Below are 56643 nucleotides of genomic sequence, written 5' to 3' on the forward strand. Positions count from 1 at the left end.
GGAACGGATTGCGCCGACGTTGGGCAAGGACAAGGTCATCATCGTCAACTGCTCGGGTCGCGGCGACAAGGACATCAACACCGTTGCGGATGCGCTGGGGGTGGAGCTCTAATGAAATCCTGGCGCCACATTCCCGTCATCGTCATCCCGGACTTGATCCGGGATCCACTGATCCGGCGCTGCGTGAATGGATCCCGGATCAAGTCCGGGATGACGCCGCGAGGCAATCCGCTGGGGTGCGAGGGGGAGAGGGCCATATGACCCGCTTCGAATCCGCCTTTTCCGAAGGCCCCGCCCTCGTCGCCTTCATCACTGCGGGCGACGGCGACACGGCCGCCAACCTCGACGCGCTCGTCGCGGGGGGCGCCGATGTGATCGAACTCGGCATGCCCTTCACCGATCCGATGGCCGATGGCCCGGCGATTCAGAAGGCGAATTTGCGCAGCCTTGCGAAGGGAACGAGCACCGCCGACATCTTCGCGCATGCCGCCGCCTTTCGCCAGCGCCATCCCGACACGCCGCTCGTCCTTATGGGTTACGCCAATCCGATGACGATCCGCGGCCCCGACTGGTTCGCAGCCGAATGTACAAAGGCCGGAATCGATGGTGTGATCTGCGTCGATATTCCAGCCGAGGAGGACGCCGAGCTCGGCCCCGCACTCCGCGCCGCGCGCGTCGATCCGATCCGCCTCGCGACGCCCACCACCGATGCCGCGCGCCTGCCCGATGTGCTGAACGGCGCGGGCGGGTTCCTCTATTATGTGTCGGTCGCGGGCATTACCGGCCTGCAACAGGCGGCGCAGGCAAGCATCGAAGACGCGGTTGCGCGTCTGAAGGCCGCGACCGACCTGCCCGTTGCGGTCGGCTTCGGCGTTCGCACCCCCGAACAGGCAGCGGCGATCGCGCGTGTCGCCGATGGCGTCGTCGTTGGATCGGCCTTCGTCGACATCATCGCCGAGCATGGCGATGCCGCCGCGCCGCACCTCGAAGCCTTCACCCGCACCCTCGCCGATGCTATCCACGGCGCAAAGGAGATCGCCGCATGAGCTGGCTCGACCGCGTCCGCAACGCCCTGCCCTTCACCGCCAAGCGCGATACGGCGGACAATCTCTGGCACAAGTGCCGCCAGTGCCAGCAGATGGTGTTCGTCAAGGAGTGGGAGGACAATCTGAACGTCTGCCCGCGCTGCGGCCACCACGATCGTATCGGCGCGAAGGAGCGTTTCGCGCAACTGTTCGACGGCGGATTGCACGAACTCTTGTCCTCGCCCGCCGCGCCCGAAGATCCGCTCAAGTTCCGCGACACCAAGAAATATGTCGACCGGATCAAGGCGGCGCGCGCACAGACCGGCGATCGCGACGCCTATCAGAACGGGTTCGGCCGGATCGACGGCCGTCCGGTGGTGATCGGCGTGCAGGACTTTGCCTTCATGGGCGGGTCGATGGGCGTCGCGGTCGGCGAGGCGTTCGTCGCGGGGGTGGAGGAAGCGATCAAGCGCGGGTGCCCCTATGTCGCGATCACCGCCGCCGGCGGCGCGCGAATGCAGGAGGGCACTCTGTCGCTGATGCAGATGCCGCGCGCGACCGTCGCGCTCCAGCGCCTGCGCCGCGCCGGGCTGCCCTATATCGTCCTGCTCACCGATCCGACCACGGGCGGCGTCACAGCGAGCTACGCAATGCTCGGCGACGTGCAAATCAGCGAGCCCAATGCGCTCATCGGTTTCGCGGGGCAGCGTGTGATCGAAAATACGATCCGCGAGAAATTGCCAGAGGGATTCCAGCGCGCCGAATATCTGCTGGAGCACGGGATGATCGACATGGTGGTGCACCGCAAGGACCTGCCCGCGACGCTCGGACGGTTGATCGCCTATCTGGCGCCGGAGAAAGCGGCGTAAGGGCGCCGGTCAGGCCTTCTTGTTCGTCACCCCGGACTTGATCCGGGGTCCACTCGGCGGTGCGGAAATGGATGCCGGATCCAGTCCGGCATGACGAAAACGCGACAGGCATATCAAGGTTTAAAGATGCCCGACCACGCGCACAGTTCCGACCCCGCCGTCCAGGCGCAGCTCGATCGTCTCGCCGCGCTGTCGCCGGGGCGCGACATATTGGGACTCGAGCGCATCGCCGAGCTCTGCGCGCGGCTCGGCAATCCGCAGGAGCGGCTGCCGCGGACGTTCCACGTTGCGGGCACGAACGGCAAGGGATCGACCTGCGCGTACCTCCGCGCGATCCTCGAGGCGCAGGGGCGCCGCGTCCACGCCTATACCAGCCCCCATCTGGTGCGCTTCAACGAACGCATCCGGCTTGCGGGCCAGCTGATCGACGATAGGCTGCTCGCCGCGCTGCTCGCAGAGGTTCTCGATGCCGCCGACGGTTTGCAGGCGAGTTTCTTCGAGGTCACGACCGCCGCCGCCTTCCTGGCCTTCGCCCGCACGCCCGCCGACGACACGATCATCGAGGTCGGGCTGGGCGGCCGTCTCGATGCGACGAACGTCATTCCCGCCCCTGCCGTCGCCGGGATCGCGTCGCTCGGCATCGACCACGAAGCGTTCCTGCTCGCCCCGGAAGACGGCACACCGTCGCCGCCCGCCGAGCGCATCGCCTGGGAAAAGGCGGGGGTCATCAAGCCGGGGTCGGCGCTCGCGACGCTCGCCTACCCCGAACCGCTCGCGCGCGTGATCGAATTGCGCGCCGAGGCGGCGGGGGTGGCGCCCTTTGTCGAAGGCGCAACCTGGTCGGTCGAGCCGACCGGGGACGCCTTTCGCTGGAGTTCGATGGACGGCACGTTCGCCGAAGCGTTTCGCCCGCGCATGGCGGGGCTGCACCAGATGCGCAACGCCGGACTGGCGATCGCGATGCTCCACATCGCTCCGGGGCCGAAACCCGATGCCCGGGCGATCGCGCGGGGCGTCGCATCGGCCTTCTGGCCCGCGCGCCTGCAACGTCTCGATCCCGGCCCCCTCACCGCGCTGCTTCGCCCCGCGACCGAAATATGGCTCGATGGCGCACACAATGCCGACGCCGGCCTGCAACTGGCGCGCCACTTCGCGGCCGATCCGCGTCCCATCCACCTTGTCACGGGCATGTTGTCGAACAAGCATCCCGACGCACTCCTCGCGCCGCTCGGCGATCGATTGGCATCGGTCACCGTCGTCCCGGTCCCGGGTCACGAGCATCACAACGCGGCCGCATTCGGATCGACCGCCAGGGCGGCGCCGTCTGTCGAAGCGGCGTTGCAGGCGCTCAGCGTCGATCCGGCGCGCGAGGTGGTCCTGATCGCGGGTTCGCTTTACCTTGCGGGCGACGTGCTCAGGGCGAACGGGGAGTTGCCGGACTGACGGAGTAGACGTCCTCGATCCTTGGCATCAGGAGCCTAATCCCGCGTCTCGTCGTCGGGTCCGACTTTGCCCGCCGTGCCGACCGACAGATCGACCAATCCGCTGCGCATCATCCACCAGAACAAAATTATGCCGGGCAAGGCCGCAACGACCGTGAAGAGGTAAAAGGCCACATTGCCGAAAGCCTCCATCATTGCGCCCGCCGTGGTCCCGGTCAGGAGGCGGCCGACGATGCTCGCGGCCGAACTGATTAACGCATAGTGGGCCGCTGTGAACCTCAAGTCGCAGAGCGCGGAGAAATAGGCGACCACGACCACGCCGCCGATGCCGCTGGCGATATTCTCGAAGCACATTGCCCCGGCAAGGCCCCAATTACTGTGTCCTGTCGCCGCAAGCAGCGCGAAGCTGAAGTTGCTGACGGCCATCAGTATCAGGCTGAGCATCACCGATTTCTTCATCCCCATTTTCGAATAGAGGATGCCGCCGATGAAGATGCCTACAAGATAGGCCCAGAAGCCGAAACCGACATCGAAGATTGCAATTTCATCATTGCTGAACCCGAGGTCGTCGAGCAACAGACGTAGCGTAAGCTGGCTGAGCGTGTCGCCAATCTTGTGAAGCAGGATGAAAGCCAGAACCAGCCACGCGCCGTGACGGCTGAAAAACTCTCGAAAAGGTCCGATGATGCCGCTTACGATGCCTGGGCGTCCCTTGCGTGAGACCGCTTCGCGGTGGCGCTCGGGTTCGCCCACCCAAAAGCCCGCAATTACAGCGGGCAATGCAAGCAAGGCACACGCCAGATAAGCCGCCTCCCAGCCTTGTCGCGCGGCAAGGAACAGTGCAAGCCCTCCCGCGCCGGCGGACCCGATGCGCCAGCCATATTGGGACATGCCCGATCCGACACCAAGCTGTTCGGGCTTCAATATCTCGATACGGTAGGCGTCGATGACGATATCGAAGGTCGATCCGGCGACGCCCACCAATATCGCCCCGATCGCCATTTCGAACAGCGCCGCCAACGTCCCCTGGTGCCCCATTCCCATCCATTGCATGAACTGGCCGACGGGGGATCGACCGACATGTCCGGGATCCACGAGCGCGAGATTGCCCACGGCGAGCATGACGAGCGCCGCGGCGAGGATCAGCCAGGTTACACGCTGCCCCAACAGTCGAGAACCGGGCAAGCGGACCGCATCGACGACCCATGCCCAAAGGGGTTTGAAATTGTATACGAGGAAAGCGAGCGAAAAGGCGGTGATCGACGATTTCTCGAACCCGTCCTGCGACAGTCGCGTGGTCAGTGTTGCGCCGATCATTGCGTAAGGAAAGCCGGACGAAATACCGAGCAGCAGCGCGGCCAGTGGTGCGCGTTCCAGATAGGGTTTGATGCTGTCCCACCAGTGTCCGGATGCCGTGGTCACAGTGTCGGGCTGCACGTCGCTTCTTCTCCCCCTGCCCGTCGGTGCGACCGGCCTCGCGAATATCCGACAGGCCTAAAGCCTTGCGAGCAAATTGGAAGCGGGGATTAGGCGGTCGGACGTATCCAGCGCACGGCGCGCACGGTTCCCCCGTCGCGGTCCTGCAGCACGACTGCCCAGCGATCGGCGCCCTTTCGGGTTGCAATGCTCGCGGGAATCGGGGCGCGGCATGCCAGTGAGGGGTCACAGGGCGCCACCTGTTCGGACAGCACGACATTGGTGTAGCCGATCCGGCGCCCGCGGTTTTCGCCCTTGGCGATATCGACCGCCGAATGGCGCGCGATCGCCAGAAAGCGCAGTTCGACATTGGCGCGGGGCTTCGACGCGACGATCTCCGCCCCGTCCTGCGCAAGCGAGAGCGCCGGGGCCTTGCGACGGGACGCGATCAGGTCGCGCAGCGCCCGCTCGTTCGATCCGACCGCGGCGACCGCGCCCTGAACCACGGCCTCGGGCGTATAAACTCCGCATCCCGGTATCGCCCGCGCCGCATAATCGCGCTGGAGCCGGTCGTTCGCACCACGTGCCAGCGTGTCCTTCCACCCCAGCCGATCCCAATAGGTCACCGGCCGGCTCACGGCGACCACGCCGCCTTCGCTATCGAGCCGGGCCAACAACCGGTCGGCGGGCGGGCACGACGAACAGCCCTGGCTGGTGAACAGTTCGACGAAGACGGGCGGCGCCGTTGCGTCGCTGGCGCGGCTAGCCGGCACCGACCCGTGAGGAAAACCGAAAACAAGCGCCGCCGCGGCGAGCGCCAGAATGCCGACAAGGCCGAGCAGGGTTTTCATCCGCCAATCTCCCATCCGCCCCGTTTCATCGGGCGCAGATAGCATTCGGTGCCAAGCGGAGACAAGTTACGCGGCTTCGGGTCGCCAATAGGTTTGCAGCCCGCCGACCTTGCGCGGCTGCTTGTTCTTGCAGATCATCGTTTCGATCGCGTGGAGCGCCGACACGAGCGCCGACGCGCTGTGCGGCTTGTGGAGGCAGGCGAGCGCGATATCGCCGGCATCCTCGGGACAAAGGCCGGTGACGAGCAGCACGGCAATGCCGCGGTCACGGGCGATGCGGGCCACTTCGCGTCCCGTCATATGTCCGGCAAGGCCAAGGTCGAGGACCAGCGCATCGACCTGTTCGGATGCAAGCAGCGCGACCGCCGCTTCGCCCGAATCCACGGTGGCGATGACGTCGTAGCCTGCATGTTTCAGCGTGCGCTCGTTGTCGAACGCGACCAGCGGGTCATCCTCGATGACCAGCAGCCGCTTGATGCACGACGGACGCGACACGAACAGCATAGGACCTACTTTCTCCCCTTCGCATGGCTTGCACGCAAGGCCGCGGCAAGCCGGCTTTTGCTTCCCATCGACGAAGCGACACTTTTGCGGCTATGAGCGAAATCCTGTTCGCCCATTTCTCTACCACAAACGTCATGAAAGGCGCATCCGTTCCGATGCCGACCCGCCGACCATCCCGCAGCGCTCCGAATCGCCCTGCCCCCGACCGTCGCCGCCGCGCACCCCGCCGGGCGGGAACGCCGTCCGCCGACGAGTCCGAGCGCGAGGACGGGCCGCAGCGCATCGCCAAGTTGCTCGCCCGCGCCGGCGTGGGGTCGCGCCGCGACGTGGAACGGATGATCGAGGACGGCCGCATCGCGCTGAACGGCGAGACGATCGCGCAGCCTGCCCCGCTGCTGTCCTCGCTCGAGGGGCTGACGGTCGACGGCAATCCGGTCGCCAAGCCGGTTTCGACGCGCCTCTATCGCTTTCACAAGCCCGCAGGCTGTCTGACCGCGGCGCGCGATCCGAAGGGCCGCAAGACCATCTATGACATCCTCCCCGGCGGCCTGCCGCGGCTGATGCCGGTCGGACGCCTCGACTATAATACCGAAGGGTTGCTGTTGCTGACCAACGACGGCGAATTCAAACGCCAGCTCGAACTGCCCGCTAGCGGGGTCGAGCGTACCTATCGCGCGCGCGCCTTTGGCGACATCAGCCAGGCGCAACTCGAAGAGCTGGTCGAAGGCGTTACCATCGACGGCATTCGTTATGGCAAGATCGACGCCAATCTGGAACGCCGCACCGGTCGCAACCAGTGGATCGAGCTGACCCTGACCGAAGGCAAGAACCGCGAGGTGCGCCGCGTCCTGGAACATCTGGGATTGCAGGTCAGTCGCCTGATCCGAACGCGCTATGGCGAATTCACGGTCGACGGGCTCGACATGGGCGCCATCGAGATCGTTCCGCGCGACGCGTTGTTCCAGTTCCGGCGGCGGATGGCGAAATGAGGGTGATCGCCGGCGAGTGGCGGGGACGCAAGCTGGCCGCGCCGCGAAACGATACGACGCGGCCGACCGCCGACCGAACGCGCGAAACGCTCTTTTCGATGCTCGCGAGCCGTCTCGGCAGTTTCGAGGGACTTCACGTCGCCGACCTGTTCGCGGGATCGGGGGCGCTGGGGATCGAGGCGCTGTCGCGCGGCGCCGAACGCTGCCTGTTCGGTGAGCAGGATCGGGGTGCGCTCGACGTGCTGAAGGCCAATCTCGCGGCGCTCGGCGCCGGTCCGCGCGCCGACGTGCGCGCCGGTTCGGTCTTGGGCCTCGGTCCGGCGTCCCGCGCCTATGACCTGCTGTTGCTCGATGCGCCCTATGGCACTGGCGCGGGCAGCGTCGCGCTCGACAAGCTCAGCCGGCTTGGCTGGGTCGGCCCCGATAGCTGGGTCTCGATCGAAACCGCCAACAAGGAAAATGTCGCGATCGCGGGCTTCGAAATCGATGCCGAACGCCGCGTCGGCAAGGCGCGGCTTACGCTGCTGCGCCCCGTCTCCTGACGAGCAGCAGCCCGAACAGGCTGAGCAGTCCGGCGATGCCCAGATAGAGGCCGACGAAGCTGGTGCCGCCCCGGTCGCTCAGCCATTGCGCCGCGATCGGAGCGCCGGCGCCGCCGATAATGCCGCCGACATTGAAGGCGACCGACGCGCCGGTATAGCGTACGCGCACCGGGAACAGCGCCGGAAGCCAGACGCCGAGCGGGCCATAGACGAGCCCCATCACGAACAGCGATGCCGACAGGCCAAGCGCGACGATGACCCACGCGCCCGACGCGAGTGACGGGCCGAAGACAAGACCGATCAGCACGGTCGCTGCGCAGCCCCATCCCAGCACGCGGTGCGCGCTCGCCCGGTCGCTCCAATATCCCGCGACGAGTATCCCGAGCGCGAGGAACAGGATCGCGCCGAGCTGGATCAGCAGAAATTCCTCTTTCGGATAGCCGAGCGCCGTCGTGCCGTGTGCGAGCGCAAAGCTCGTCGCCAGATAGAAGATGGCGAAACAGGCGACGACCGCGAATATGCCCGCAAGCGTAGTCAGGGCGTGATGGCGCAAGAGCTCGCCCATCGGGACGCCGACCGGCGGCTCCTTTTCCATCGCTTCGGCAAAGGCGGGCGTTTCGCGGATCCTGAGCCGCACCCATAGCCCTAGCCCGACCAGCACAGCCGAGACGAGAAAGGGAATGCGCCAGCCCCACACCGCGAATTCGGCATCGCTGAGCCACAGGCCGAGCAGCAGGAACAATCCGTTGGCCGCGATAAAGCCGACCGGCGCGCCAAGCTGCGGAAACATGCCGAAACGGCCGCGCCAGCCCGGCGGCGCATATTCGACCGCGAGCAACGCCGCACCGCCCCATTCGCCGCCGAGCCCGAAACCCTGTCCAAAGCGCAGGGTGCACAGCAGCAGCGGCGCGATCCACCCCGCCATCGCATAGGTCGGCAGGAAGGCGATCGCCAGCGTCGATCCGCCCATCAGCATCAGCGAGGCGACGAGCGTCGACTTGCGCCCGATCCGATCGCCGAAATGGCCGAACACGACCGCACCGACGGGCCGCGCGAAAAAGGCGAGGCCAAAGCTCATAAAGCTGAGCATCAGCTGCGCCGATTCGGATTCGGACGGAAAGAACAGCGGCCCGAACACCAGCGCCGCTGCGGTCCCATAGATATAGAAATCATAGAATTCGACCGCGGTCCCGACGAGACTCGCGGTCAAGATGCGCCGATGCGCGCGATAAGGTGCCAGGTCCACGGGCGCCGCCCCTCCCTTATTCGGTTCGGTGGCCGCTTTGGACGCGTTGCCACGGTGCGCGCAAGGTCAAATCCGGCAGAAGACCATCCCCCTTCGCGGGCTATGCCATGCCGCGCGCAAGGTCGATACGCGACGCATCGCCCACCTGGCTGCCTCCGTCGCAATCGAGGATCGTGCCGGTGATATAGCTCGCCGCGGGCGAGCACAGGAACACCGCCGATTCGGCGACCTCCGCGGCGGTGCCCCAGCGCTTCATCGCGATCCGCGCATAATGCGCCTCGCGCGAGGCGGCATCGGGGGCGAGACGCTTCATGCCTTCGGTGTCGGCAATCGGCCCCGGAGAAATCCCGTTCACGCGAACATCGGGCCCCCACTCGAGCGCCAGCACGCGGATCAACTGGTTGATTCCAGCCTTCGCCGCGCACGCGTGCGCCTGGAGCGCCGACGCGTTGACCGCTTGGCCCGCGGTAATCGCGATCAGCGACGCTCCCGGGGTGTTGAGCAGGTCGTGGCACCCTCGAAACACGTTGAAAGTGCCGTTGAGATCGATGTCGACCACGGTCCGAAAGGCATTGGCCGACATGCCGAGAACGGGAGCGAGGAAATTGCCGGCGGCGCCCGAGATCACGATATCCATCGCGCCCAGCTTGTCCGCCACGCTCTCCATCACACCGCGAATGGCCGCATAGTCCCGCACGTCGCCCGACAGCCCGATCGCCCCCTTGCCGATCTCCGCCGCAGCACGCTGCGCCTTGTCGGGGTCGCGTCCCGCAACCGCGACCTTCGCGCCGAGTTCGGCCAGGCGCTTGGCGATGCCCAGGTTGATCCCGCTGGTTCCCCCGGCGACAAAGGCCGTCTTGCCCTCGAAAAGATCGTCCCGGAATGTCGACATCGCTTGCTCTCCCTCTCCGGCGTTCGCGATCCGGGGTTGACGGATCGGATTCGGTCGCCTTTTGAAACCCAATCAGACAGCAAGGATCACAGGATGACAAGAGGCCCCACATCGCACAGTTTCATTTCGCAGCGGCTCAAGCTGCACTATGTCGATTGGGGCAACGAGGCGGCACCGCCGCTGTTGCTCGTCCACGGCGGGCGCGATCATTGCCGAAGCTGGGACTGGGTCGCAGAAAAACTGACTGGCCGGTATCATGTCATCGCACCCGACCTGCGCGGTCACGGTGATAGCGCATGGTCGCCCGACGCCAATTACGACATGGACACGCTGGTTTACGACCTGGCGCAGCTCGTCCATCAGCTCGACCTGGCGCCGGTTACAATCGTCGCCCATTCGCTCGGCGGCAATGTCGCGCTGCGCTATACGGGGCTTTATCCGGACACCGTATCGAAGCTCGTCGCGATCGAAGGTCTTGGCCCTTCGCCGAAAGTTCTGGCGCAACGCGCGGCGGTTCCGGTCGGCGATCGCTTCCGAAAATGGATCGAGGACAAGCGGGCCGCGGCGGGGCGCATGCCCAAGCGTTATGCGACACTCGACGATGCCCTGGCGCGAATGATGGCCGAAAATGCCTATCTGACGCCCGAGCAGGCGCGCCACCTTACCGTGCAGGGGATCAATCGCAACGAAGACGGAAGCTGGAGCTGGAAGTTCGACAATTACCTGAACGTCTGGCCGGTGTTCGACCTGCCGCAAGAGGATGTCGAGGCGCTGTGGTCCGCCATCACCTGCCCGACCCTGCTCCTCTACGGCGCGGACAGTTGGGCCTCCAATCCCGAAAAGGACGGCCGGTTGAGCCATTTCGGCTCGGCGACGGTTATCGAATTCGACAATGCCGGGCACTGGTTGCACCACGACCAGTTCGACCGGTTCATGTCCACGTTAGACGATTTTCTCTAGGACTACGGACCGAAGGGCGTGCGGTGGTCGCATGCCGGGAAAGGGTCTGATGGTCTACACCGGACAGCTTTCGCGCAAGCATCGGGTCGCGGCGGCGAGCGCCGCGATCGCCGCCGTCGCGCTCATCGGCCTCGGCCTCGCGAGCGGCCTCGATCTCACCGCGGTCCGCACCGCGAGCGAGGCGATAACCGCGATCGCGCTTCCCGCTCCACCGCCCGAAAAGCCTCCACCGCCCGAAGCGCCCCAGACCGACAAAGCCGCCGGGGAATCGGCGCCTCCGGCAGAGGTCGCCAAGGCTGCTCCGGTTGTCGCATCGCCACCGAAAGTGCCGCAACCCAAGCCTCCGCCCGTCGCCGCCGCGCCCGTGCCGGGCCAGGGCTCCGAAGCTGCGGCGGGTGCCGCCCCGCTCCCCGGACCCGGATCGGGTGCCGGAGGACAAGGGTCGGGAACGGGATCGGGCGGGTCCGGCGACGGCGCCGGCGGCGAGACGCGCCCGGTTCTGCTCAGCGGACGAATCCGCGACAACGACTATCCCCGGGCCGCCAGCCGCGCCAAGATCGGCGGCGAGGTCGAGGTCCGCTTCACCATCGAAGCAAGCGGGCGCGTCACGCGATGCCGCATCACGCGATCGAGCGGCGATGCGGCGCTCGATGCGACCACCTGCCGCCTCATCGAGGAACGGTTTCGCTTTCGCCCCGCGACCAATGCCGCGGGCGCCGCGGTCGCATCCCAATATGGCTGGCGTCAAAGCTGGTGGCTCGAAAGGCGTCGCTGACCCGCTCGCCGCCGTTCGTCGATTGGTGCTGGTCAGCGCCGATTGAAACATTACGGTCACGTCCGACAAGAAAATTGCCGGGGAACGACACGGAATGACTGCCGCCGAAGCCACGCCCGAAATCGACGCCGAAACCGTCGAACATGCCGACCGCGCCTTCATGGGGCATCCCAAGGGGCTGGGCTATCTTGCCTTCGTCGAGGGGTGCGAGCGGTTTTCCTATTATTCGATGCAGACGTTGCTCGTGCTTTACATGGTCAACTACCTGTTGCTGCCCGAACATGCCGGCGCGGTCGTCGGGCTCGACTGGGTCAAAGGCTTCTACGGGCTCGACGGACAGCCGCTCGCCTCTCGCCTCTTCGGCGACTATACCTCGCTCGTCTACCTGACCCCAATCCTCGGCGGGCTGATCGCCGACCGCTGGCTCGGGCGCCGCGCGACGCTGATCGCGGGGGGCCTCGTCATGGCGCTCGGCCATTTCCTGATGGCGTTCGAGGGCAGCTTCCTGTTCGCGCTGATCGCACTGATCGTCGGCGTCGGCCTGTTCAAGGGCAATATCGCCAGCCAGGTCGGCGAACTCTACAAACCCGATGACATCCGCCGCGCAATGGCGTTCCAGATCTTCTACATCGCCATCAACGTCAGCGTGATCGTGGCGCCGCTGATCGCGGGAACGCTCGGAGAGAAAGTCAGTTGGCACTGGGGCTTCGGCACCGCCGGGATCGTCATGGTGCTGGGCCTCCTCGTCTATATCATGGCCGGCCCTTGGCTCCCCCGCGACAACCGCCCGTCACGGGCCGCTGCGGCCGCAAAGCCAGGCGCCCCGCTCGGCCGACAGGACTGGCTTCGCATCACCGCCGTCCTGCTGCTCGTACCGGTCCTCGCGGTCGCGCTCCTGACCAACCAGGAAATCTTCAACGCCTATCTCGTCTGGGCCGACCAGCATTTCCAGCTGACCTTTTTCGGACTCACGATTCCGACCAGCTGGATGATCTCGATCGATGCGGGGATGAGCTTTTCGATGCTCGTCGCCGTCACCGCCTTCTATGCCTGGTATGGCCGCAAATGGCGGGAACCCGATGAGCTTGGGAAGATGATCATTGGCAGCGTCTTTACCATTGCCGGTGGGCTCTGCCTGTTCATGGCCGCTGCGACACAGGGCGACGGCAAGATCGGGCTGTTCTGGCCCCTGCTGTTTCATTTTTTCAACAGCATCGGCTTCGCGCATATCCTGCCGGTCAGCCTGGCGCTGTTCAGTCGCCTCGCCCCCGCACGGCTCAACGCAACGATCATCGGTATCTATTATCTGGCCTTCTTCGCCGCCAACTATATCGTCGGGACCGTCGGTGGCTGGTATTCGTCGATGCCGACGACGAGCTTCTGGCTGTTTCACGTCGGCACGGCCGCTGCCGGGCTGGTCGCCTTCATCCTGTTCAAGCTGTTCCTGGCAAAGCGGCTGATGGGGGACGAGGCAGTATGACCCGCTCCAGCTTCGGTTCGTGCTGAGCCCGTCGAAGCGACGTTCTTTCCTTGTTGCGGCGTCAAGGAAAGGCCAGCCCTTCGACAAGCTCAGGGTAAGCGGGCTTTGATATTCACTCCAGCTCCAATATCACTGCGTCGACCGCCAGGCTGTCACCCTGCGCGGCGTTGACGCTCTTCACCACGCCCGCCTTTTCGGCGCGCAGGATATTTTCCATCTTCATCGCCTCGACCGTCGCGAGCGGCTGGCCGAGTTCGACCGCATCGCCCTCTCCGACGTGCAGCGTAACGAGCAAACCCGGCATCGGGCAGATGAGGAACTTCGACAGGTCGGGCGGGATCTTTTCGATCATGTGCTGGGTTAGCGGCGCGACATGCGCCGGCAGCACCCGCACATCGTGGATGCGCCCGCGCGTCGTCATGCGCCAGCCGGTGCGCGTGCGCGCAACCTTCACCGCCAGCTCGCTATCGTCGATTTCGGCGATGACGAGCCGGTCGCCCGGCGTATATTCGAGCGCGATGTCGACCTTTTCGCCATCGACCTTGATGTGCTTCGCGCCGACCTTCACCTGATGATCGGCGCCGCCCACCGTCACCTGCCATTTCGCGGGCGGGTCGAGCCGGTCGCCGAGCTGGCCGTCGACGCGGCGCGCACGATCGGCATTGGCGCTTGCCATGAAGCCCGCGATCGCGGCGAGCGCGCGCGTCACCGCGTCGCTCGTTTCGGCGCCGTGGAAGCCCTCGGGATATTCCTCGGCGATGAAGCCGGTGGTCAGCTCGCCCGAGCGGAAGCGCGGGTGCTGCATGATCGCCGACAGGAAATCGATATTGTGGCCGAGCCCTTCGAGCTCGAAGCGGTCGAGCGCCGCGACCTGAAGATCGGCCGCCTCGTCGCGCGTCGGTGCCCAGGTGATCAGCTTGGCGATCATCGGATCATAGAAGATCGACACTTCGCCGCCGTCGTAGACGCCATCGTCGACGCGCACGCCGTCGACCCCGCGGCGGCCATTCTCGGCACCGTCGTCGGTCCAGCCCTCGACCGGCGGCTGATAACGCGTCAACCGCCCGGTCGACGGCAGGAAGCCGCGATAGGGGTCCTCTGCATAGACGCGGTTCTCGATCGCCCAGCCGTCGATCTTGACGTCGTCCTGCGTGATGGCCAGTTTCTCGCCCGCCGCGACGCGGATCATCTGTTCGACCAGATCGATGCCGGTGATCGCCTCGGTCACCGGATGCTCGACCTGAAGCCGGGTGTTCATTTCGAGGAAGTAGAAGCTCTCGCCCGTCGGGTCGGCGCCCGACACGATCAGCTCGACCGTGCCCGCGCTGTAATAGCCGACCGCCTTCGACAGCGCGACGCATTGTTCGCCCATCGCCTTGCGCATCTTTTCGGTGACGAAGGGCGACGGCGCCTCCTCGACCACCTTCTGGTGCCGGCGCTGGATGCTGCACTCGCGCTCGTTGAGATAGAGGATGTTGCCGTGCTGGTCGCCGAGAATCTGGATTTCGATATGACGCGGATTGAGAATGAACTTCTCGATGAAGACGCGATCGTCGCCGAAGCTGTTGAGCCCTTCGCGCTTGACGCTCTCGAACCCTTCGCGGACGTCCTTTTCGTCATAGGCGAGGCGCATGCCCTTGCCGCCGCCGCCGGCGCTCGCCTTCATCATCACCGGATAGCCGATGTCGTTCGAAATCTCGACCGCATGGTCGGTGTCGCGGATCTCGCCGACGAAGCCGGGGACGACGTTGACGCCGGCTTCCTTCGCGAGTTTTTTCGACTCGATCTTGTCGCCCATCGCGGCGATCGCGTTCACCGGCGGGCCGATGAAGGCGATGCCTTCCTTCGCCAGCGCCTCGGCGAAGCTGGTGCGTTCCGACAGGAAGCCATAGCCCGGATGCACCGCCTCGGCGCCGGTCGCCTTGCACGCGGCGATGATCTTGTCGGCGATCAGATAGGATTCGGATGCCGGCGACCGCCCGATATGCACCGCCTCGTCGGCCATCTGCACGAACGGGGCGCGCGCGTCGGCGTCCGAATAGACGGCAACGGTCGCGATGCCCATGCGGCGCGCGGTCTTGATGACGCGGCAGGCGATTTCGCCGCGATTGGCGATCAGGATTTTCTTGAACACAGCCTATCCCTACTTAAAAAGTCGAAGCAAAATATATATGCAGGTCAATACGATGCCGATCGGAATGGCATAGGTCAGCACATAGTGAGCAATCCAGTTCCCGCGTGTGGGGCCGTTAGCCGACGTCAGGACCAACGCTCCAAAAATCACCGAACCAAAGATCAGCAATCCACTGCAACCAATTGACAGAATTGCGGCGACGAACTTCATCGCGCTATTCCGCTGCCTCCATCCGCATCGGCTCCTCGCTCGCCATCGGGCGCAGCCCTAACTTTGCGAACAGCGCCGCGTCGGCATTGTCACCCGCGTTTGCGGTCGTCAGCAGCTTGTCGCCGGTGAAGATGCTGTTCGCGCCCGCCATGAAGCATAGCGCCTGCGTCGCTTCCGACATGCTCTCGCGTCCTGCCGACAGGCGGACCATCGATTTCGGCATGGTGATGCGCGCGACCGCGACGGTGCGGACGAATTCGATATCGTCGATCTTCGCGAGCGGCGTGTCGGCGAGCATGTCGCCGAGCACGGTGCCCTTCACCGGCACCAGCGCGTTGACCGGCACGCTTTCGGGATGGCGTTCGAGCGTCGCGAGTGCATGGACGAAGCCGACGCGGTCGGCGCGCGTCTCGCCCATGCCGACAATGCCACCCGAACAGACGTTGATGCCCGCATTGCGCACTTCTTCCAGCGTGTTCAGCCGGTCCTCGAAACTGCGCGTCGAGATGATGTTCGCATAATTTTCGGGGCTCGTGTCGATATTATGGTTGTAATAGTCGAGCCCCGCGGCGCCCAGAATCTCGGCCTGTTCCTTCGTCAGCATGCCCAGCGTCATACAGGTTTCCATGCCCATCGCACGCACGCCCTCGATCATCTCGACGATGCTCGCCATGTCGCGGTCCTTGGGGTTGCGCCACGCCGCGCCCATGCAGAAACGCTGCGATCCCGCGTCCTTCGCCTGCGCCGCTGCCTGCAGCACCGCGCGCACGTCCATCAGCTTGGTCGCCTTGACGTCGGTGTTGGCGTGCGCCGACTGCGAGCAATAGCCGCAATCCTCGGCGCAGCCGCCGGTCTTGATCGACAGCAAGGTGCAAAGCTGGACCTCGCCATGCGCGTGATGGCGCCGATGCACCCCCTGCGCCTCCCACATCAGATCGTCGAACGGCAGGTCGAACAGCTCGGCGATTTCCTCGCGCGTCCAGTCACGCCGGCATTCCTGGTCGGCGTGCCCCTGCGCAGGCAGGCGCCCATCTCCTGCGCGTGCAGCAAGAGCGGCGTTAGATTGAAATACCGGGTGATGGGCCCCTGCCTTCGCAGGGGCACGGGTGGTTTCGGTGGTCATGCGGCATCCTCCAAGGGGGGCATATTATGTCCAAGCAAGCGTAGCACGTCGGCTGCACACTCGACGACGTTCGATCCGGGGCCATAGATGCCCTGTACCCCCGCGTCGCGCAGATAGTCGTAATCCTGCGGAGGGATGACCCCGCCCGCGATCACCTTGATGTCGCCGCGGCCCGCTTCCTTCAGCCCCTTGATCAACTCGGGGATGAGGGTCTTGTGCCCGGCGGCAAGGCTCGACGCGCCGACCGCATCAACCCCGTTTTCGAGCGCCAGCACCACGGTCTCGTCGGGGGTCTGGAACAGCGGCCCCGATACGACGTCGAAGCCCATGTCGCTGAACGCGCTGGCGATGACGTTGGCGCCGCGGTCGTGCCCGTCCTGCCCCATCTTGGCGACGAGCAGCTTGGGCGCGCGGCCAAGGCGGCGCTCGACCGCCTTGACCCCCTCGACGACCTGCGCCCAGCGGCTGTCGTCCTTGTAGGGCGCCGCATAGACGCCCTTCACCGGGGTCGGGGTGGTGCCGTAGCGATCGAAGGCTTCCTCCATCGCACTTGAAATCTCGCCGAGCGTCGCGCGCGCGCGCGCCGCCTCGACCGCGTGGGCGAGCAGGTTCGTCTCGACCGACTGCGGCGCCGCCGCCGCCGCCCGCAGCGCGTCGAGCGCCGCCTGGCATGCCGCCTCGTCGCGGCCGTCCCTGACGCGCTTGATCCGCGCGACCTGCGCCTCGCGCACCTTGCTATTGTCGACCTCAAGCGTTTCGAGCAGGTCCTCGTCCTTCAGACGATATTTGTTCACCCCGACGATCACGTCGTCGCCGCGGTCGACGCGCGCCTGCCGCGCCGCGGCGGCTTCCTCGATCATCGCCTTGGGCCAGCCCGCCGCGACCGCCTTCGCCATGCCGCCTCCGCGTTCGACGCGGTCGATGATCTCCTGCGCCTTGTCGACCAGCTCCTGCGTCAGCGCCTCGACATAATAGCTGCCACCCAGCGGATCGACGACATTGGTCATGCCGGTCTCTTCCTGGATGATGATCTGTGTATTGCGCGCGATCCGCGCCGAAAAATCGGTCGGCAGCGCGATCGCCTCGTCGAGCGCATTGGTGTGCAGGCTCTGCGTCCCGCCGAGCATCGCCGCCATCGCCTCGATCGTCGTGCGGACGACATTGTTATAGGGGTCCTGCTCGGTCAGCGAGACACCCGAGGTCTGGCAATGGGTGCGCAGCATCTTCGAGCGTTCGGACTGCGCGCCAAGCTTCGTCATCGCGCGGTGCCACAGCACGCGCGCCGCGCGCAGCTTCGCCGCCTCCATGAAGAAGTTCATGCCGATCGCGAAGAAGAAGGAGAGCCGCCCGGCGAACTTGTCGATGTCGAGGCCCGAGGCGACGCCATATTTCACATATTCGATGCCGTCGGCGATGGTGAAGGCCAGCTCCTGCACCTGCGTCGCCCCCGCCTCCTGCATATGATAGCCGGAGATCGAGATGCTGTTAAATTTCGGCATCTCGCGCGACGTGTAGCCGAAAATGTCGCTGATGATCCGCATCGAGGGTTCGGGCGGATAGATATAGGTGTTGCGGACCATGAACTCCTTCAAAATGTCGTTCTGGATGGTCCCGTCGAGCAGCTTGCGCTCGACCCCCTGCTCCTCGCCCGCGACAATGAAGAAGGCGAGGATCGGGATCACCGCGCCGTTCATCGTCATCGACACCGACATCTGGTCGAGCGGGATGCCGTCGAACAGTATCTTCATATCCTCGACGCTGTCGATCGCGACCCCCGCCTTGCCGACATCGCCGACGACGCGCGGATGGTCGCTGTCGTAACCGCGGTGGGTGGCAAGGTCGAAAGCGACCGACAGCCCCTTCTGCCCTGCCGCGAGGTTGCGGCGATAAAAGGCGTTCGATTCCTCGGCGGTCGAAAAGCCCGCATATTGCCGTATCGTCCACGGGCGGCCCGCATACATCGACGCCTTCACCCCGCGCGTGAAGGGCGCGAAACCGGGCAGGCCGGGGTCTTGGCGCACATCTTCGGCAGTGTAGAGCGGTTTGACCTCGATCCCTTCGGGCGTGTGCCAGGTCAGGTCGCGGCCCTTCACTTCCTTTTCGGCGGCAGCCTGCCAGTCGGCGATGGTCGGTTTGTCGGTCATAATGCAATCCCATTCCCTCTCCCCCTGGGAGAGGATACGCAGCCTTAGCCGTCAGGCTTAGGCGAAGTTGGTGAGGGTCTGTGCCCTCTCGATAGCGTTCATCCCCTCACCCAGCTCCGACTAGCCAGCTAGCTGGCAAGTCTTCGCAACCCTCTCCCGACGGGAGAGGGCATGAGGGCCTTAATGTCCCTTCGGCGTCTCCATAATCTCGGTCAGCACTCCGCCCATGTCGCGCGGGTGGACGAAGAAGATCGGCGTCCCATGCGCCCCGATCCTTGGCTCACCCAGCACGCGCTTGCCCATCGCCTCGAACTCGGCCTTGGCGGCGTGAATGTCGGGGACTTCGTAACACATATGATGCTGCCCGCCCGCCGGGTTCTTCGCGAGGAAACCCGCGATCGAGGTGTTGCCCGGCAGCGGCTCGATCAGTTCGATCTGCGTGCCGTTCAGCGCACCATCGGCGCCTGGTGTATCGACGAAACACACCTTCACCCCCTGCTCCGGCAGGTCGAACGGCTCGTGGATCTGCGTCGCGCCCATGACGTCGCGATAGAAGGCGATGCTGTCGGCGATGGACGGCGTAGCCACGCCGATATGGTTGAGGCGGCCCAGTTTCATGTCAAACTCTCTCTAACTTCGTCATGCCGGACTTGATCCGGCATCCATTCGCCCCGCGCCGGCAGAATGGACCCCGGATCAAGTCCGGGGTGACGATGAATGATCACAGCGGAATATTATCATGCTTCTTCCACGGGTTCTCGAGGCTCTTGTTCCGCAGCTTCCGTAGCCCCAGCGCGATCCGCTTGCGCGTGTTGTGCGGGTGGATCACCTCGTCGATATAGCCCCGCGACGCCGCGACGAAGGGGTTGGCGAAGCGTTCCTCATATTCCTTCGAGCGTTCGGCGATCTTCTCGGGGTCGCCGATGTCGCTGCGGAAGATGATCTCGACCGCGCCTTTCGGCCCCATCACCGCGATCTCGGCGGTCGGCCAGGCATAGTTCAGATCGCCGCGCAGATGCTTCGACGCCATCACGTCATATGCGCCGCCATAGGCCTTGCGCGTGATTACCGTGATCTTCGGCACCGTCGCCTCGGCATAGGCGAAGAGCAGCTTCGCGCCGTGCTTGATGATGCCGTTATATTCCTGCGCGGTGCCGGGCAGGAAGCCGGGGACGTCGACGAAGGTGACGATCGGAATCTCGAACGCGTCACAGAAGCGCACGAAGCGCGCCGCCTTCTTCGACGAGGCGATGTCGAGCACGCCCGCGAGCACGAGCGGCTGGTTCGCGACGATGCCGATCGTCCGCCCCTCGATACGCCCGAAACCGCAGATGATGTTCGCGGCGTGCGCGGGCTGAATCTCATAGAAATCGCCCTCGTCGATCGTCTTGCGGATCAGCTCGTGCATGTCATAGGGCTGGTTCGCATTGGGCGGGATCAGCGTGTCGAGGCTCATTTCGGCACGGTCGAATGGATCGCTCGTCGGCCGCGCGGGAACCCCGGCGCGATTGTTCTCGGGCAGATAGTCGAAGAAGTCGCGGGCGCTGAGCAGCGCCTCGATATCATTCTCGAACGCCAGATCGGCGACCGAGCTTTTGGTCGTGTGGGTGATCGCCCCGCCGAGTTCTTCCTGCGTCACGACCTCGTTGGTCACCGTCTTCACCACGTCGGGGCCGGTAACGAACATGTAGGACGAATCCTTCACCATGAAGATGAAGTCGGTCATCGCGGGGCTGTAGACCGCGCCGCCCGCGCACGGCCCCATGATCAGGCTGATCTGCGGCACCACACCCGATGCCAGCACGTTGCGCTGGAACACTTCGGCATAGCCGCCTAGCGAAGCGACGCCTTCCTGAATGCGCGCGCCGCCGCTGTCGTTCAGGCCGATGATCGGCGCGCCGACCTGCATCGCCTTGTCCATCACCTTGCAGATCTTCTCTGCGTGACGCTTCGACAGCGAGCCGCCGAAAACGGTGAAATCCTGGCTGAAGACATAGACGAGCCGGCCGTTGATCGTCCCCGATCCGGTGACCACTCCGTCGCCGGGGATACGCTGGTCCTGCATGCCGAAATCGACGCAGTCATGTTCGACATAGGTGTCGAGTTCCTCGAAGCTGTCCTCGTCGAGCAGTACGAGCAGCCGCTCGCGCGCGGTCAGCTTGCCCTTGGCATGCTGCGCATCGATGCGCTTCTGTCCGCCCCCAAGGGCGGCGGCCGCACGGCGGCGTTCCATTTCGGCGATATTGGCGGACACTCGGCACTCTCCTGAAATAGCGGGGGCTCGTGTGCCCGCTTGTAACGCCCCATGCAAATGCGAATTTGCAAAGTTGCGAAGTTGGATTTTGCAAACTATCCTCTGCTCGAAGAGGAAGATCATGTCCCGCCAACGCATCTTCGCCGGCACTCGCCTGCGCCAGCTTCGCGCCGATCGCGGCGTCAAACAGGCCGAGTTCGCCGCGACGCTCGGCATCTCGACCTCGTATCTCAGCCAGATCGAGCATGACGACCGGCCGCTGACCCCGGCGCTGCTCGATCGGTTGCAGAAGCTGTTCCCGCTCGAATGGGAAGAGGTGGCAAGCGATGCCGGCGACCGGCGCGCAGGCGCGCTGCGCGAGGCCGCCGCCGACCCGCTTTTCGCCGCCGCGCCGATCGCGCCCGAACAGCTCGAACGCGCGGCGCTCCAGCAACCGCAGCTCGCCGATCAGTTCGTCGCGCTGCACGCCGCCTATCGCCGCGCGGGGCAGCGGCTCCAGATCATCGACGAGGCGCTGACCGGCGGCACCGCCGAGGGGAGCCGCCTGCCGTGGGAAGAAGTTCGCGACTGGTTCCACGACGCCGGCAACTATGTCGATAGCATCGACCGCGCGGCGGAGGAACTGGCGAAGGGGCTGCGCGGCCGCGCGCCCTCGCCTGCGATCGAGACGATCGAGCGGCGGCTGCGCGACGCGCTCGGCATCTCGATCGTCTATCAACAGTCACAGATCCTGCGCGATTTCGACGCGACGATGCGCCATCTGGTTCTCGACCCGTCGCAACCCGCCGAAACGCGCCGCTTCCAGCTCGCGCACCAGCTAGCCGCGCTTGCGCTCGCGCGCGAGATCGCAGCGGTGGTCGAGGCTTCGCCGCTGCGCACCGCCGCCGCGCGCCAATTGCTCCATGTCGGGCTCGCCAACTATGCGGCGGGCGCGGTGCTGATGCCTTACACGCCGTTTCGCGCCAGCGCGCGCGCCGTGCGCCACGACATCGACCGGCTGCGGCTCGAATATGGGGTGAGTTTCGAGCAGGCGTGCCACCGCCTGTCGACGCTCCAGCGCCCCGGCGCGCGCGGCATCCCGATGTTCTTCTGCCGCGTCGACATGGCAGGCAATATCACCAAGCGGCACAGCGCGACGCGGCTGCAATTCGCGCGCTTCGGCGGCGCCTGCCCGCTGTGGATCGTCCACGAGGCGGCGGCGATCCCCGACCGCATCCTGTTCCAGCTCGCCGAAACCCCCGACGGGCTGCGCTATGTCTCGATGGCGAAGGGGCTGGTGAAGCCATCGGGCAGCTATGCCCGCGCACCGCGCCGCTATGCCGTCGCGCTAGGGTGCGAGGCGCAATATGCCGCCGATTTCGTCTATGCCGACGGGGTCGATGTCGAGGCCCCGCACGCCGCGACGCGTATCGGCCCGTCGTGCCGCATCTGCCCGCGCGACGACTGCGACCAGCGCGCCTTCCCGCCGAGCGACCGGCCGATCCTGGTCGACCCCGATCGCAGGGATGTGGTGCCCTACCGGATCGGCTAGTCGTCGTCCCCGCGCAGGCGGGGGGCGACGGCTATTTGAGCAGCACCAGCTCTTCGGCCATGCTCGGGTGCAGCGCCACGGTTGCGTCGAAATCGGCTTTCTTGAGCCCTGCCTTCACCGCGACCGCCGCTGCCTGAAGAATCTCGGGCGCATCCGGACCGATCATGTGCAGGCCGACGACCTGGTCGGTCGCGGCATTGACGACCATCTTGTAGAGCGCGCGCTCGTTGCGCCCGGCAAGGACGTTCTTCATCGCGCGGAAATCGCTGGTGTAGACGCGCACCGAGCCCAGCGTATTGCGCGCTTCGGCCTCGGTTATGCCGACGGCGCCGATCGGCGGGTGGCTGAATACCGCGCTCGGAACATTCTTGTAATCGACGACGGTCGGCTTGCCACCATAGACGCTGTCGGCAAACGCCTGCCCCTCGCGGATCGCGACCGGCGTAAGCTGGATGCGGTCGGTGACATCGCCGACGGCATAGATGCTCGGCACCGATGACTGATTGGTTTCGTCGACCTTGATCGCGCCCTGCTTGTCGAGGTCGACCCCGGCCTCTTCGAGACCGAGCCCCCTGGTGTTCGGCGTCCGTCCGGTCGCCATCAAGACCGCATCGGCCTCGATCGGATCGCAATTGTCGAGGTGGACGGTGAGCGATCCGTCGTCATTCTTTTCGATCGACCGGAACGGCGCGTTGAAGCGGAATTCGATGCCCTTGGTCATCGAAATCTGGAGCAGGCGGTCGCGAATCTGCTCGTCATAGCCGCGCAGGATCGCATCGCCGCGATTGACGATCGTCACCTTGCTGCCGAACTCGTTGAAGATGCCCGCGAACTCGTTGGCGATATAGCCGCCGCCCGCGATGACGATCCGCCTCGGCAGGGTGTCGAGGTGAAAGACCTCGTTCGAGGTGATCGCATGTTCGCTGCCCGGAAAGTCGGGGACGAACGGCCAGCCGCCGGTCGCGACCAGGATGCGCTCGGCGGTGAGTTCGGTGCCGTCGGCGAGCCGCACCTTTTGCGGTCCGACGATCGTGGCGCGGGTCTTGAAGACTTGGACCTTGTGATTGTCGAGCGTCTGGCCATAGAGACCTTCGAGCCGGTCGACCTCGCCCAGCACATTGTCGCGCAGCACGTCCCAGTCGAACTTGCAATCGGGAACGTCCCATCCGAACTTGCGCGCGTCTTTCAGATCTTCGGCGAAATGCGCGCCATAGACGAGCAGCTTCTTGGGCACACAGCCGCGGATCACGCAGGTTCCGCCGACCCGATGCTCCTCCGCCACCGCGACGCGCGCGCCGTGCGACGCCGCGACGCGGCTCGCGCGGACGCCGCCCGATCCGGCGCCGATGACGAAGAGATCAAAGTCGAAATCGCTCATACCGATGAGTTCCCTGCTAAACCGGGCTGTCCTTCGCGCCCGCATCCCATGTGGTTACGCGACCGCGCGCTGCCAATCGATTTTTGCGCTCAGTCTGTCCGCCCTACCCTCATTGCTCGCCCAGCGCCGCCTTCATCAGCGCCTGCGTCGCCGGGTCGAATTCGACCGTCCCCTCGGCCAGCCCCTTCGCCATTTCCTTGCCGAGTTCGACCCCGAACTGGTCGAAGGGGTTGATGCCGAGCAGCACCGCATTGGCAAAGACCCGATGCTCGTAAAAGGCGATCAGCGCGCCCAGGCTGTGCGGACTCACCTGGTCGAGCAGGATCGTGGCCGAAGGCCGGTCGCCCGGATAATTGCGCGCGCCGTCGTCGCTCGAACGCCCGGTCATCAGCGCCGCCCCCTGCGCGATGCAGTTGGCGACGAGCGTTTCGTGATGCGCGTCGTCGAGCAGATGGTCGGGCTCGCGCGCCACGACGAATTCGACCGGCGTCAGATGCGTGCCCTGGTGCAGCAGCTGGAACACCGCATGCTGCGCATCGGTGCCGACCCCGCCCCAGGTGATCGCGGCACTCGCATGGTCGAGCGGCTTGCCATCGAGCGTCACCGCCTTGCCGTTCGATTCCATCTCGAGCTGCTGGAGATAGTCGGGGAGCAGCCGCAGCCGCTCGTCATAAGCGAAAACCGCACGCGTCTGGCAACCGAGGCGGTTCGCGTAAAGCTGGTCGACGAAAGCCGCGAGCAGGCAGACATTGTCGGCGCCGTTGGCGAGGCGGAAGTGGCGGTCCATTTCCGCCGCGCCCTCGAGCAGCTCGGCGAAGGCGTCCCAGCCCAGTGCGAGTGCCGCGGGAAAGCCGATCGACGACCACAGCGAATAGCGCCCGCCGACGGTTTCGCTGAACGGCAGGATGCGGGTCTCGTCGACGCCCCATTCCATTGCCTTGTCGGGACTGGCGGTCAGCGCGATGAAACGACCGGTCGGGTCCTCGACTCCCGCTTCCTCGAGCCATTGCAGGGCCGATGCGGCATTGAGCAAGGTTTCGGTGGTCGTAAAGGTCTTCGAAGCGACCGCGACGAGCGTGTGCTCGGGGCTGAACGTCGCGAAGGCTTCGCTCAGCGCCGCGCCGTCGACATTCGACACCACAGCGACGTCGTAGCGGCTGTTGTGACGACCGAGGGCATCGACCAGCAGGTCCGGGCCGAGCGCCGAGCCGCCGATGCCGATGTGGAGCAGGTGCCGAATCTCGCCGAACGCGCCGGCCTCGATCGCGTCGACGAGCATCCGCATCCGCTGGTGCAGTGCCTGCGCGCGATGCACCGATTCCGGCGCCCCCTCCCCGCGCTCGGCGCTATGCTCGGCGGCGCGATTCTCGGTCGGGTTGGCGACACCGCCCGAAAACAGCGTCTTGCGCCGCCCCGCGAAATCCTGCGCCACCGCGAGGTCGGACAAGGTCGACACGGCCGCGTCGTCGAGGTGCGTCTTGGCAAAATCGAAGCGGATGTCGGCAACGGTGCGCACCATCGCCTGCAAGCGTGCCGCGGGGTCCGTGGCGACGAGATCGGCAATCTTTTGCGGCGTCCAGTCGGCGAGCGCCTGCCAGGCTTGTGCGGCGGTGGTCATACAATCTCTCTTTCCATTTTCCGTTCGTGTCGAACGGACTGATCGGGCGCTTCCATAAGCCAGCCGCCGCGCCCATGCCAGCGCCGCTTGCCGATATTTGCTTGACGTGCAGACCTATTCGTCGCCAATGCCGCGCGATGACCGACGCCAGCGCTACCGCCGAAAGCTCGCCCAGCCCGACTCCCGTCTCCGCAAAGGAAGAGGCTGTCGACACGATCCGCTTCCTCGCCCTGCTGGCGATCGCGGTGCTGATCTTTCGCAGCTTCTTTCTCTCGCCGTTCAACATTCCGTCGGAATCGATGCAGCCGCGGCTGCTGATCGGCGACTATCTGCTCGTGAACAAGATGGCCTATGGCTATTCGAAGTTCAGCCTGCCGTTCAGCCTGCCGCTGATCCCGGGGCGTATCTTTCCGCGCACTCCGGAGCGCGGCGACGTCGTCGTGTTCAAGGCACCGCCGGTCAACGACAATGATTATATCAAGCGCGTGATCGGCCTGCCCGGCGATACGATCCAGGTCAAAAACGGCATCGTCTGGCTGAACGGCAAGCCGCTGAAGCGCGAGAAGATGGCCGATTTCGTGATCCCGGTGACGCAGAACATGATCGACGCCTCGCGCACCAACGGCACCCTGCCCTGCTATGCGATGCAGTTCGAGGAGATCGGCGCTAACGGCCAGCGCCAGTGCCGCTATCCGCGGTTCAGGGAGACGATGCCGAGCGGCAAGAGCTACGCCATTCTCGACATCACCTCGATCCCCGAGGACAACACCCCGCTGATCACCGTGCCCGCGGGGCATTTGTTCCTGATGGGCGACAACCGCGATCGCAGCGCCGACAGCCGTTTCCCGGCGATCGAGAATCAGGGCATCGGCCTGGTCCCCGAAAAGAATCTGGTCGGCCATGCGCTCGTATCGATGTTCTCGACCGACGGTTCGGCAAGCTGGTTCAACCCAATCAGCTGGTTCACCGCAGCGCGCTGGGACCGCATCGGGGATGGCTTTTGACGGACGGCGTTTCCGCTGACACGATCGCCGCCCTGACCGGGGCCGAACCCCGCGACATCGCCCTCTACCACGAAGCGCTGACCCACGGCAGCAGCGGCGCGGGCGATTATCAGCGGCTCGAATTTCTCGGCGACCGCGTGCTCGGCCTCGTGATCGCGTCGGAGCTGTTCCGCCGCTTTCCCAAGGCGGCGGAAGGCGAGCTGTCGTCGCGTCTCCACGCGCTCGCGTCGGGCGAAACCTGTGCGCGGGTTGCGCAGGCGCTCGACCTCAACGCGCATGTCCGCTTCGGCGCACAGGCGATCGGCGACGGCGGGCGGCAAAGCGACAATATCGCCGCCGACGTGCTAGAGGCGCTGATCGGCGCGCTGTGGCTCGACCGGGGCGAAGACGCCGCGCGCGCCTTCATCACCGCCAAATGGGGCGACATGATCGAGGGGCAGGTCGCCGCGCCCAAGCACCCCAAGGCGGCGCTGCAGGAATGGGCGCTTGCGCGCAAGCGCAAGCCGCCCGAATATCGCCTTGTCCGCCGCGAAGGCCCCGACCATGCCCCGCGCTTCCGCGTCGCGGTCGCGGTCGGCAAGCTCGCCGAGGCGGAGGGCGAAGGCGCGTCGAAACAGGCAGCAGAAAAGGCGGCCGCGGCGGCGCTGCTCGAACGATTGGCACAGGAAGACAAGACATGACCCAGCGCTGCGGCTTCGTCGCCGTCGTCGGCGCGCCCAATGCGGGCAAATCGACCCTCGTCAACGCGCTCGTCGGCCAGAAGGTCGCGATCGTCAGCCCCAAGGCGCAGACGACGCGCACGCGGCTGATGGGCGTCGCGATGGACGGCGACGCCCAGATCGTCCTGATCGACACGCCCGGCATCTTCGCGCCGAACCGCCGGCTCGACCGCGCGATGGTCGCTGCGGCGTGGGGCAGCCTGGAAGAAGCCGAGGCGATCCTGGTGATGGTCGATGCCGCGGCAAAGCTCGGCGGGCGCGTCGAGCGCGTGCTCGAAGGCGTCGCGGGGCGGCCCGAGAAGAAATATCTGATCCTCAACAAGGTCGATCTGAGCAAGAAGGACAAGCTGCTCACCATCGCAACCGAACTTAATGCGAAGCTGCCGTTCGACGAAACCTTCTTCGTCGCGGCGAGCAGCGGCGACGGCGTGCCCGAGCTCAAGGCGCATCTCGCCGCCCTGATGCCCGAGGGGCCGTGGCATTTCCCCGAGGACGAGGTAAGCGACGCGCCCGAGCGGACGCTTGCGGCCGAGATCACGCGCGAACAGCTCTATCGCCAGCTCCACGAGGAGCTTCCCTATCAGTCGACGGTTGAAACCGAGCTCTTCAAGACGCGCCCCGACGGGAGCGCCGAAATCCACCAGCAAATCTATGTCGCGCGCGACAACCAGCGCGCGATCGTGCTGGGCAAGGGCGGCGCGCGGATCAAGGAAATCGGCGCCAGGGCGCGCGCCGAACTCGCCGAACTGATGGGACGCAAGGTCCACCTGTTCCTGCACGTCAAGGTCAAGGAAAACTGGGACGAGGACCGCGGCGTCTATCGCGACATGGGGCTCGACTGGGTCGATTGAGGCGCGCGTTCGGGAGTCCGTCTCATTGCTGGACGGCTGGAGCGAGATGGCTTCGGTTGTCGGGTCCGCGTCGTCGTTCCAAAGTTCAGCAAAGTTCAGCCTTGTGCGGCCGCCGCTGGCTTGCGTTCGCCTAACCTGCCGCGCCTGCTCCCGCCCGCGTCCGCAAACCGGGCCGTGACCGCGTTTATCCACCTATCGAAAGAGCCGAAACGGATGCTGGCACAGCCGAACAATGTAGGACAGCCATTATTGCAGCGGATGTCCGACTTGGGGTGGGTAGCAGTCATTGACGCTGTGGGGCCAAAGGAAGATAAGCTCGCTCCAATGAGCCGCTATCGTTACATATTTTTGTTTGCCGTTGTCGCGGCATTATTCCTTGGAAGCGTGACGGTTGCTATCTTTCGAGCTGACAAATGTTCAGACCAGGGCGGTATCACGGTTGGATTTATGACCCGCAGCCAGGGCTGCATAAAACAGTAGTCGTTTTTCGGGGTGCGGCCGCAATCGGTCGTTCACGGGCATTCGTCATCCCGGACCCTTCGACAAGCTCAGGACAGGCTTGATCCGGGATCCATTCACACGACGCTGCGCCTAATGGACCCCGGATCAAGTCCGGGGTGACGATATTCTATGTGTCCACAATCGGTCGCTCCCTGCCATCGCCCCAACCCCGGGCGCGAAGAACCGGGACCGTGGCTTACTCTTCCGCCTTCTTCTTTGCCGGCGCCTTTTTCGCGGTCGCCTTCTTCGCCGGAGCCTTTTTCTTCGGCGCCGCCTTTTTCTTGCCCTTCGCCGGCCCCTTGGCCGCCTTGGCGTCGATCAGCGCGACCGCTTCCTCTTCGGTCAGCGCGTCGGGCTCCATCGTCTTGGGCAGGGTCGCATTGGTCTTGCCGTCGGTTACGTAAGGCCCGAAGCGCCCCGCCATCAGCTTCATCTCGCCGCCGCTCGTCGGATGCGCGCCAAAGGTCTTGAGCGGCTCGGCCTTCGCGCGCCCGCGCCCGCCGCCATTCGCGGCGTCGGCGATGCGCGCAACGGCGGCGTTCATGCCGATCTCGAAGATTTCCGTGGTGCCGTTCAGCTTCGCATATTTGCCGTCGTGGAGCAGATAAGGGCCATAGCGGCCGAGCCCCGCGACGATCGGCTTGCCGCTTTCGGGGTGCACCCCGACATCGCGCGGCAGGCTCAAGAGCCGTAGCGCATAATCGAGGTCGAAATCCTCTGTCGGGATGTCCTTCGGGATCGACGAGCGCTTCGCTTCCTTGCCATCGCCGAGCTGGACATAGGGGCCGAAACGGCCGCTGCGCTTCGTGACGTCCAGCCCGCTGTCGGGATCGGTGCCCAGCGTCTCGGGCCCGGTATCGCCCGCGTCGCTGCCGCCCGGCTGCGCGAATTTGCGGGTGAACTTGCACTCGGGATAATTGCTGCACGCGATGAACGGGCCGAAGCGCCCGCCGCGCAGCGCGAGCCGACCGGTACCGCAATTGGGGCACAGGCGCGGATCGCTGCCGTCGCCCTTGTCGGGGAAGAGATAGGGGCCGAGGAATTCGTCGAGCGCCGCGGTGATCTCCGACGGCTTCTGCTCCATCACCTCGCCGGTGCGCGGCTTGAAATCGCGCCAGAAGCGGTCGAGTACCGCCTGCCACTGGGCGCGGCCGCCCGATACGTCGTCGAGTTCCTCCTCGAGCCCGGCGGTGAAATCATATTCGACATAGCGCCCGAAAAAACGTTCGAGGAACGCCGTCAGCAGGCGCCCGCTCTCTTCGGGGTGAAAGCGGTTCTTTTCGACCCGGACATAAGCCCGGTCCTTCAGCACCTGCAGGATAGAGGCATAGGTCGACGGACGCCCGATGCCGAGCTCCTCCATCTTCTTGACCAGGCTCGCCTCGGAATAGCGCGGCGGCGGCTGGGTCTCGTGCCCCTCGACCTCGACCCCGGTCTTCGCGGGGGCATCGCCCTTGCCCATCGCGGGGAGCAGGCGCGCGTCGTCGTCCTCGGCATCGTCGCGCCCTTCGTCGTAGAGCGCGAGGAAGCCGGGAAATTTCACGACCTGTCCGGTCGCGCGCAGCATCGTCTTGCCGGTGCCGTCGGTCAGGTCGACGCTGGTGCGCTCGAGCCGTGCCGACGCCATCTGGCTCGCCAGCGCGCGCTTCCAGATCAGCTCATAGAGCCGCGCATGGTCGCCGCTGCCCGCCTTGTCCTTCGAAAAGTCGGTCGGTCGGATCGCTTCGTGCGCTTCCTGCGCGTTCTTCGCCTTGGTCTGATACTGCCGCGGCTGATCGGGGACATAGCCGCCGTCGTAGCGGTCGGCGATCGCCTTGCGCGCGGCGCTGATCGCGCTGCCGTCCATCTGGACGCCGTCGGTCCGCATATAGGTGATCGCGCCGTCCTCATAGAGATTCTGCGCGACGCGCATCGTGTGGCTCGCCGAGAAGCCGAGCTTGCGGGCAGCCTCCTGCTGCAAGGTCGAGGTCGTGAAGGGCGGCGGCGGGTTGCGGGTGAGCGGCTTGGTTTCGACCGCATCGACGGTGAAATGCCCTGCCTTCACATCGGCTTCGGCGGCGCGCGCGTCGGCCTCGGTGCCGATCGACAGCCGCTCGATCTTGTCGCCGCGCCAGCGCGCGAGCCGCGCCTTGAACGGCGTGCCGCCCATCTCGAACAGCCCGGTGACCGACCAATATTGCTGCGGCACGAAGGCTTCGATCTCGCGCTCGCGCTCGACGATCATGCGCAGCGCGACCGACTGGACGCGCCCCGCCGATTTCGCGCCGGGCAGCTTGCGCCACAGCACCGGCGACAGGGTGAAGCCCACCAGATAGTCGAGGGCACGGCGCGCGCGATACGCGTCGATCAGATCGTCGTCGAGCCCGCGCGGATGCGCCATCGCGTCGGTCACCGCCTGCTTGGTGATCGCGTTGAAGGTCACGCGCTCGACCACCTGCGGCAGCGCCTTTTTATTGCGCAGCAATTCCTGCACATGCCAGCTGATCGCCTCGCCCTCGCGGTCAGGGTCGGTCGCGAGGATCAGGCGGTCGGCCTGCTTCGCCGCGTCCTGAATATCCTTCAGCCGCTTCGCCTTGTCGGGATAGAGCTGCCACTGCATCGCAAAGCCGTCGTCGGGATCGACCGAGCCGTCCTTGGGCGGCAGGTCGCGAACATGGCCATAGCTTGCCAACACCTTGAAATCGCGGCCGAGATATTTCTCGATCGTCTTCGCCTTGGCCGGCGATTCCACAATTACCAACTGCATGAAAAATCCGTTCCCCGGGAACTGTTACGCATATACGCGCGAGGCTTGCCGACGCTCCGCCCGTCGTCAAGAGGCATTTGGTGGCGCATCGCCCGCCTGTCAATCGGGATGCCTCAGACGCTTTCCAGAGCGTGAGCGGCTCCGACTGAACCAACCCCGAACGATCGTGCGTCCCCGCGAAGGCGGGGACCCATCTCCCGACGAATGAAGATAGAGCCCTTCGGCGATGGGCTCCCGCCTTCGCGGGAGCACACAGCTTGTTCAGTCAAAGACGATCACGCTCTAGGCCCGCCCCCCTGAAACCTTCCCGCCCGCATGGCGCTCGACGCGTCCGGCGAGTTCGAGTTCGAGCAGGACGAGCTGGACGACCGCGGCGGGGCGTCCCGATTGGCGCACCACCTCATCGACGAGCACCGGGGTCGGGCCGAGCAGGTCGGCGATGCCGGCGCGGTCGCCGTCGGCCGCCTCGACCGGGGGCGGCTCCGGCACGCGCGCCGGCGCGGGTTCGCGCAGCATCCTACGGTCGATCGGCCCCACCGCCTCCAGCACGTCGGCGGCGGACTGGACCAGCGTCGCGCCGTCGCGGATCAGCAGGTTGCAGCCCTGCGCGCGCGGGTCGATCGGCGACCCCGGTACCGCCATCACCTCGCGCCCATAGTCGCCGGCGCGGCGCGCGGTAATCAGCGAGCCCGATTTCGGCGCCGCCTCGATCACCACCGTTCCCGCTGCAAGTCCGGCGATGATGCGATTGCGCGACGGGAAATGGCGCGCCAGCGGTTCGGTGCCCGGCGGCTGCTCGGCGATCAGCAGCTGGTCGCTCCCGATCTTGTCCTGCAGCGCGGCATTTTCGGGCGGAAACGCGATGTCGATCCCGCTCGCGATCACCGCCGCGGTCGCGCCGCCAAGCGCGCCGACATGCGCCGCGGTATCGACCCCGCGCGCAAGCCCGCTGACCACCGTGACGCCTTCGGCGCCGAGGTCGATGGCGAGTTGGCGTGCGAAGCGGCACGCCGCCGCCGAGGCATTGCGCGCGCCGACGATCGCGACGCACGGCCGCCGCAACATCGCGGTATCGCCGCGCACGATCAGGACCGGCGGCGCGCTGTCGATTTCGCGCAGCAGCGGCGAATAGTCCGCCTCGTCGACAAAGACGTGCCGGGCGCCAAGCTCGGCGACGCGCGCAATCTCGCGCTCGGCGAGATCGGCGGGCGCGATGCGGACCTGTCCCCCGCCGCCGCGACCGGCAAGGTCGGGGAGCGCCGCGAGCGCCGCTTCGCCCGATCCGAAACGCTGCATCAGCTGGTGCCAGCTGGCCGGCCCGACCCGCGGCGTGCGGATCAGCCGCAGCCGCGCGAGCCGCTCGGCATGGGTCACGCGGCGTCCTTCTTGCCGCCGATACGCGGCTCGGTCCCGGCCCGCAGTCGCGCGATATTCTGGCGATGCCGCCACAGCGCGACCAGCGCGAGCCCGGCAAGCCCGACGGCATAGGCAGGATAGCCGAGAACGAAGGTCGCGATGGGCGCCGCCACGACGCCCGACATGCCGCCAAGCGACGAGATGCGCGTTACGCCCACCACGGCGAGCCAGACGAGCGCGAACGCCAGCGCGATCGGCCAAGCCAGGGCAAGGTAGAGGCCGAGCAGCGTCGCGATGCCCTTGCCGCCGCGGAACCTGAGCCACACCGGGTAGCAATGGCCGATCACCGCGGCGGCCCCCGCGGCGATCTCTCCCAGATTGCCCGTTTCCGGCGCGAAATGGCGCACGAGCAGGACGGCGACCGCCCCCTTTGCGCCATCGAGCAGCACCGTCCCCGCCGCAAGCCCCTTGCGCCCGGTGCGCAGCACATTGGTCGCGCCGATACTGCCCGACCCGATCTGCCGCAGATCGCCGGCGCCGAACGCGCGCGTCAGGATCATTCCGAAGGGGATCGAGCCGAGCAGATAGCCCGCCGCGATCAGCAGATAGATGGTCATGGCACTCCCCGGCTGGTTCGCCGGCACTGTGGCGATGTTGCGCCGGGCAATCAATGGATTCGGTGGCGGTTGTGGTCGGAACGGACGAAACCCCATCGGCGGACCTGATTGACCTCGCCCGAGCGCGTGCTAGGCGAAGCAGCATGCAGCCTCCCGCGCCCGACGCCCCCATCCTCTTCTTCGACAGCGGCCTCGGCGGGCTCACCGTGCTCGGGCCGACGCGGGCGCTGCTGCCGACCGCTCGAATCGTCTATGCCGCCGACTATGCCGGCCTGCCCTATGGGCAAAAGAGCGATGCCGAACTCGCGGCGCGCGTTCCCGCGCTGCTCGGGCGGCTTGCCGAACGCTACCAGCCGCGGCTCGCCGTGATCGCCTGCAACACCGCCTCGACGATCGCGCTCGCGCACGTCCGCGCCGCGCTCGACCTGCCGATCGTCGGCACCGTCCCCGCGATCAAGCCCGCGGCTGCGCTGAGCAAAAGCGGCGTCATCGGCGTGCTCGGCACCGAAGCGACCGTGCGCCAGCCCTATGTCGACGACCTCAGCGCCAGATTCGCGGCCGACAAGACCGTCCTGCGCCACGGCAGCCCCGGCCTCGTGACCGGCGCCGAGGCCAAGTTGCGCGGCGAACCGGTCGATCCGCACGTCATTACCCGCGCCATCGCGGGCCTGCGCGACCAGCCGGGCGGCGACAGGATGGATGTCATCGTGCTTGCCTGCACCCATTTCCCGCTGCTGCGCGACGAGTTGCAGGCGGCGGCCGGCACCGGCGTCGCGCTGATCGACGGCGCCGACGGCATCGCGCGGCGCGTTGCCGATCTGACCCGGGGCCAGCTGTGGCCGGCGGTCGCGGCGCCGGGCATCGCGGTCTTCACGCGCAGCGACGATCGACCGCCGCCGCCGCTCGCCACCCTCGCCCCGTTCGGCATTGGATCGATTGAGACAATTTGACCCAGGTTTGCGAATCGTTCGCACTGGCTTTTCGGGGGTTTCGGGGCTATCGGTCCGCCAAATATCGCCGCCGGAGGGGGCGGCGCACGCCGGAAACAACCCGCGGGGCTGCACACGTGAACTACAACGATATTTTCGCCCGGGCTATCGACCGCCTTCACGAAGAGGGCCGCTATCGCGTCTTCATCGATATCCTGCGCAACAAGGGCGCCTTCCCGAACGCGCGCTGCTTTGCCGGACATAATGGGCCGAAGCCGATCACCGTCTGGTGCTCGAACGATTATCTGGCGATGGGCCAGCATCCGAAGGTCATCGCCGCGATGGAAGAGGCGCTGCACGACGTCGGCGCCGGATCGGGCGGCACCCGCAACATCGGGGGCAACACCCACTATCATATCGACCTCGAGCATGAGCTTGCCGACCTGCACGGCAAGGAAGGCGCCTTGCTCTTCACTTCGGGCTATATCTCGAACGAGGCGACGCTCGGCACATTGGGCAAGCTGCTGCCCAATTGCATCATCTATTCGGACGAGCTCAATCACGCGTCGATGATCGCGGGCATCCGCAACTCGGGCTGCGAAAAGCGCGTGTTTCGCCACAACGATCTTGCCCATCTCGAGGAACTGCTCGCCGCCGACGATCCCGACGCAGCGAAACTGATCGCGTTCGAGGGCGTCTATTCGATGGATGGCGACGTTGCCCCGGTCCACGCGATCTGCGACCTCGCCGACAAGTATAACGCGCTGACCTATTGCGACGAAGTCCATGCCGTCGGCATGTACGGCGCGCGCGGCGGCGGCATCACCGAGCGCGACGACGCGGCGCACCGCGTGACGATCATCGAGGGGACGCTCGGCAAGGCCTTCGGCGTGATGGGCGGCTATATCGCGGCCGACAAGAATATCATCGACGTGATCCGCAGCTATGCGCCGGGCTTCATCTTCACGACCAGCCTGTCGCCGGTGCTCGTCGCGGGCGTCCTGGCCAGCGTCCGCCACCTCAAATCGTCGAGCGACGAACGCGACGCGCAACAAGCCTCGGCGGCGTATCTCAAGCAATGCTTTCGCGATGCCGGCTTGCCGGTGATGGATTCGGTAACCCACATCGTCCCGCTGATGGTCGGCGACCCGGTGCGCGCGAAGAAGATCAGCGACATCCTGCTCGCCGAATATGGCGTTTATGTGCAGCCGATCAATTTCCCGACCGTGCCGCGCGGCACCGAACGCCTGCGCTTCACCCCCGGCCCGGCGCACGACGAAGCGATGATGCGCGAGTTGACGCAGGCGCTCGTGGAAATCTGGGACCGGCTCGACCTTCAGCTTCAGAAGGCCGCGTGACCGCCGCACCGGGTTTCGACGAGGTCGTAAAGGGACGCCGCTCGATCCGCGGCTTCCTGGACAAACCCGTTCCCAAAGAGCTGATCGCAGAGGTAGTCGAGGTCGCGATGCGCGCGCCCTCGTCGTTCAACAACCAGTGCTGGAATTTCTCGGTCGTCACCGGCGCGCCGCTCGACGCGATCCGGCAGGGCAATACCGATGGTATTCTGGCGGGCCACCCCGACAGTCGAGAATTTCGGCGGTTCGACGGCATCGCCGACGAACATCGCGGCCGCCAGATCGAGATCGCCAAGCAATTGTTCGGCGCGATGGGAATCGAACGCGACGACAAGGAGGCGCGGCAGGACTGGGTGCTGCGCGGCTTTCGCCAGTTCGACGCGCCGGTCAGCATCGTCGTGACCTATGACCGCGTGCTGCTCGGCAGCGACATCGCGCCGTTCGACTGTGGCGCGGTGACCAACGCGCTCGTCAATGCCGCCTGGTCGCGGGGACTCGGCTGCGTGATCAACAGCCAGGGCATCATGCAGAGCCCGGTGGTCCGCGAACATGCGCGCATCCCCGACGATCAGGTCATCATGATCTGCGTCGCGATGGGCTGGCCCGACGACAGCTTTCCGGCCAACGCCGTGGTGTCGAACCGCAAGAGCATCGAGGAATCGGTGCGCTTCGTAGGGTTCGACACATAAGCCTCGCCGCGCGCGGGTTGCGGCGGGTTACTCGCCCGCCCCGCCCCACTTCGCCTCGTCCATTGCTTTCAGAATAGCTTCCGGTGTCGCCTTCTCATCGAACAGTTCGGTGATCTTGGTGAGCGATTCATTTTTGGCACCGTGCGGACTAAACAGGACCGGTGCCAGCACCTTGCGAGCCAGGGTCAGATCCTTTTCGATCACAAGCTCGCACCCGACGCGGATGCGCACGTCGGGTGACTGGGGCACGAGCTGGATCGCGCGCATGATCGCGGTAATCGCACCTTTGCTTGGTTTCTCGCCCGCGCCAGTGAAGGTGTCGTAATAGAGGACGAGCGGCAGCGCGAAATCGGGATCGGCGTGGTTGGCCTTGACGAACCACGCGCGCGCGGCTTTCCAGTCTTCGACGCTTTTGCGTTCGGCGGCGCGGCGCGCGAGCACCCGGCCCTTATAGACCATCGCCACAACCATATCGGGATCGAGCGCAAGCGCGCGGTCCGCCGCCGCCTCGGCCTCGGCATCATTCTTTGCGTCATATTCGATCTCTGCCATCGTCCGCTGGACGAAGGCGTCGTTCGGATAGTGTGCGGCGACCGGCCGCGCGTCCGCGACCAACACCGGCGCCGACTTCTCGTCCACGCCGCGGGCCGAGCGGATGCGATAGGGCATGATTGCTGCGGCTCCCGGCGACAATTCGCTGATCTCGATCTTTCCAGCGTTCAGCTTGTCGGCGGCTATGGTGAATACCTTCATGCCGCGAGTGCGGCGATAGGCTTCAAGGTCCTGATCGAGCTTGCCAAGATCGCCAAAGGCTTGCTCCGCAGCCTTGTCCCACGGCACACCGTTGTTCAGTAGAGCGATATATTTGACGAGTTGCCCGTCGCGTTCGCCGCCCAGTAGCAGATAGTGGGTGAACAGCCAGCCCGAGGCATAGAGTTGATCGACGTCATAGACCGATAATTCCTTGTCGTCGGACGCGAGCAGTTCCGAGGCACGCATGCGGCTGAACGCAGTTAGCGAATAGGAACGATCATTGTTGGGAAGACCAATGGTGATGCTGCCATCGCGGTTCAGGCGGCTGACCATGAAGAATTCCGCCATGCCTTCGGAAAGCCAGCGCGGATAATATTCGGTCGCGCTGCTCAGCAGCATATGATGCGCATATTCGTGAAACATTACCGCGCGCGCCGACAGATCGTCGCTCGACATGTCGGCCGGCATGAACGCGCGCGCACCCTCGAAGGAAGGAATATAAAAGCCTGCAACACCGGTGCTGCTGCTTCCCCCGGTGAAAAGTTTACGCAGATCGGTGAGGCTTGACATAAGATAGACATTGACCCGGTTGCGGCTCGATGCCTCCGTCTCGGCCTGTCCGGTGATGAGGCGCAGCGCGCTGTCGTAGAGCTCGAGTCGCTCCGAATATTCGCGGATCTGCTTTGCGTCCAAATCGCCATAGACCAGGAAGTGCGCGCTGCTTGCCTCGCGCCACTCGGCGTGGGCCGGACTGACGAAAAGGGCCGAAAGAGCGGCGGCAAGCCACCCCAGCGAATGAAAAAGGCGCATGATTCCCCCAGGAATATTCGATTCGCCGATCCTAGCGCGCCGTCCTCCAATTTCTACCCCCATAGGTCTAACTCGAAGCCGCAGGGGTCAGATTGGGCCGAGCTCGCGCCTCATGCCCCAGAAATGCGGGCCGCCGTCCGGCACGTCCCATTCGACCTGCGTTGCAAAGCCCAGCCGTTCGTAGAGCGGCACATTTTCGGGAGTCGCGGTTTCGAGCCAGCAGGGCAGCCCTTCGGCATCGGCGGCCGCGATCTGGGTGCGGATGATGCGTCCGCCATGGCCTTTGCCCTGCTCGGCCGGTCGTACGCCGACATAGTGGAGATACCAGAAACGGCCCTTTGGCCGGTGCGCGTCGATGCTGCCCTGCACCTTCAGCCCGCGCGGCAGGGCGGTGCCGAAAGTCGCCACCAACGGGATCACCGTGCGCAGAAATTCCAGGGGGCCGCTTTCCGCCTGTCCCGGAGCGCGCCACAGCGAGGCGGCTTCGTCGCCGGTCGAGCGCAGCACCTTGCCCGCCCGCGCATCGGAAGGCACCAGAACGCGAAACAATCCGCGGAGCGCGCGGGCGCGGTGCACGGGATCGGGCAATATCCACGACAGTGCCGGGTCGGTCTGGAAGGCCTGAGCGAGTGTTTCCATCACCTCGGCAAGCTGATCGCGGCGCGCTTCGGCTATGTCCCCGTTCATTCCCATCATCCCCTTTACCGGGCAGGATAGCAGCAATTCAGCCGCGCGCGAGACCCCCGCGTACCGCATAACCGCGATAGAGGCTGCGGCAATAGCCGCCGGTGCTGCCCGTCTCCTCCGCGAGCGCCATGATCGCGCGCGCGATTCCGGCCCGCGGGGCGACGTGGAAGCGCGCAAGCCAGCCGAACAGGGCGCGCCGCCACAGCAACGGCCAACCGTCCTGTTGCCCGAAATCGACGAGTTCGAGCCGCCCGCCCGGCGCGACGCAGCGCGCCGCCTGGGCGAGCGCACCTTGCCATTCGGGGATCATCGACAGCGCATAGCTGATGAAAACGCGATCGAAGGTCGCGCGCCCGAACAGCGCGGACGGCCCGAAATCGCACGCATCGCCCTGCGTAAGCGTCGCGCGATCCGCAAGTCCCGCCTTCGCCACTGCGCCGCGCGCGGTTTCGAGCATCGCTTCGGATATATCGACGCCATAGAGACGGGCCTCGGGCCAGGCCCTTCCGACCGCGATCAGATTGCGACCCGTCCCGCAGCCGATTTCGAGGACCGATCCCCCCGGTGGCGGCGCGAGATCGGCAATCAGCCCGTCGCGGCCGAGCAGATAATATTTGCGGGTCGCATCATAGATATGGCGTTGGGTACGATAGACCCCGTTCATCAGGTCGGCATGGCCGCTCGCCACGATCACCCCTCCCGCAACACATAAAGGTGAACCCCGCCATAAATCGCCGAGCGGTCGCGCCGCGTATAGTCGCGCGATTCTTCGGCGCGATACGTCCAGCGCGTCAGTAGATCTTCGGGAAGGCGTCCGGGCAGCAGGCTCGGTTCCGCCGCGGTGCGGAACAGGACCCGTGCGTTGGGCCGCGCGGTCCGCGTAACCTCTGTCCACAGCGCCGCGAGCTGCGTGTCGGTCATCCAGTCCTGCGCGTCGAGGAACACATAGCGGTCGAAGCTGCCGGCATCGGAGGCGGCGAGCATGTCGGTCATGTTGGCGTGGCGCAGCGATACGCGACCGGCACGCGTCCTGATCGCGTCATAGCTCGACGGCTCCAGATAGGGCGGCAGCGGCGCCGACGGCGCCCTGCCATAACCGCGTCCGAACGCCTGCCAGGCGAAATAATTGTCGTCGAGCGGAAAATCGCACACGAGTTTTTCGAGCCGGCGGCGCAACACATCGGCCATCGGCCGGCCGCTCGCCAAGGCGTCATATTGCGCGGGCGGGATGCCCAGGCCAAAGAGCGACGACCGCTGGTCGGTGATCCATCGCACGAGCTTGCGGTCGAAGACGGGCGCCAGCTTCGCATCGAAGAACGCGCGCTGGTCGGCGACCGACTTCGCCTCGAGCAATTGACGCGGATCGACGCCGTGCAGCCGGGCGGCGACATGCGCGAGACCGATGAAGTGCCCGAGCAGCCCGCGTTTGTAGAGGCCCCGCGCGAACCCGTCGATACGGCGGCGCCCGGTCGGGCCGCGCCCCTCCCAATAGCGGCGCGTCGCCTCGTCGAGGTGCGGCGCGATATGGGTGCGATAGGCGGCGATGTTGGCGGGGCTGTCCGCCTGGGCAAGCAGGCGATGGAAATGCGCGTGGTCGGGCAGGTACAGGGCCGCGGCGCGCTTCAGATTGTTCAGCGCGACGTGCGCACGGTTGAGGTCGACCGCGACGATAGCGCCGGGATCCGCCAGAAGATAGGACAGGACGTTGCAGCCGCCGCTCGCGATCGTTGCGATCCGCTGGCCGGGTTCGATCGCCAGCGCCTCCATGTCGACGACCGGGTCTTCCCATATTTGCGCATAGACCAGACCCTTGAAAGCAAAGGCGAAGGCGCGATCGAGCAGGCGTTGCCGTTGCGCAGCGTCGGTGCGGACGACCGCCGCGGCGATCTTGTGGTCTGGGCGAGTGGCCATGAGCGTCTTTCCGGAACGATGAACAGTCCGGGGCCGCCCATGACAGGCTTCGATGCCGTTTCAGCGTCGGATCGATGACAAACGGGCGACAAAGCGAATTTGCCTGTCGCCCGTCCGCAACATCAGTCGCGACAATAGCCTTCGCCGGTTTTGACGATCAGGCATTCGGTCTTGCCGGCGAGATATTTGAGGCCGGTGTCGTCGCCGTTGCCGCGGTGCAGGCTCAATTCCTCGCCGCCGCGCGTGAACTTGATACCATGCTCGCTGTCCCGGCCATCGTAGGTTCCCTTGGTGTCGAGGTCCGACTGCATCTCGAGCCGGTAATGCTCGGGCTCGGTCGGAGTGATCGTCACATACATGCCCTCGACCCCGATCCACTTGCCCGCCCAGCTGGCAAAGCGGTGCTCCCCGGACGCCGGATCGGTCCCGGACTCGACCGGCGTCGTCCCGTCTGCGGGTTCGGCGCTTTCAACCGGGACTTCGGTGGTCGTGGTCGCGCCCTGTTCGGGTGCGGGGGCCTCGGCCTTCTCGCACCCGGCGAGCAACACCAGCGCGGTCGAAGCGGCCAGGATCATGGATGTCTTCATCGTGCGTCTCCTTCTTCGGGCCAAACGCCCCGCGACGAATAAGTTTCCGTCAGGCCGCCAGTATCCCGGCATAATGTTTCGCATCGACATTGCCGCCCGACAGCGTGACGAGCGTGGCTTCGCCCGGCGCGACCTTGCCTGCGAGGATCGCCGCGAGCGCCGCCGCGCCGCCGGGCTCGACGACGAGGTGCAGCCGCTCGAACGCGACGCGCATCGCGTGGCGCACTTCCTCGCGCGTCACCGCGACCCCGCGCACGCCGCGCGCCTGCAATACCGCGAAGTTGATCGGCCACGTCTGCGGTGTCTGGAGCGCATCGCATTCGGTGGGGTAGCTCATATCCTCCACCGACAGGATCTCGCCGGCCGCAAGGCTGCGCGTCACATCGTCCCAGCCTTCGGGCTCTACCGCGACGATTTCGGCGTCGGGGCAGGCAAGCGCGAGCCCCGCCGACAGCCCGCCGCCGCCGCAACAGGCGACGACCGTGTCGGGCCCGTCGATCCCGCGCGCCGCGAGCTGCGCACGCGCCTCGATCCCCGCGGTCCCCTGCCCTTCGATGATCCACGGATCGCCATAGGCATGGACGAGTGTCCCGCCGTTCTGGTCGAGCAGCTTGGCCGCGACGGCATCGCGCGATTCGCTGACGCGGTCGTAGAGGACGACGTCGGCGCCGAGCGCGCGCGTCGCGGCGAGCTTCATCGCCGGCGCATTGCTCGGCATCACGATCGTCGCCTTGATCCCCAGCCGCTTCGCCGCCCATGCGACGCCCTGCGCATGGTTGCCGCTCGACACGCCAACGACCCCCGCCGCCGCCTGTTCGGGTGTGAGGTCGGTCAGCCGGTGCCATGCCCCGCGAATCTTGAACGCGCCGACCGGCTGGAGGCATTCGGCCTTGCACCACAGCGTCACCCCGTCGACCTCGAGCGGCAGCAGCGGCGTCTGCGGAAGGAGCGCAGCGACTTTCGCCGCGGCGCGTTCGATACCGGCCAGGCTCGGCGCGCGTTCGGGGTCGAGCAGGGGATCGGGGCTTTGCTGTGTCATGGCTTCGTCCTATAGGGCGCGGCATGGATGACAAGCGGCGACAGGCCGCGACAGGAGATTTTTCGATGAGCAAGGTTCTGGTCATCGGCGCAGGCGGCGTCGGTTCGGTGGCGGTGCACAAAATGGCGATGAACGCCGACATCTTCCCCGACATCACCCTCGCCAGCCGCCGCAAGTTCAAATGCGACGCGATCGCCGAGTCGGTGAAGGAACGCACCGGCGTGACGATCCGCACCGCCGAGGTCGACGCCGACCACATCGACGCCACCGCGGCGCTGATCCGCGACGTCGGCGCGACGCACGTCGTCAACCTGGCGCTGCCCTATCAGGACCTGACGATCATGGAGGCGTGCCTGTCGACCGGCGCGCACTATCTCGACACCGCCAACTATGAACCGCGCGACGAGGCGAAGTTCGAATATCACTGGCAGTGGGCCTATCAGGATCGTTTCAAGGACGCCGGGCTGATGGCGCTCCTCGGCTCGGGTTTCGATCCCGGCGTGACGAGCGTCTTCACCACCTGGCTGAAGAAGCATCATTTCGAGCGGATCGACACGCTCGACATCCTTGACTGCAACGGCGGCGATCACGGCCAGCATTTCGCCACCAACTTCAATCCCGAGATCAACATTCGCGAAGTGACCGCGGTGGCGCGGCACTGGGAAAACGGCGAATGGGTCGAAACCCCGCCGATGTCCGTGAAACAGCCGTTCGATTTCGAAGCGGTCGGGCCCAAGACGATGTACCTCATGTACCACGAGGAAATCGAAAGCCTGAAGACCCACTTGCCGGAGATCGGGCGCATCCGGTTCTGGATGACCTTCGGCGACGCCTATATCCAGCATCTCACCGTGCTCCAGAACGTCGGCATGACCCGCATCGACCCCGTGATCTACGAGGGCAAGGAGATCGTCCCGTTGCAGTTCCTGAAGGCCGTGCTGCCCGAACCCTCGAGCCTTGGCGAGACGACCAAGGGAAAGACCAATATCGGCGTGATCGCGACCGGCCTGGGCAAGGACGGCAAGGAAAAGACGCTCTACCTCTACAATATCTGCGACCATGAGGACGCCTATGCCGAGACGGGCAACCAGGCGGTCAGCTACACCACCGGCGTCCCGGCGATGATCGGCGCCGCGATGATGGTCACCGGCACCTGGTCGGGCAAGGGCGTGTTCAACATGGAACAGATGGACCCCGACCCCTTCATGGACATGCTGATGAAGCACGGCCTGCCGTGGCAGGTGAAGGAACTGGACGGACCGCTGGACTTTTAGTTCAGGCGTTACCGTCGATCCGTTCGTGCCGAGCCTGTCGAAGCACCGTCCTTCCTTTCCGCATTGCAGAGACGGAACGGCCCTTCGACAAGTGCAGGACGAACGGATAGCAAGGTGGATTTGCACGGGATCGGTATGAAACGCCTCCCGCATTCTCGATTGATCCGGTAATCTGGCATATCTCGGCAGCCACTCCGATATCGACTGGCACCCGGCCTTTTTCGGAGAGCCGCTAATCGTCGGGGTTAGGGATATCCGAATATAATCTGATGGAATGCTCCCAATGATCGCCTACCTCCTTCCCATCGGTCTTCTCTTCGTCTCCAACATCTTCATGACCTTTGCCTGGTACGGGCATCTCGGCGACCTTTCGCGCCCGATCTGGCTCGCCGTGCTGCTCGCCTGGGGTTTGGCCTTCTTCGAATATTGCCTTGCCGTGCCCGCGAACCGCATCGGCTATGGCGTTTATAGCGCCGCCGAACTCAAGACCTTGCAGGAAGTCATCACCCTCATCATCTTTGCGGGCTTCGCGGTCTTCTGGCTCGGCGAAAAGCTGACGGTAAATCATTTCATCGGCTTCTCGCTGATCGCGGCGGGCGCATTCTTTATCTTCAAGGGGCCGATCGCGGCCTGACGACAGGATATTCGACCCATGGAAACCCGTGCCGGCGACCCCGGAGCTTTCGCCACGTTCGACCTCGACCGCGTCCCCTCGCCCGCTTTCGTGGTCGACGCGGCAAAGGTACGTGCCAACCTCGCGATGCTGCATCATATCGGCGACGCATCGGGCGCGCGGGTGCTGGCGGCGCTCAAGGCCTTTTCGATGTGGTCGCTCGGGGACACGGTGGCCGAATATCTCGACGGCGTCTGCGCCTCGGGCCTCTTCGAGGCACGGCTGGGGCGCGAGGAATATGCCGGACCGGACGGAGACCGCGAGGTCGCGACCTATTGCGCGGGCTACAAGGAAGCCGACCTGCCCGATATCGCGCGCCTGTCCGACCACCTCATCTTCAATTCGCCGGGCCAGCTCGCGCGCTTCCGCCCGTTGCTCGACAGCCTGCGGACGCAAGGCGAGACGTTCGACATCGGGCTGCGCATCAACCCGATGCACAGCGAGGGAGAGGTTGCGAAATACGACCCGGCGGCGCCGTGCAGCCGGCTCGGCTTTCCGGTGACGCAATTGCTTCCCGAGCATATGGAGGGCGTTGACGGCATCCACATGCACAGCTTGTGCGAACAGGATTTCCCGCCGCTCGAACGAACATGGCATGCGGTGCAGCCGATGTTGCGTCCCTTCTTCCGCCAGCTCAAATGGATCAACTTCGGGGGTGGCCACCATGTGACGCGTGCCGATTATCAGACGGGCGACCTGATCGCCTTTCTGAAGCGCGTGCGCGCCGAGACCGATTGCGACGTGATGATCGAACCCGGCGAAGCGGTCGCGCTCGACGCCGGCATCCTCGTCGGCGAAATCCTCGACCTGTTCGATAATGGCATGCCCATCGGCATTACCGACATCAGCGCGACGTGCCACATGCCCGACGTTATCGAGGCACCCTATCGCCCGGCCATGCTTGGCGAAGCGAGCGAGGGCGCAGCAGTGCGCCTCGGCGGCCCGTCGTGCCTCGCCGGCGACGTGATCGGCGACTATCGCCTACCCGGAGGCGCGCGTATCGGCCAGCGTTTCGCCTTTCTCGACCAGGCGCATTATTCGATGGTCAAGACCAACAGCTTCAACGGCGTGCCGCTGCCGTCGATCTGGCTGTGGGACAGCGAGAGCGACGACCTGCGCGAAGTGCGGCGTTTCGGCTATGAGGACTTCAAGACGCGGCTGAGCTGATTTCCGCCAGCGCCGCGTGGATGTCGCTGACGACCACCGATCCCTCGCCGACCGACGAGGCGACGCGCTTGACCGAACCCTTGCGGACGTCGCCGACGGCATAGATGCGCGGCCAGCTCGTTTCATAGCGACTCGGCATCCGGTCGAGCGACCAGCCCGCGCGAACCAGTTCGAGCGGCGCGATATCGCCGCCGGTCTTCACGAAGCCGCGCTCGTCGCAGACCATTTCCCCGGGCAGCCAGCCGGTATTCGGTCGCGCGCCGATAAACAGGAACAGGAATCCGCAATCGCACACGCCCTCGACGCCGGTGTCGCGGCAGCGATAGGTGATGCGACCCAGCCGCCCATCACCGTCCTCGCCGGGGTGCAGGCCGACGACGTCGGTCGACGCGATGATCTCTATATTCGGATGTTCCTCCAGCCGTTTGACCAGATATTCGGACATCGTTTCGCGCAGGCTGGAGCGGCGGAAAATGACGTGCACCTTGCGCGCGAAGCTGGCGAGATAGATGGCACCCTGTCCCGCCGAATTGCCGGCGCCCACGACCGTGACCTCTGCATTGCTGCACAGCTGCGCCTCCATCGGCGTGGCCCCGTAAAAAATGCCACGCCCTTCAAATGCTTCGATGCCGTCGATCGGAAGGCGTTGATATTGCGCGCCGCTCGCGATCACGACCGCGCGGCTGCGCAGGCGCCGCCCGTCGGCCAGGGTCAGGCAATAGGCGTCGGCGTCGCGCTCGATCGCGCTCGCACGCACCGGAGCGACGAGCCGCGCGCCGAATTTCTGGGCCTGCACCGTTGCGCGGCGCGCGAGTTCATTCCCCGAAATCCCGGTCGGAAAGCCAAGGTAGTTTTCGATCTTCGACGAGGTGCCCGCCTGACCGCCCGGCGCGAGCGAGTCGATCGCGATCACCGTCAGCCCCTCCGACGCCGCATAGACCGCCGCCGCAAGCCCGCCCGGACCGCTGCCGACGACGATCACGTCGGCCGTCGCGCCGTCGGGCAACAGGTCGAGGCCGAGCCCGGCGGCGAGTTGCTCGGGCGTCGGCTGCACGAGCACGTCCGCCGCCCCGAGGATCGTCACGGGCAATTGCGCCTCGTCGATTCCGCGTTCGGCGAGCAGATGCGCCGCGACCGGACCGTCGGCGGGATCGAACCAGCGGTGCGCGACCCCATGCTTGGCGAGGAGGTCGCGCAGCGCATAGACGCCGCGGTCGCGCGCGCTGCCGATGACGATGACGGCGGCAAATCCGCGGCGGTTGCTGAATTCGCGCCGCGCCGCAAAGATGCGCACGAAAATATCCGAATAATGCGAATTGGCGGCGATCAGCCGCTGAAAGCTTTCATGCGGGATCCGCAGTATCTCGCCCTCGACGCCCATTTCGACGCGCGACAGGTGGCGTTGGCCGGTCAGGACCGACAGGTCGCCCGCGAACTGCCCGCGTTCCATCCAGCCGACCCTCTTGGGCCCGTCATCGGAGTTGGCGAAGATATGCACCTCGCCCGACAGCGTGACGATACAGTCGGGCGCCACCGCGCCTTCGACGATCAGAAGATCGCCCGCCGCGTGCGACTCGACCGTGCCCCACGCAACCAATTCGGTCAGTTCCGCGTCGGTAAAGGTATGATTCACATCTGCAGGAGAGGTCATTTGGACGATTTCCCTGATACCGCGACGCGGCGGGCGGCGGCGCGTCATCCGCCGTTTCTAGCGGTTGGAGAGGCGGGCGCAAGCAAGCGGCGGCCACGAAATTCCGTTGCCAAGGGGTCTTTACACAAAGCCCCCCCGCCCATATATGCGCACCCCGCTGCCCCAGGGGGACTTCCAATAACCGCAAGGCAGCCTTTGTCGTCTAACTTTACCTTTGGGGGTCCCTTGAATTGCACAAGCATCATAGCGCCCACGGGCTGATTCAGGCACTTTCGCCGATCGAACCTGTTACGCTTGTCCGCCCGCACGCCGCGCGGCGCGCAGCGCGTTTCTTTATCGAGCGATTTCCCGGCACGACCATGTATGCGGTCAAGGCGAATCCCTCGCCCGACCTGCTGCACGTGTTGTGGGACAGCGGTGTGACTCATTTCGACGTTGCCTCGATCGCCGAGGTGCGCCTGGTCTCGCGCGAATTGCCGCAGGCGACTCTCTGCTTCATGCACCCGGTCAAGGCCGAGGAGGCCATTTCCGAAGCCTATTGGAAGCATGGGGTGCGGACCTTCTCGCTCGACACAATGGACGAGCTTGAGAAGATCGTGCGCGCGACCGAAGGCGCGCAGGATCTCAACCTGCTCGTGCGGCTGCGGGTGTCGTCGGACCATTCCAAGCTCAGCCTTGCCGCGAAGTTCGGCGCCGAGCCCGAGGACGTCACCGAATTGCTGATGGCGACGCGCCAGGCCTCCGACGCGCTCGGCATCTGCTTCCACGTCGGCAGCCAGGCGATGACCCCGCATGCCTATGCGCAGGCGATGGAGCGCGTACGCACCGCGATCGTCGCGGCATCGGTCACGGTCGATATCGTCGATGTCGGCGGCGGCTTTCCGTCGTCCTATCCGGGCATGGAGCCGCCGCCGCTCGACGCCTATTTCGAGACGATCCACCGCAGCTTCGAAAGCCTGCCGATCAGCTATTCGGCCGAGCTCTGGTGCGAACCGGGTCGCGCGCTTTCGGCCGAGTACAGCTCGCTCGTCGTTCGCGTCGAAAAGCGTCGCGGCGAAGAGCTTTACATCAACGACGGCGCCTATGGCGCGCTGTTCGACGCCGCGCATGTCGGCTGGCGCTTCCCCGTCACGCTGCTGCGCCAGCCCGAAAGCGAGGCCGAACTCGTCGCCTACAGCTTCTATGGCCCGACGTGCGACGACCTCGACCATATGGCCGGGCCTTTCTACCTGCCCGCCGACGTGAAGCCCGGCGACTTCATCGAAGTCGGCATGCTCGGGGCCTATGGCTGTGCGATGCGGACGAAGTTCAACGGATTCGGAGCCGAGGAAATTCATGTGGTCAGCGACGAACCGATGGTGAGCCTCTACACCGGGGTCGTCGACGAACCCGAACGCCGGACCGCGACCGTCACCAAATTGTTCTGACGAAAAAGCCAACGATCGAGACAAGGGGCCGGCGCAGCGTTGCGACCGGCCCTTTTTCTGTCGCGCCGCCGATTGCGCATTCCATTTCGATCTGCAACTGTTCGCGCGGCAACGAGAGAGCAGATGGGGAGATATGCGTGAAGATGCCCAACCTGGACAAGTTTCGCCGCGCCACCCCGACCCCGTTCGCCGGACGCCCCCGCCGATGACGATGCTGAAAGGCATACGCATCGTCGACCTGACCACCGTCATCTTCGGCCCCTATGCGACGCAGATGCTCGCCGACCTCGGCGCCGAGGTCATCAAGGTCGAGACGCCGGGCATCGGCGACGTGTCGCGCTATCTGGGCAGCGGCGTACCCGACCCGACGATGGGATCGATCCACCTGACCGTGAACCGGGGCAAGCGCTCGATCGCTCTCGACCTCAAGCAGCCGGAGGACGCGGCGGTCCTGCGCGACCTGATCGCCTCGGCGGACGTCTTTTTTCACAATGTCCGCGGCAAGGCGATCGCTCGGCTCGGTTTCGATTATGCGGCCTGCAAGGCGATCAAGCCCGATATCATCTACGTCCATGCGACCGGCTTTGGACAGACCGGCCCTTATGCGGACCTTCAGGCCTATGACGACGTCATCCAGGCGGCGACGGGCACGACCAGCCTGCTGCCGCGCGTCGACGGCGATCCGCGCCCGCGCTACTTTCCCTCGCTGATCGCGGACAAGATCGCCGGGCAGTTCGGCGCACAGGCCATCCTTGCCGCGCTGGTCCACAAGCTGCGCACGGGCGAAGGACAGGACGTCGAAGTGCCGATGTTCGAATGTTTCGCGGCTTTCATGCTGACCGAGCATCTGCGCGATGCGACGCTCGCCCCCCCGCTCGGGCCCGCCGGCTATCCGCGACAACTCGACCCGACGCGGCAGCCCTTTCCCACCGCCGATGGCTATCTGGCCATCGTCCCCTACACGCCTGAATCGACGCTGCGGCTGATGACGCTTCTCGGCAGCGAAACGCTGCTCGCGACGGCGGAATATGAGGCCGCCAAGTCGAAGGGCGAGCATATGGCGCTGATATATGCCGAAATCGCGCGCCGAACGCCCGCAAAGACGACGGCCGAATGGCTGGCAATCTTTGCCGCGAACGATATTCCCGCAATGGCGGCGCGCGATCTCGACGCGATCAAGGATGACCCGCATTTTGCCGCGACAGGCTTTTTCCGTCGGCGCGAGCATCCCGATGTCGGGGCCTTCGACGAAATGCAGCCGCCGGTCCGATATGGCGCCGCGACGCCGCGCGACCTGGGCTTCGCACCGCGTATCGATGGCGATGGTCGAGCAATCCGTGCCGAACTGAAGCCGGAGCGCGACGATGCTTTGTGATTGCAAAGTGGCGCGCCCGACGTAGCATCGCAGCCACGCGGCCCGGGTCGTCAAGGCGCCGTGAGGTAAACAAGAGGGGGAAGATATGTCGGACAGCATCCTCGCACCGGGGGCCGTTCTCGCACTTTGGACGCTTATCATGCTCATCTGGATGGCCGCCACGCGCTTTCCGGCGATGGCGAAGGCCGGGATCGACGTCAAAGCAGCGCAGCCAGGGGGACGCGGCGTCGATCTGGAAACGGCGTTGCCGCCAAGCGTGAATTGGAAGTCGCACAATTACACCCACCTGCTCGAGCAGCCGACCATCTTCTATGCGGTGATCGTCTTCCTGCACCTGTCGGGCGGCGACGTCGGCTACACGCGCTGGATCGCCTGGGCCTATGTCGGTTTGCGCATCGTTCACAGCATCTGGCAGGCAACGGTCAATCGCATCCCGGTGCGCTTCGCGCTGTTTGCGCTCTATACGCTGTGCCTGTTCGCGCTTTCGGTGCTCGCGGTCATCGCGACGCTGGGTTGAGGAGAGTAGGATGACCGATACGAATGCGATTCTCGGACCCGTCGCGACGCTCGCGCTCTGGTCGATGATAATGTGGGTGTGGATGTACGCAACGCGCATTCCCGCCATGCAGCGCGCCAAGCTCGACGCGGCGAAGATGGTCGGCGGCACCGGCAGGAATCTGGACGACGTGTTGCCGCCCGAAGTCCAGTGGAAAGCCCATAATTATAATCATTTGATGGAACAGCCGACGGTCTTTTACGCCGTGGCCATCGCCTTGGCCGTTGGCGGCATGGGCGGCGGCCTCAATGCGCAGATTGCCTGGGCCTATGTCGGGCTGCGCATCGTTCACAGCCTGATTCAGGTGACGATAAACCGCGTCATGTGGCGCTTCCTGGTCTTTGCGTTGGCGAGTATCGCCTTGCTGGCGCTGTGCCTGCACGCTTTTCTGGGCTTCGTGATCTATTGATCAACGGCTGAAACGCGCGGCCAGTTCCACATGGGTCGACCAACGGAACTGGCCGACAGGCCTGACGCGGTCGAGACGATATCCCCCCGCCACCAGGATTTTCGCATCGCGGGCAAAGCTCGCAGGATTGCAGCTGACATAGGCGATCGTCGGCGTTGCCGACTGCGCAAGCTGCCTGACCTGCTCCTCTGCACCGGCGCGCGGCGGGTCGAGGATTACGGCGTCGAAGCGGTCGAGTTCGGCGGGCACCAGCGGACGACGGAACAGGTCGCGGTGTTCGGCCGCGACCAGCGCGCGAGCGCGGTTCGCAGCTCCCTTTAGCGCCAGGATCGCGTCGCGAGCGCCCTCGGCGGCATAGACCTTGCGCCCGGCGCACAGCGACAGGGCGAATGTGCCGACACCGGCGAACAGATCCGCGACGGCGGCCGCGTCGCCGATCGCGCCCGAGACGGCATCGACGAGCGCGGCCTCGCCCGCCGCCGTGGGTTGCAGAAAGGCAAAGGGCGGGACTTCGACCACGACCCCGCCAAAGCGCATCGTCGGCGGTTCGGGTTGCCATATGGTTTCAAGGCCGTCGCCCTGATCGATCGCCAGCCGGGCAAGGGCATGCGTCCCCGCAAACTCCTGTAACGCCATTGCGGCATCGAGTCCTTCCGCTCGCACGCCCTCCAGTATCAATTCCACGCCTTGATCGAGGCGCTGAAGCTTTACCTTAACAGGGCGTCGCTGCGGGGCGATGTCCGATAGCAGCGCGCGGATCGGCGCGACGAGCGCGAATAGCTCCGGCAACAGCAACGCACATTCGCGCATATCGACGATCTGGTTGCTTTGCGCCGCGTTGAAACCGAGCGCGACCTGCCTGCCCGTCTTGAGCGCGGTCAGCGCCGCACGGCGGCGGCTGAGGGCCGGGGAGAGCCAAGCCGTCTCGATCTCTCCTGCGCCGACCTCCTGCGCTGTGAGCGCCCCGGCGACGCGATCGCGCACGAACGCCGCGAGCGCATCTTCGGACACATGCTGCAACTGGCAACCGCCGCATTTTCCGAAATGCCGGCAGACCGGCTGCGCACGGTTGGGTCCGGGCATCAGCGTCCCGTCGGCCGCCAGCCTGTCGCCGGGCACACCGCCCGCGACATGGCGACCATCCGCCGTTACGCCATCGCCGCGCGCCGCGATGCGCTCGATCAGTTGTCCCTCGGTCATGCCCTTACCAGATCATCCGCCACAAGGTTGGGGCCGATAGCCTTTGCGCGGGCGATATGCCAGCCTACGGCGGCGACCGCCGCATCGAACGCGTCGGCTTGGCGTGCGAGCATCGCCCCGCAAGCCCCGGCGAGCACATCGCCGGTGCCTGCGGTCGCCAGCCAAGCGCAGCCCGGCCATGCCGCTGCGACGCGGTCATCGGGGGCCGCGATCACGGTATCGGCGCCCTTGTAGATTATGACCGCGCCGCTGCGCCGGGCCGCGACGCGCGCGCGATCGATCTTGCTGCCGGGCAACCCCGGAAAAGCGCGCGCAAACTCGCCTTCGTGCGGTGTCAGGATCGCCCTGTGCCCCGCAAGTTCGGGCAAGGCCGAGGCGATCGCCGCCGCATCGAGGACGAGCGGCTTGCCGCTGCCCAGTGAGACCATGACGTCACGATCCAGCGCGGCGCTTGCCGGATAGCCGGGGCCGATCACGACCGAGCCCAGTCGCGTGTCGCCCAGCCGGGTTGCATAGCCGGCGCCGTCTTCGGCGATCACCGCTTCGAACGGAGCCCGCGTTCCGCCACTCAATACCACATAGCCGGCACCGGCGCGCAACGCCGCGCCAGCGGCAAGGCCCGCCGCGCCCGTCATCGGTCCCGCCCGCACCATCGTCATGCCGCGAGTGAACTTGTGGGCAGATGCACCGGGCACGTCGACATCGAAGCGGGGCAGGCTGCGCATTGTCCGTTCGGCCTCGATCCCGATGGACGCGAGCAAAACGCGGCCGCACTGCCGGGCGGCGGGCAGCAGCAGGTGCGCCGGCTTGAGTGCGCCGAGCGCCAGCGTGATGTCGGCGGGAAGCGGGGGAGTCCAGTCGTGAACAGCATCGGCGTCGACCCCGCTGGGCAGATCGACGGCAAGGACGCGGCCAGAGGAAAAGCGCCGCAATTCCTCCGCCGGATCGCTGGCCAGCGGTCGGGTCAGGCCAACGCCGAACAGGGCGTCGACCACAACGGGCGCAGGGGCGATGTCGCCGGTCCAGGGTTCCACGGGCCCCGACCATCGCTCGCGTGCCGCGCGCGCCAGGTCGGTCTTCGGATCCGACAGCGCGGCAACGCGCACATCGGCGCCGCGTTCGACAAGCCTTTGCGCAGCGACATATCCATCGCCGCCGTTATTCCCCGGTCCGCACAATATCAGAATTGGCGCTCCCGCCGCGACCCGCCCCGCAAGATCGGCAACGGCGTTGCCCGCGCGTTCCATCAATCGGGTCAGCGACGCGCCGTTCCCGACGCACGCGGCTTCGGCGGCGCGCATTGCCTCGCTGGTCAGAATGGGGGCGTCGGCCGGAACGGACATACCCGACCCTAGCATGCCCCGCGCGAAAATCGCTTCAGTTTCCGCCGCTGGTATTCGCGGGCAGGCGATAGCGGTCCTTGCCGACCGCGACCTCGATCACATCGTCGCCGATTATGGTGACTTTGGCCGGCGCAGACCCGTCCGCCGAAACGACGCCACGTCCGTCGGTGGCGATCGCCAGGCGGCGATAGCCGCTATCCGCGCGCCCGACGACGAGTACCGTGCCGTCGGCGCTGCTCATTTCGTCGAGCGTACAGGTTCGGTCGAAATTCTTTGCACCTTCCAGCGCGCAGTCGATACGCCCGCTGAGTGCCGCCTCCTTCGCCTGGCGCGCCTCGGCATCCGCGAGTGCGCCATTGTCGGGTGCGGCGTTGCAGCCCGCCAGCAGCAGCGCCAACAGCGCCCCCCCCTGCCTGATCGTCATCCCCGCGTTCCTTTCAGCTGCGACAGGTCGCGTACCGCGCCGCGCGCCGCGCTCGTCGTCATCGCAGCATAGGCCTGAAGTGCTACCGAAACCTTGCGCGGGCGCGGTTTGGCGGGATGCCACGCCTCCTCGCCCCTCGCCTCCATCGCCGAACGCCGCGCCGCAAGTTCGTCATCGGACAGGATCAGGTCGATGCTCCGGGCCGGTATGTCGATCTTGATCAGGTCGCCATCCTCCACGAGTCCGATCACCCCGCCCTCGGCCGCCTCGGGCGAGACATGGCCGATGGACAGACCGGACGTTCCGCCAGAGAAGCGCCCGTCGGTGATCAGCGCACACGCCTTGCCCAGTCCTTTCGACTTCAGATAGCTGGTCGGATAAAGCATTTCCTGCATGCCCGGACCGCCCTTTGGCCCCTCGTAGCGAATGACAACGACGTCGCCAGCCTCGACCTGTCCGGTCAATATGCCCGCAACGGCCGCATCCTGGCTTTCGAAGACCTTCGCCGGCCCGGTGAATTGCAGGATCGAATCGTCGACGCCCGCGGTCTTCACGATGCAACCGTCGATGGCGATATTGCCCGACAGGACGGCGAGCCCGCCGTCCTTGCTGAACGCATGGTCCGCCGAGCGGATCACACCGCCCTCGCGATCGAGGTCGAGCGTATCCCAGCGGCGATCCTGGCTGAACGCCGTCTGCGTCGGCACGCCGCCCGGCGCCGCCATGAAGAATTTCTGTACCGCGGGATCGTTGGTGCGGCCGATATCCCATTTGTTGAGCGCATCGCCGAGGGTCGCGCTGTGCACCGTCGGCAGGTGGGCATGGAGCAGGCCCGCGCGCTCGAGCTCGCCGAGGATCGCCATGATCCCGCCGGCACGGTGGACGTCCTCCATATGGACGTCGCTTTTTGCCGGCGCGACTTTCGACAGGCAAGGAACGCGGCGCGAAAGTCGGTCGATATCCGCCATCGTGAAATCGACGCCCGCCTCGTGCGCTGCGGCGAGCAGGTGAAGCACGGTGTTGGTCGACCCGCCCATCGCGATATCGAGGCTCATCGCATTTTCGAACGCCTCGAAGCTCGCAATCGTGCGCGGCAGCACGCGGTCGTCGCCTTCCTCATAATGGCGGCGGCACATTTCGACGATCATATTGCCCGCGCGCAGGAACAGCGCCTTGCGGTCGGCGTGAGTCGCGAGCGTCGAACCGTTGCCGGGCAGCGACAGTCCCAGGGCTTCGGTCAGGCAATTCATCGAATTGGCCGTGAACATGCCCGAACAGGATCCGCATGTCGGGCAGGCCGACCGCTCGACCGCCGCGACTTCCTCGTCGCTGTAGGTCTTGTCGGCCGCCGCGACCATCGCATCGACGAGGTCGAGCGCGACCTCCTTGCCTTTCAGGACGACCTTGCCCGCTTCCATCGGCCCGCCGGACACGAACACCGTCGGGATATTGATGCGCAGCGCCGCCATCAGCATGCCCGGCGTGATCTTGTCGCAGTTGGAGATGCAGATCATCGCATCGGCGCAATGGGCATTCACCATATATTCCACCGAATCCGCGATCAGGTCGCGGCTCGGCAGCGAATAGAGCATCCCGTCGTGACCCATTGCGATGCCGTCGTCGACCGCGATGGTGTTGAACTCCTTCGCCACCCCGCCCGCCGCCTCGATCTCGCGCGCGACCATCTGGCCAAGGTCCTTCAGGTGGACATGCCCCGGCACGAACTGGGTGAAGCTGTTGACGACCGCGACAATCGGCTTGCCGAAATCCTCGTCCTTCATGCCCGTCGCACGCCAAAGCCCGCGCGCGCCCGCCATGTTGCGGCCGTGGGTCGTAGTTCGCGAACGATAAGAAGGCATTTTAACTATTCCTGATAATATTATTTCATAAACTGGCGATCAAGAGCGCGTCTACACCGCTATCGGGGGAGATTCAACGCCGCCGTCCGCAACGCGCGCGCGAGGTGCTTCGCAAAGGTCGACTGGCGGGCGCCATTGTCGACGAGATCCTGCCGCATTTCGACCCCGATATAGGGGATTCCATTGGCCTCGGCGTGGCGGTTCATCGTGGCGTTGAGCAACGTGCCCGAATAGGGTCGCTGGTCACCGACGATCAGCCCTTCGCCCTCCAGAGCGCCGATGACCGGCGGGACGAGGCGCGCGTCGCGGTTATAGAGGACACCGACCTCCCACGGCCGATCCTGGTCGGGATCGCTCGCCAGGCGCGGCGTAAAGCTGTGCAGCGAGAGGATCATTGCGGGCCGCCTGGCGTCGATCGTTGCCGCGATATGATCGTGATAAGGATGAAAAAACCGGTCGAGCCGTGCCGCCCGGCCCGCGGCATCGAGCGCATTGCCGGGGATCGGATGGCCGTCGCTGACAAGGGGGATTATGCCCGGCGCATCCTCCTCCCGGTTGCAGTCGACGACGAGCCGCGACACGCCGGCAAGGATCGCGCAGTCGACGGCCCCGGCCCCGACGAGCAATTCCGCCACCTCCGAAACGCCGATATCGATCGCGATATGCTCGCGAAGCAGGCGCTCATCGATGCCCAGATCGATATCGGGCGGGACATGGTTCGACGCATGATCGCCGATCAGCAGGACTCCCCCGGCCCGTGCCTGCCCCAGATCGCGCCACGCTTCGCTCATCGCAATACCCCGGCCATCGTCCACCACCCGGGATGCGTACGCGCGAGATGCGCGGCAGCCGCGTCGCGCTCGGCGGCGGCGTCGAACAAGGCAAAGCAGGTCGCCCCCGATCCCGACATGCGGGCAAGCCAGGGGCCAAGCCCTCCCAATTCGGTCAGGATGTCGGCGATGGCCGGACATTGCGCGATAGCGGGACGTTGCAGGTCGTTCCGGGCCGCCAGCAATTGCGCGCGCGAGTCGGCGCCTGCGAACAGGGGACCGCGATCGATCCCGCTCCACGCCGCGAACACCGGACCGGTCGCGACGGGCGACCGCGGATTGACGAGCAGCACCGGCGTGCCGTCGAGCGCCAGTTCGGGGACCCGATGGAGTTCGGCTCCCGTCCCGACACCGAAACAGGTTTCGCTCACCACACAGGCTGCGATATCCGCGCCCAGCGGGCTCACCAGATGCGCGAGAGCGGCATCGCCGATCTCGGGAAGGAAATGCCGCCGGACGAGCCGCGCCGTCGCCGCCGCGTCGGCCGATCCACCGCCCAGCCCGGCGGCGATCGGCAG

53 protein-coding genes (2 of these 53 only partly in view) are annotated in these 56643 nt (G+C 65.6%); 24 read left to right on the forward strand and 29 right to left on the reverse strand.

What is annotated here, in order from left to right; translation table 11 throughout:
• The 4 genes from trpB to AC58D2_RS10900 all read left to right on the forward strand — a co-directional run.
• Window positions 1–112, forward strand: partial view of a tryptophan synthase subunit beta gene (trpB, locus tag AC58D2_RS10885; protein ID WP_497390150.1) — the 3' end only. 1100 nt of this gene lie to the left of the window's left edge; the window shows 112 of its 1212 coding nt (coding positions 1101–1212); its start codon lies off the left edge, out of view; the stop codon is at window positions 110–112.
• A gap of 145 nt (window positions 113–257) precedes the next feature.
• Window positions 258–1046 carry a tryptophan synthase subunit alpha gene (gene trpA / locus AC58D2_RS10890; protein WP_497390152.1) on the forward strand — a complete coding sequence of 263 codons (789 nt, stop codon included), beginning with the start codon at window positions 258–260 and terminating at the stop codon, window positions 1044–1046.
• Window positions 1043–1894, forward strand: a complete 852-nt coding sequence (gene accD, locus AC58D2_RS10895) for an acetyl-CoA carboxylase, carboxyltransferase subunit beta (protein ID WP_497390154.1) — start codon at window positions 1043–1045, stop codon at window positions 1892–1894. Before trpA ends, accD begins: the two co-directional genes overlap by 4 nt.
• Window positions 1895–2020: 126 nt before the next feature.
• Window positions 2021–3337, forward strand: a complete 1317-nt coding sequence (locus AC58D2_RS10900; RefSeq protein WP_497390156.1) for a bifunctional folylpolyglutamate synthase/dihydrofolate synthase — start codon at window positions 2021–2023, stop codon at window positions 3335–3337.
• 35 nt (window positions 3338–3372) lie between these two features.
• Here the strand turns inward: AC58D2_RS10900 and AC58D2_RS10905 are convergent, their stop codons facing one another.
• The 3 genes from AC58D2_RS10905 to AC58D2_RS10915 all read right to left on the reverse strand — a co-directional run bounded on the left by AC58D2_RS10905 (window position 3373) and on the right by AC58D2_RS10915 (window position 6107).
• Window positions 3373–4773 carry an MFS transporter gene (locus AC58D2_RS10905; RefSeq protein ID WP_497390158.1) on the reverse strand — a complete coding sequence of 467 codons (1401 nt, stop codon included), beginning with the start codon at window positions 4771–4773 and terminating at the stop codon, window positions 3373–3375.
• An 89-nt stretch (window positions 4774–4862) separates the two neighbouring features.
• Complete coding sequence (locus AC58D2_RS10910) at window positions 4863–5603, reverse strand: DUF1223 domain-containing protein (protein WP_497390160.1); 741 nt, start codon at window positions 5601–5603, stop codon at window positions 4863–4865.
• A 66-nt stretch (window positions 5604–5669) separates the two neighbouring features.
• Window positions 5670–6107 carry a response regulator gene (locus AC58D2_RS10915; RefSeq protein ID WP_497390162.1) on the reverse strand — a complete coding sequence of 146 codons (438 nt, stop codon included), beginning with the start codon at window positions 6105–6107 and terminating at the stop codon, window positions 5670–5672.
• Between the two features lie 92 nt (window positions 6108–6199).
• On the opposite strand from AC58D2_RS10915, the gene AC58D2_RS10920 reads away from it, so the two are divergent.
• Together AC58D2_RS10920 and rsmD are read left to right on the forward strand one after the other, a co-directional pair.
• Window positions 6200–7096 (forward strand): pseudouridine synthase, encoded by an 897-nt coding sequence (locus AC58D2_RS10920; RefSeq protein WP_497390164.1) that lies wholly within the window; start codon window positions 6200–6202, stop codon window positions 7094–7096.
• Window positions 7093–7638: a 16S rRNA (guanine(966)-N(2))-methyltransferase RsmD gene (rsmD, locus tag AC58D2_RS10925; protein WP_497390166.1), complete on the forward strand. Its 546-nt coding sequence runs from the start codon at window positions 7093–7095 to the stop codon at window positions 7636–7638. Before AC58D2_RS10920 ends, rsmD begins: the two co-directional genes overlap by 4 nt.
• On the opposite strand, the gene AC58D2_RS10930 is transcribed toward rsmD, so the two are convergent.
• The gene (locus AC58D2_RS10930) at window positions 7613–8878 is read right to left on the reverse strand and encodes an MFS transporter (RefSeq protein WP_497390449.1); all 1266 of its coding nucleotides are present in this window, start codon (window positions 8876–8878) and stop codon (window positions 7613–7615) included. The two genes, rsmD and AC58D2_RS10930, sit on opposite strands and share 26 nt — an antisense overlap.
• Before the next feature lie 106 nt (window positions 8879–8984).
• Window positions 8985–9776 (reverse strand): SDR family oxidoreductase, encoded by a 792-nt coding sequence (locus tag AC58D2_RS10935; RefSeq protein ID WP_497390168.1) that lies wholly within the window; start codon window positions 9774–9776, stop codon window positions 8985–8987.
• Window positions 9777–9869: 93 nt separating this feature from the next.
• On the opposite strand from AC58D2_RS10935, the gene AC58D2_RS10940 reads away from it, so the two are divergent.
• The 3 genes from AC58D2_RS10940 (at window position 9870) to AC58D2_RS10950 (ending at window position 12991) form a co-directional block, all read left to right on the forward strand.
• Entirely contained in the window at window positions 9870–10736 is an 867-nt protein-coding gene (locus AC58D2_RS10940; RefSeq protein WP_497390170.1) for an alpha/beta fold hydrolase, read from the forward strand.
• A gap of 31 nt (window positions 10737–10767) precedes the next feature.
• The gene (locus tag AC58D2_RS10945; RefSeq protein WP_497390172.1) at window positions 10768–11511 is read left to right on the forward strand and encodes an energy transducer TonB; all 744 of its coding nucleotides are present in this window, start codon (window positions 10768–10770) and stop codon (window positions 11509–11511) included.
• Window positions 11512–11605: 94 nt separating this feature from the next.
• A complete protein-coding gene (locus AC58D2_RS10950; RefSeq protein ID WP_497390174.1) occupies window positions 11606–12991 on the forward strand; it encodes a peptide MFS transporter in 1386 nt (461 codons plus the stop codon).
• 112 nt (window positions 12992–13103) lie between these two features.
• On the opposite strand, the gene AC58D2_RS10955 is transcribed toward AC58D2_RS10950, so the two are convergent.
• The 6 genes from AC58D2_RS10955 to AC58D2_RS10980 all read right to left on the reverse strand — a co-directional run bounded on the left by AC58D2_RS10955 (window position 13104) and on the right by AC58D2_RS10980 (window position 20856).
• Entirely contained in the window at window positions 13104–15125 is a 2022-nt protein-coding gene (locus AC58D2_RS10955; RefSeq protein ID WP_497390176.1) for an ATP-binding protein, read from the reverse strand.
• Between the two features lie 9 nt (window positions 15126–15134).
• Window positions 15135–15335 carry a hypothetical protein gene (locus tag AC58D2_RS10960; RefSeq protein ID WP_497390178.1) on the reverse strand — a complete coding sequence of 67 codons (201 nt, stop codon included), beginning with the start codon at window positions 15333–15335 and terminating at the stop codon, window positions 15135–15137.
• A gap of 4 nt (window positions 15336–15339) precedes the next feature.
• Window positions 15340–16458, reverse strand: a complete 1119-nt coding sequence (gene bioB / locus AC58D2_RS10965) for a biotin synthase BioB (RefSeq protein WP_497390180.1) — start codon at window positions 16456–16458, stop codon at window positions 15340–15342.
• On the reverse strand, window positions 16455–18602 hold the full coding sequence (gene scpA, locus AC58D2_RS10970) for a methylmalonyl-CoA mutase (RefSeq protein WP_497390182.1): 2148 nt from the start codon (window positions 18600–18602) through the stop codon (window positions 16455–16457). The genes bioB and scpA overlap by 4 nt, the downstream gene beginning before the upstream one ends.
• Before the next feature lie 180 nt (window positions 18603–18782).
• Window positions 18783–19220 carry a methylmalonyl-CoA epimerase gene (mce, locus tag AC58D2_RS10975; protein WP_497390184.1) on the reverse strand — a complete coding sequence of 146 codons (438 nt, stop codon included), beginning with the start codon at window positions 19218–19220 and terminating at the stop codon, window positions 18783–18785.
• Window positions 19221–19323: 103 nt separating this feature from the next.
• Window positions 19324–20856 carry an acyl-CoA carboxylase subunit beta gene (locus AC58D2_RS10980; protein WP_497390186.1) on the reverse strand — a complete coding sequence of 511 codons (1533 nt, stop codon included), beginning with the start codon at window positions 20854–20856 and terminating at the stop codon, window positions 19324–19326.
• Between the two features lie 121 nt (window positions 20857–20977).
• On the opposite strand from AC58D2_RS10980, the gene AC58D2_RS10985 reads away from it, so the two are divergent.
• Window positions 20978–22387 (forward strand): helix-turn-helix domain-containing protein, encoded by a 1410-nt coding sequence (locus tag AC58D2_RS10985; RefSeq protein ID WP_497390188.1) that lies wholly within the window; start codon window positions 20978–20980, stop codon window positions 22385–22387.
• Window positions 22388–22418: 31 nt separating this feature from the next.
• Here the strand turns inward: AC58D2_RS10985 and gor are convergent, their stop codons facing one another.
• Window positions 22419–23765 (reverse strand): glutathione-disulfide reductase, encoded by a 1347-nt coding sequence (gene gor, locus AC58D2_RS10990; protein WP_497390190.1) that lies wholly within the window; start codon window positions 23763–23765, stop codon window positions 22419–22421.
• Window positions 23766–23874: 109 nt separating this feature from the next.
• Window positions 23875–25383, reverse strand: coding sequence for a glucose-6-phosphate isomerase (gene pgi, locus AC58D2_RS10995; protein WP_497390192.1), 1509 nt, complete (start codon window positions 25381–25383; stop codon window positions 23875–23877).
• A gap of 137 nt (window positions 25384–25520) precedes the next feature.
• Here pgi and lepB point away from each other — a divergent pair, with 137 nt between their 5' ends.
• The 4 genes from lepB (at window position 25521) to AC58D2_RS11015 (ending at window position 28437) form a co-directional block, all read left to right on the forward strand.
• Window positions 25521–26387 carry a signal peptidase I gene (lepB, locus tag AC58D2_RS11000; RefSeq protein WP_497390194.1) on the forward strand — a complete coding sequence of 289 codons (867 nt, stop codon included), beginning with the start codon at window positions 25521–25523 and terminating at the stop codon, window positions 26385–26387.
• Window positions 26384–27067: a ribonuclease III gene (gene rnc / locus AC58D2_RS11005; protein ID WP_497390196.1), complete on the forward strand. Its 684-nt coding sequence runs from the start codon at window positions 26384–26386 to the stop codon at window positions 27065–27067. Before lepB ends, rnc begins: the two co-directional genes overlap by 4 nt.
• Window positions 27064–27957 (forward strand): GTPase Era, encoded by an 894-nt coding sequence (gene era / locus AC58D2_RS11010; protein ID WP_497390198.1) that lies wholly within the window; start codon window positions 27064–27066, stop codon window positions 27955–27957. Before rnc ends, era begins: the two co-directional genes overlap by 4 nt.
• Window positions 27958–28170: 213 nt before the next feature.
• Entirely contained in the window at window positions 28171–28437 is a 267-nt protein-coding gene (locus tag AC58D2_RS11015; protein ID WP_497390200.1) for a hypothetical protein, read from the forward strand.
• A 217-nt stretch (window positions 28438–28654) separates the two neighbouring features.
• On the opposite strand, the gene topA is transcribed toward AC58D2_RS11015, so the two are convergent.
• The 3 genes from topA to plsY form a co-directional block, all read right to left on the reverse strand.
• Window positions 28655–31204, reverse strand: coding sequence for a type I DNA topoisomerase (gene topA / locus AC58D2_RS11020; protein WP_497390202.1), 2550 nt, complete (start codon window positions 31202–31204; stop codon window positions 28655–28657).
• 282 nt (window positions 31205–31486) lie between these two features.
• Window positions 31487–32578 carry a DNA-processing protein DprA gene (gene dprA, locus AC58D2_RS11025; protein ID WP_497390204.1) on the reverse strand — a complete coding sequence of 364 codons (1092 nt, stop codon included), beginning with the start codon at window positions 32576–32578 and terminating at the stop codon, window positions 31487–31489.
• Complete coding sequence (gene plsY, locus AC58D2_RS11030; RefSeq protein WP_497390206.1) at window positions 32575–33177, reverse strand: glycerol-3-phosphate 1-O-acyltransferase PlsY; 603 nt, start codon at window positions 33175–33177, stop codon at window positions 32575–32577. Before plsY ends, dprA begins: the two co-directional genes overlap by 4 nt.
• A 143-nt stretch (window positions 33178–33320) precedes the next feature.
• Between plsY and murI the strand changes: the two genes are divergently transcribed.
• From murI to AC58D2_RS11045, 3 genes are all read left to right on the forward strand, one after another.
• A complete protein-coding gene (gene murI, locus AC58D2_RS11035) occupies window positions 33321–34127 on the forward strand; it encodes a glutamate racemase (protein ID WP_497390208.1) in 807 nt (268 codons plus the stop codon).
• A 116-nt stretch (window positions 34128–34243) separates the two neighbouring features.
• Complete coding sequence (gene hemA / locus AC58D2_RS11040; RefSeq protein WP_497390210.1) at window positions 34244–35464, forward strand: 5-aminolevulinate synthase; 1221 nt, start codon at window positions 34244–34246, stop codon at window positions 35462–35464.
• Window positions 35461–36150, forward strand: a complete 690-nt coding sequence (locus AC58D2_RS11045) for a nitroreductase (RefSeq protein WP_497390212.1) — start codon at window positions 35461–35463, stop codon at window positions 36148–36150. Before hemA ends, AC58D2_RS11045 begins: the two co-directional genes overlap by 4 nt.
• A 27-nt stretch (window positions 36151–36177) precedes the next feature.
• On the opposite strand, the gene AC58D2_RS11050 is transcribed toward AC58D2_RS11045, so the two are convergent.
• The 6 genes from AC58D2_RS11050 to AC58D2_RS11075 all read right to left on the reverse strand — a co-directional run bounded on the left by AC58D2_RS11050 (window position 36178) and on the right by AC58D2_RS11075 (window position 41937).
• A complete protein-coding gene (locus AC58D2_RS11050) occupies window positions 36178–37713 on the reverse strand; it encodes a DUF1570 domain-containing protein (protein WP_497390213.1) in 1536 nt (511 codons plus the stop codon).
• Window positions 37714–37800: 87 nt separating this feature from the next.
• Window positions 37801–38400: a GNAT family N-acetyltransferase gene (locus tag AC58D2_RS11055; RefSeq protein ID WP_497390215.1), complete on the reverse strand. Its 600-nt coding sequence runs from the start codon at window positions 38398–38400 to the stop codon at window positions 37801–37803.
• Window positions 38401–38437: 37 nt separating this feature from the next.
• Window positions 38438–39064, reverse strand: coding sequence for a class I SAM-dependent methyltransferase (locus AC58D2_RS11060; protein WP_497390451.1), 627 nt, complete (start codon window positions 39062–39064; stop codon window positions 38438–38440).
• 26 nt (window positions 39065–39090) lie between these two features.
• Window positions 39091–40311, reverse strand: a complete 1221-nt coding sequence (locus AC58D2_RS11065) for a BtaA family protein (protein WP_497390217.1) — start codon at window positions 40309–40311, stop codon at window positions 39091–39093.
• Between the two features lie 122 nt (window positions 40312–40433).
• Window positions 40434–40898: a hypothetical protein gene (locus tag AC58D2_RS11070; RefSeq protein ID WP_497390219.1), complete on the reverse strand. Its 465-nt coding sequence runs from the start codon at window positions 40896–40898 to the stop codon at window positions 40434–40436.
• 49 nt (window positions 40899–40947) lie between these two features.
• Window positions 40948–41937 (reverse strand): threonine ammonia-lyase, encoded by a 990-nt coding sequence (locus AC58D2_RS11075; protein WP_497390221.1) that lies wholly within the window; start codon window positions 41935–41937, stop codon window positions 40948–40950.
• Between the two features lie 65 nt (window positions 41938–42002).
• Between AC58D2_RS11075 and AC58D2_RS11080 the strand changes: the two genes are divergently transcribed.
• The 3 genes from AC58D2_RS11080 (at window position 42003) to AC58D2_RS11090 (ending at window position 45051) form a co-directional block, all read left to right on the forward strand.
• On the forward strand, window positions 42003–43211 hold the full coding sequence (locus AC58D2_RS11080; protein ID WP_497390223.1) for a saccharopine dehydrogenase family protein: 1209 nt from the start codon (window positions 42003–42005) through the stop codon (window positions 43209–43211).
• Between the two features lie 283 nt (window positions 43212–43494).
• A complete protein-coding gene (locus AC58D2_RS11085; RefSeq protein ID WP_497390225.1) occupies window positions 43495–43845 on the forward strand; it encodes a DMT family protein in 351 nt (116 codons plus the stop codon).
• 18 nt (window positions 43846–43863) lie between these two features.
• The gene (locus AC58D2_RS11090; RefSeq protein ID WP_497390227.1) at window positions 43864–45051 is read left to right on the forward strand and encodes a carboxynorspermidine decarboxylase; all 1188 of its coding nucleotides are present in this window, start codon (window positions 43864–43866) and stop codon (window positions 45049–45051) included.
• On the opposite strand, the gene AC58D2_RS11095 is transcribed toward AC58D2_RS11090, so the two are convergent.
• Window positions 45032–46702, reverse strand: coding sequence for an FAD-dependent oxidoreductase (locus tag AC58D2_RS11095; protein ID WP_497390229.1), 1671 nt, complete (start codon window positions 46700–46702; stop codon window positions 45032–45034). The two genes, AC58D2_RS11090 and AC58D2_RS11095, sit on opposite strands and share 20 nt — an antisense overlap.
• A gap of 230 nt (window positions 46703–46932) precedes the next feature.
• Between AC58D2_RS11095 and AC58D2_RS11100 the strand changes: the two genes are divergently transcribed.
• The 4 genes from AC58D2_RS11100 to AC58D2_RS11115 all read left to right on the forward strand — a co-directional run bounded on the left by AC58D2_RS11100 (window position 46933) and on the right by AC58D2_RS11115 (window position 50469).
• Complete coding sequence (locus AC58D2_RS11100; protein WP_497390231.1) at window positions 46933–48129, forward strand: type III PLP-dependent enzyme; 1197 nt, start codon at window positions 46933–46935, stop codon at window positions 48127–48129.
• Between the two features lie 205 nt (window positions 48130–48334).
• The gene (locus AC58D2_RS11105) at window positions 48335–49504 is read left to right on the forward strand and encodes a CaiB/BaiF CoA transferase family protein (protein ID WP_497390232.1); all 1170 of its coding nucleotides are present in this window, start codon (window positions 48335–48337) and stop codon (window positions 49502–49504) included.
• A gap of 85 nt (window positions 49505–49589) precedes the next feature.
• A complete protein-coding gene (locus AC58D2_RS11110; RefSeq protein WP_497390234.1) occupies window positions 49590–50021 on the forward strand; it encodes an MAPEG family protein in 432 nt (143 codons plus the stop codon).
• Window positions 50022–50031: 10 nt separating this feature from the next.
• Complete coding sequence (locus tag AC58D2_RS11115) at window positions 50032–50469, forward strand: MAPEG family protein (protein ID WP_497390236.1); 438 nt, start codon at window positions 50032–50034, stop codon at window positions 50467–50469.
• Here the strand turns inward: AC58D2_RS11115 and AC58D2_RS11120 are convergent, their stop codons facing one another.
• The 6 genes in view from AC58D2_RS11120 to AC58D2_RS11145 are tightly spaced (at most 59 nt apart) and all read right to left on the reverse strand, a layout consistent with a single transcriptional unit that may run on beyond the window.
• Window positions 50470–51669, reverse strand: a complete 1200-nt coding sequence (locus tag AC58D2_RS11120; protein ID WP_497390238.1) for a class I SAM-dependent RNA methyltransferase — start codon at window positions 51667–51669, stop codon at window positions 50470–50472. It abuts the gene before it with no gap.
• Window positions 51666–53012: an NAD(P)H-hydrate epimerase gene (locus tag AC58D2_RS11125; protein WP_497390240.1), complete on the reverse strand. Its 1347-nt coding sequence runs from the start codon at window positions 53010–53012 to the stop codon at window positions 51666–51668. The genes AC58D2_RS11120 and AC58D2_RS11125 overlap by 4 nt, the downstream gene beginning before the upstream one ends.
• A 34-nt stretch (window positions 53013–53046) precedes the next feature.
• Window positions 53047–53436 (reverse strand): hypothetical protein, encoded by a 390-nt coding sequence (locus AC58D2_RS11130; RefSeq protein WP_497390242.1) that lies wholly within the window; start codon window positions 53434–53436, stop codon window positions 53047–53049.
• On the reverse strand, window positions 53433–55295 hold the full coding sequence (gene ilvD / locus AC58D2_RS11135) for a dihydroxy-acid dehydratase (protein ID WP_497390244.1): 1863 nt from the start codon (window positions 55293–55295) through the stop codon (window positions 53433–53435). Before ilvD ends, AC58D2_RS11130 begins: the two co-directional genes overlap by 4 nt.
• Before the next feature lie 59 nt (window positions 55296–55354).
• Window positions 55355–56086, reverse strand: a complete 732-nt coding sequence (locus tag AC58D2_RS11140; RefSeq protein WP_497390246.1) for an N-formylglutamate amidohydrolase — start codon at window positions 56084–56086, stop codon at window positions 55355–55357.
• Window positions 56083–56643: the 3' portion of a 4-(cytidine 5'-diphospho)-2-C-methyl-D-erythritol kinase gene (locus tag AC58D2_RS11145; RefSeq protein ID WP_497390248.1), read on the reverse strand. 279 nt of this gene lie beyond the right edge of the window; only the last 561 of its 840 coding nucleotides appear in the window; its start codon lies beyond the right edge, outside the window; it ends in the stop codon at window positions 56083–56085. Before AC58D2_RS11145 ends, AC58D2_RS11140 begins: the two co-directional genes overlap by 4 nt.

This window comes from Sphingopyxis sp. CR5, from assembly GCF_059693785.1.

Coding starts and splice junctions, on each gene's coding strand:
- lepB (WP_497390194.1), top strand. CDS start 25,521: ATGACCGACGCCAGCGCTACCGCCGAAAGCTCGCCCAGCCCGACTCCC.
- AC58D2_RS10940 (WP_497390170.1), top strand. CDS start 9,870: ATGACAAGAGGCCCCACATCGCACAGTTTCATTTCGCAGCGGCTCAAG.
- AC58D2_RS11085 (WP_497390225.1), top strand. CDS start 43,495: ATGATCGCCTACCTCCTTCCCATCGGTCTTCTCTTCGTCTCCAACATC.
- AC58D2_RS11095 (WP_497390229.1), bottom strand. CDS start 46,702: ATGACCTCTCCTGCAGATGTGAATCATACCTTTACCGACGCGGAACTG.
- AC58D2_RS10945 (WP_497390172.1), top strand. CDS start 10,768: ATGCCGGGAAAGGGTCTGATGGTCTACACCGGACAGCTTTCGCGCAAG.
- plsY (WP_497390206.1), bottom strand. CDS start 33,177: ATGACCATCTATCTGCTGATCGCGGCGGGCTATCTGCTCGGCTCGATC.
- rsmD (WP_497390166.1), top strand. CDS start 7,093: ATGAGGGTGATCGCCGGCGAGTGGCGGGGACGCAAGCTGGCCGCGCCG.
- scpA (WP_497390182.1), bottom strand. CDS start 18,602: ATGACCGACAAACCGACCATCGCCGACTGGCAGGCTGCCGCCGAAAAG.
- AC58D2_RS11015 (WP_497390200.1), top strand. CDS start 28,171: ATGCTGGCACAGCCGAACAATGTAGGACAGCCATTATTGCAGCGGATG.
- gor (WP_497390190.1), bottom strand. CDS start 23,765: ATGAGCGATTTCGACTTTGATCTCTTCGTCATCGGCGCCGGATCGGGC.
- AC58D2_RS10900 (WP_497390156.1), top strand. CDS start 2,021: ATGCCCGACCACGCGCACAGTTCCGACCCCGCCGTCCAGGCGCAGCTC.
- AC58D2_RS10920 (WP_497390164.1), top strand. CDS start 6,200: ATGAGCGAAATCCTGTTCGCCCATTTCTCTACCACAAACGTCATGAAA.
- AC58D2_RS11060 (WP_497390451.1), bottom strand. CDS start 39,064: ATGAACGGGGTCTATCGTACCCAACGCCATATCTATGATGCGACCCGC.
- AC58D2_RS10960 (WP_497390178.1), bottom strand. CDS start 15,335: ATGAAGTTCGTCGCCGCAATTCTGTCAATTGGTTGCAGTGGATTGCTG.
- AC58D2_RS11140 (WP_497390246.1), bottom strand. CDS start 56,086: ATGAGCGAAGCGTGGCGCGATCTGGGGCAGGCACGGGCCGGGGGAGTC.
- AC58D2_RS11125 (WP_497390240.1), bottom strand. CDS start 53,012: ATGTCCGTTCCGGCCGACGCCCCCATTCTGACCAGCGAGGCAATGCGC.
- AC58D2_RS11070 (WP_497390219.1), bottom strand. CDS start 40,898: ATGAAGACATCCATGATCCTGGCCGCTTCGACCGCGCTGGTGTTGCTC.
- bioB (WP_497390180.1), bottom strand. CDS start 16,458: ATGACCACCGAAACCACCCGTGCCCCTGCGAAGGCAGGGGCCCATCAC.
- AC58D2_RS11110 (WP_497390234.1), top strand. CDS start 49,590: ATGTCGGACAGCATCCTCGCACCGGGGGCCGTTCTCGCACTTTGGACG.
- AC58D2_RS11055 (WP_497390215.1), bottom strand. CDS start 38,400: ATGAACGGGGACATAGCCGAAGCGCGCCGCGATCAGCTTGCCGAGGTG.
- AC58D2_RS11115 (WP_497390236.1), top strand. CDS start 50,032: ATGACCGATACGAATGCGATTCTCGGACCCGTCGCGACGCTCGCGCTC.
- murI (WP_497390208.1), top strand. CDS start 33,321: ATGCAGCCTCCCGCGCCCGACGCCCCCATCCTCTTCTTCGACAGCGGC.
- AC58D2_RS10915 (WP_497390162.1), bottom strand. CDS start 6,107: ATGCTGTTCGTGTCGCGTCCGTCGTGCATCAAGCGGCTGCTGGTCATC.
- AC58D2_RS10985 (WP_497390188.1), top strand. CDS start 20,978: ATGTCCCGCCAACGCATCTTCGCCGGCACTCGCCTGCGCCAGCTTCGC.
- topA (WP_497390202.1), bottom strand. CDS start 31,204: ATGCAGTTGGTAATTGTGGAATCGCCGGCCAAGGCGAAGACGATCGAG.
- pgi (WP_497390192.1), bottom strand. CDS start 25,383: ATGACCACCGCCGCACAAGCCTGGCAGGCGCTCGCCGACTGGACGCCG.
- AC58D2_RS10950 (WP_497390174.1), top strand. CDS start 11,606: ATGACTGCCGCCGAAGCCACGCCCGAAATCGACGCCGAAACCGTCGAA.
- AC58D2_RS11065 (WP_497390217.1), bottom strand. CDS start 40,311: ATGGCCACTCGCCCAGACCACAAGATCGCCGCGGCGGTCGTCCGCACC.
- AC58D2_RS10935 (WP_497390168.1), bottom strand. CDS start 9,776: ATGTCGACATTCCGGGACGATCTTTTCGAGGGCAAGACGGCCTTTGTC.
- AC58D2_RS11120 (WP_497390238.1), bottom strand. CDS start 51,669: ATGACCGAGGGACAACTGATCGAGCGCATCGCGGCGCGCGGCGATGGC.
- AC58D2_RS11105 (WP_497390232.1), top strand. CDS start 48,335: ATGACGATGCTGAAAGGCATACGCATCGTCGACCTGACCACCGTCATC.
- ilvD (WP_497390244.1), bottom strand. CDS start 55,295: ATGCCTTCTTATCGTTCGCGAACTACGACCCACGGCCGCAACATGGCG.
- trpA (WP_497390152.1), top strand. CDS start 258: ATGACCCGCTTCGAATCCGCCTTTTCCGAAGGCCCCGCCCTCGTCGCC.
- AC58D2_RS11080 (WP_497390223.1), top strand. CDS start 42,003: ATGAGCAAGGTTCTGGTCATCGGCGCAGGCGGCGTCGGTTCGGTGGCG.
- AC58D2_RS11075 (WP_497390221.1), bottom strand. CDS start 41,937: ATGACACAGCAAAGCCCCGATCCCCTGCTCGACCCCGAACGCGCGCCG.
- AC58D2_RS11050 (WP_497390213.1), bottom strand. CDS start 37,713: ATGCGCCTTTTTCATTCGCTGGGGTGGCTTGCCGCCGCTCTTTCGGCC.
- AC58D2_RS10910 (WP_497390160.1), bottom strand. CDS start 5,603: ATGAAAACCCTGCTCGGCCTTGTCGGCATTCTGGCGCTCGCCGCGGCG.
- era (WP_497390198.1), top strand. CDS start 27,064: ATGACCCAGCGCTGCGGCTTCGTCGCCGTCGTCGGCGCGCCCAATGCG.
- mce (WP_497390184.1), bottom strand. CDS start 19,220: ATGAAACTGGGCCGCCTCAACCATATCGGCGTGGCTACGCCGTCCATC.
- AC58D2_RS11090 (WP_497390227.1), top strand. CDS start 43,864: ATGGAAACCCGTGCCGGCGACCCCGGAGCTTTCGCCACGTTCGACCTC.
- AC58D2_RS11130 (WP_497390242.1), bottom strand. CDS start 53,436: ATGACGATCAGGCAGGGGGGGGCGCTGTTGGCGCTGCTGCTGGCGGGC.
- accD (WP_497390154.1), top strand. CDS start 1,043: ATGAGCTGGCTCGACCGCGTCCGCAACGCCCTGCCCTTCACCGCCAAG.